General features: G+C 69.6%; 52 protein-coding genes and 3 pseudogenes (1 of these 55 running past the window's edge). 32 read left to right on the top strand and 23 right to left on the bottom strand.

Annotation, left to right across the window (positions count from 1 at the left end):
- Both ACFORO_RS10175 and ACFORO_RS10170 read right to left on the bottom strand, forming a co-directional pair.
- Window positions 1–1184, bottom strand: partial view of a hypothetical protein gene (locus ACFORO_RS10175; RefSeq protein ID WP_377896531.1) — the 5' portion only. 25 nt of this gene lie to the left of the window's left edge; 1184 of the gene's 1209 nt are visible here — the first part of the coding sequence; the start codon lies at window positions 1182–1184; its stop codon lies off the left edge, out of view.
- On the bottom strand, window positions 1151–3004 hold the full coding sequence (locus ACFORO_RS10170) for a glycosyltransferase family 4 protein (protein ID WP_377896530.1): 1854 nt from the start codon (window positions 3002–3004) through the stop codon (window positions 1151–1153). Before ACFORO_RS10170 ends, ACFORO_RS10175 begins: the two co-directional genes overlap by 34 nt.
- 636 nt (window positions 3005–3640) lie before the next feature.
- On the opposite strand from ACFORO_RS10170, the gene ACFORO_RS10165 reads away from it, so the two are divergent.
- Window positions 3641–4015 carry a hypothetical protein gene (locus tag ACFORO_RS10165; RefSeq protein ID WP_377868440.1) on the top strand — a complete coding sequence of 125 codons (375 nt, stop codon included), beginning with the start codon at window positions 3641–3643 and terminating at the stop codon, window positions 4013–4015.
- Window positions 4016–4151: 136 nt separating this feature from the next.
- Here ACFORO_RS10165 and ACFORO_RS10160 read toward each other — a convergent pair whose 3' ends face one another.
- From ACFORO_RS10160 to ACFORO_RS10150, 3 genes are all read right to left on the bottom strand, one after another.
- Complete coding sequence (locus ACFORO_RS10160; protein WP_377868439.1) at window positions 4152–4784, bottom strand: ArsR/SmtB family transcription factor; 633 nt, start codon at window positions 4782–4784, stop codon at window positions 4152–4154.
- 640 nt (window positions 4785–5424) lie between these two features.
- Entirely contained in the window at window positions 5425–5895 is a 471-nt protein-coding gene (locus tag ACFORO_RS10155; RefSeq protein ID WP_377868438.1) for a sigma factor-like helix-turn-helix DNA-binding protein, read from the bottom strand.
- 80 nt (window positions 5896–5975) lie between these two features.
- Window positions 5976–6674, bottom strand: a complete 699-nt coding sequence (locus ACFORO_RS10150; RefSeq protein ID WP_377868437.1) for an anti-sigma factor — start codon at window positions 6672–6674, stop codon at window positions 5976–5978.
- Between the two features lie 145 nt (window positions 6675–6819).
- Between ACFORO_RS10150 and ACFORO_RS10145 the strand changes: the two genes are divergently transcribed.
- The 8 genes from ACFORO_RS10145 to ACFORO_RS10110 all read left to right on the top strand — a co-directional run bounded on the left by ACFORO_RS10145 (window position 6820) and on the right by ACFORO_RS10110 (window position 12586).
- Window positions 6820–8382 (top strand): molybdopterin-dependent oxidoreductase, encoded by a 1563-nt coding sequence (locus ACFORO_RS10145; RefSeq protein ID WP_377868436.1) that lies wholly within the window; start codon window positions 6820–6822, stop codon window positions 8380–8382.
- A gap of 111 nt (window positions 8383–8493) precedes the next feature.
- Window positions 8494–9168, top strand: a complete 675-nt coding sequence (locus ACFORO_RS10140) for a fasciclin domain-containing protein (RefSeq protein ID WP_377868435.1) — start codon at window positions 8494–8496, stop codon at window positions 9166–9168.
- A 795-nt stretch (window positions 9169–9963) separates the two neighbouring features.
- The gene (locus ACFORO_RS10135; protein ID WP_377868434.1) at window positions 9964–10425 is read left to right on the top strand and encodes an Asp23/Gls24 family envelope stress response protein; all 462 of its coding nucleotides are present in this window, start codon (window positions 9964–9966) and stop codon (window positions 10423–10425) included.
- A gap of 214 nt (window positions 10426–10639) precedes the next feature.
- Complete coding sequence (locus tag ACFORO_RS10130; protein ID WP_377868433.1) at window positions 10640–10957, top strand: hypothetical protein; 318 nt, start codon at window positions 10640–10642, stop codon at window positions 10955–10957.
- A complete protein-coding gene (locus ACFORO_RS10125; protein WP_344275056.1) occupies window positions 10954–11130 on the top strand; it encodes a hypothetical protein in 177 nt (58 codons plus the stop codon). The genes ACFORO_RS10130 and ACFORO_RS10125 overlap by 4 nt, the downstream gene beginning before the upstream one ends.
- Before the next feature lie 3 nt (window positions 11131–11133).
- On the top strand, window positions 11134–11502 hold the full coding sequence (locus ACFORO_RS10120) for an Asp23/Gls24 family envelope stress response protein (RefSeq protein ID WP_377868432.1): 369 nt from the start codon (window positions 11134–11136) through the stop codon (window positions 11500–11502).
- Complete coding sequence (locus ACFORO_RS10115) at window positions 11499–12026, top strand: DUF6286 domain-containing protein (RefSeq protein ID WP_377868431.1); 528 nt, start codon at window positions 11499–11501, stop codon at window positions 12024–12026. The genes ACFORO_RS10120 and ACFORO_RS10115 overlap by 4 nt, the downstream gene beginning before the upstream one ends.
- On the top strand, window positions 12023–12586 hold the full coding sequence (locus ACFORO_RS10110) for an alkaline shock response membrane anchor protein AmaP (RefSeq protein ID WP_377868430.1): 564 nt from the start codon (window positions 12023–12025) through the stop codon (window positions 12584–12586). The genes ACFORO_RS10115 and ACFORO_RS10110 overlap by 4 nt, the downstream gene beginning before the upstream one ends.
- Window positions 12587–12718: 132 nt before the next feature.
- On the opposite strand, the gene ACFORO_RS10105 is transcribed toward ACFORO_RS10110, so the two are convergent.
- Window positions 12719–13699, bottom strand: a complete 981-nt coding sequence (locus tag ACFORO_RS10105; protein ID WP_377868429.1) for a ferritin-like domain-containing protein — start codon at window positions 13697–13699, stop codon at window positions 12719–12721.
- Between the two features lie 289 nt (window positions 13700–13988).
- Between ACFORO_RS10105 and ACFORO_RS10100 the strand changes: the two genes are divergently transcribed.
- The 3 genes from ACFORO_RS10100 to ACFORO_RS10090 all read left to right on the top strand — a co-directional run bounded on the left by ACFORO_RS10100 (window position 13989) and on the right by ACFORO_RS10090 (window position 17899).
- Window positions 13989–14579, top strand: coding sequence for a sigma-70 family RNA polymerase sigma factor (locus ACFORO_RS10100; RefSeq protein WP_377868428.1), 591 nt, complete (start codon window positions 13989–13991; stop codon window positions 14577–14579).
- Window positions 14580–15443: 864 nt separating this feature from the next.
- Window positions 15444–17078 carry a radical SAM protein gene (locus tag ACFORO_RS10095; RefSeq protein WP_377868427.1) on the top strand — a complete coding sequence of 545 codons (1635 nt, stop codon included), beginning with the start codon at window positions 15444–15446 and terminating at the stop codon, window positions 17076–17078.
- Window positions 17075–17899, top strand: a complete 825-nt coding sequence (locus ACFORO_RS10090) for a class I SAM-dependent methyltransferase (RefSeq protein WP_377868426.1) — start codon at window positions 17075–17077, stop codon at window positions 17897–17899. The genes ACFORO_RS10095 and ACFORO_RS10090 overlap by 4 nt, the downstream gene beginning before the upstream one ends.
- A 386-nt stretch (window positions 17900–18285) precedes the next feature.
- On the opposite strand, the gene ACFORO_RS10085 is transcribed toward ACFORO_RS10090, so the two are convergent.
- On the bottom strand, window positions 18286–18633 hold the full coding sequence (locus tag ACFORO_RS10085; RefSeq protein ID WP_377868425.1) for a DUF427 domain-containing protein: 348 nt from the start codon (window positions 18631–18633) through the stop codon (window positions 18286–18288).
- Between the two features lie 139 nt (window positions 18634–18772).
- On the opposite strand from ACFORO_RS10085, the gene ACFORO_RS10080 reads away from it, so the two are divergent.
- The 3 genes from ACFORO_RS10080 to ACFORO_RS10070 all read left to right on the top strand — a co-directional run bounded on the left by ACFORO_RS10080 (window position 18773) and on the right by ACFORO_RS10070 (window position 21092).
- Window positions 18773–19519, top strand: a complete 747-nt coding sequence (locus ACFORO_RS10080) for a Crp/Fnr family transcriptional regulator (protein WP_377868424.1) — start codon at window positions 18773–18775, stop codon at window positions 19517–19519.
- Entirely contained in the window at window positions 19519–20370 is an 852-nt protein-coding gene (locus tag ACFORO_RS10075) for a class I SAM-dependent methyltransferase (protein WP_377896528.1), read from the top strand. Before ACFORO_RS10080 ends, ACFORO_RS10075 begins: the two co-directional genes overlap by 1 nt.
- Window positions 20371–20492: 122 nt before the next feature.
- A complete protein-coding gene (locus tag ACFORO_RS10070) occupies window positions 20493–21092 on the top strand; it encodes a CDP-alcohol phosphatidyltransferase family protein (RefSeq protein WP_377868422.1) in 600 nt (199 codons plus the stop codon).
- 358 nt (window positions 21093–21450) lie between these two features.
- Here ACFORO_RS10070 and ACFORO_RS10065 read toward each other — a convergent pair whose 3' ends face one another.
- The 3 genes from ACFORO_RS10065 to ACFORO_RS10055 form a co-directional block, all read right to left on the bottom strand.
- Window positions 21451–22884 carry a dihydrolipoyl dehydrogenase family protein gene (locus ACFORO_RS10065; protein ID WP_377868421.1) on the bottom strand — a complete coding sequence of 478 codons (1434 nt, stop codon included), beginning with the start codon at window positions 22882–22884 and terminating at the stop codon, window positions 21451–21453.
- Between the two features lie 438 nt (window positions 22885–23322).
- Window positions 23323–23700, bottom strand: coding sequence for a hypothetical protein (locus ACFORO_RS10060; RefSeq protein WP_377868420.1), 378 nt, complete (start codon window positions 23698–23700; stop codon window positions 23323–23325).
- 364 nt (window positions 23701–24064) lie between these two features.
- A complete protein-coding gene (locus ACFORO_RS10055; protein WP_377868419.1) occupies window positions 24065–24247 on the bottom strand; it encodes a hypothetical protein in 183 nt (60 codons plus the stop codon).
- 649 nt (window positions 24248–24896) lie between these two features.
- On the opposite strand from ACFORO_RS10055, the gene ACFORO_RS10050 reads away from it, so the two are divergent.
- The 3 genes from ACFORO_RS10050 (at window position 24897) to ACFORO_RS10040 (ending at window position 29490) form a co-directional block, all read left to right on the top strand.
- Complete coding sequence (locus tag ACFORO_RS10050; protein WP_377868418.1) at window positions 24897–25853, top strand: ferritin-like domain-containing protein; 957 nt, start codon at window positions 24897–24899, stop codon at window positions 25851–25853.
- Between the two features lie 950 nt (window positions 25854–26803).
- Window positions 26804–27703: a hypothetical protein gene (locus ACFORO_RS10045; protein ID WP_377868417.1), complete on the top strand. Its 900-nt coding sequence runs from the start codon at window positions 26804–26806 to the stop codon at window positions 27701–27703.
- A gap of 56 nt (window positions 27704–27759) precedes the next feature.
- Window positions 27760–29490, top strand: a complete 1731-nt coding sequence (locus ACFORO_RS10040) for a hypothetical protein (protein ID WP_377868416.1) — start codon at window positions 27760–27762, stop codon at window positions 29488–29490.
- Window positions 29491–29560: 70 nt separating this feature from the next.
- Here ACFORO_RS10040 and ACFORO_RS10035 read toward each other — a convergent pair whose 3' ends face one another.
- Window positions 29561–29839, bottom strand: a complete 279-nt coding sequence (locus ACFORO_RS10035) for a hypothetical protein (protein ID WP_377868415.1) — start codon at window positions 29837–29839, stop codon at window positions 29561–29563.
- Window positions 29840–30117: 278 nt separating this feature from the next.
- On the opposite strand from ACFORO_RS10035, the gene ACFORO_RS10030 reads away from it, so the two are divergent.
- Window positions 30118–30576, top strand: a complete 459-nt coding sequence (locus ACFORO_RS10030) for an HAD family acid phosphatase (RefSeq protein ID WP_377868414.1) — start codon at window positions 30118–30120, stop codon at window positions 30574–30576.
- Window positions 30577–30708: 132 nt separating this feature from the next.
- Here the strand turns inward: ACFORO_RS10030 and ACFORO_RS10025 are convergent, their stop codons facing one another.
- Together ACFORO_RS10025 and ACFORO_RS10020 are read right to left on the bottom strand one after the other, a co-directional pair.
- A complete protein-coding gene (locus tag ACFORO_RS10025) occupies window positions 30709–32268 on the bottom strand; it encodes a long-chain-fatty-acid--CoA ligase (protein ID WP_377868413.1) in 1560 nt (519 codons plus the stop codon).
- Window positions 32269–32275: 7 nt separating this feature from the next.
- Entirely contained in the window at window positions 32276–33094 is an 819-nt protein-coding gene (locus ACFORO_RS10020) for a class II aldolase/adducin family protein (protein ID WP_377868412.1), read from the bottom strand.
- Between the two features lie 243 nt (window positions 33095–33337).
- On the opposite strand from ACFORO_RS10020, the gene ACFORO_RS10015 reads away from it, so the two are divergent.
- The gene (locus ACFORO_RS10015) at window positions 33338–34585 is read left to right on the top strand and encodes an MFS transporter (RefSeq protein ID WP_377868411.1); all 1248 of its coding nucleotides are present in this window, start codon (window positions 33338–33340) and stop codon (window positions 34583–34585) included.
- Window positions 34586–34588: 3 nt separating this feature from the next.
- Here the strand turns inward: ACFORO_RS10015 and ACFORO_RS10010 are convergent, their stop codons facing one another.
- Together ACFORO_RS10010 and ACFORO_RS10005 are read right to left on the bottom strand one after the other, a co-directional pair.
- Window positions 34589–35239, bottom strand: coding sequence for a TetR/AcrR family transcriptional regulator (locus ACFORO_RS10010; RefSeq protein ID WP_377868410.1), 651 nt, complete (start codon window positions 35237–35239; stop codon window positions 34589–34591).
- Window positions 35240–35330: 91 nt separating this feature from the next.
- Window positions 35331–36734: an amidase gene (locus ACFORO_RS10005; protein WP_377868409.1), complete on the bottom strand. Its 1404-nt coding sequence runs from the start codon at window positions 36732–36734 to the stop codon at window positions 35331–35333.
- 128 nt (window positions 36735–36862) lie between these two features.
- Between ACFORO_RS10005 and ACFORO_RS10000 the strand changes: the two are divergent.
- The 5 genes and pseudogenes from ACFORO_RS10000 to ACFORO_RS09980 all read left to right on the top strand — a co-directional run.
- Window positions 36863–37648 (top strand): annotated as a pseudogene (locus tag ACFORO_RS10000) (sulfatase-like hydrolase/transferase); the annotation flags it as partial.
- 13 nt (window positions 37649–37661) lie between these two features.
- Window positions 37662–38213, top strand: a complete 552-nt coding sequence (locus tag ACFORO_RS09995) for a sulfatase/phosphatase domain-containing protein (protein ID WP_377868408.1) — start codon at window positions 37662–37664, stop codon at window positions 38211–38213.
- 47 nt (window positions 38214–38260) lie between these two features.
- Window positions 38261–38974, top strand: coding sequence for a class II aldolase/adducin family protein (locus ACFORO_RS09990; RefSeq protein WP_377868407.1), 714 nt, complete (start codon window positions 38261–38263; stop codon window positions 38972–38974).
- A complete protein-coding gene (locus ACFORO_RS09985) occupies window positions 38971–39906 on the top strand; it encodes a carbohydrate kinase family protein (protein WP_377868406.1) in 936 nt (311 codons plus the stop codon). Before ACFORO_RS09990 ends, ACFORO_RS09985 begins: the two co-directional genes overlap by 4 nt.
- Complete coding sequence (locus ACFORO_RS09980) at window positions 39896–41122, top strand: aminotransferase class III-fold pyridoxal phosphate-dependent enzyme (protein ID WP_377896526.1); 1227 nt, start codon at window positions 39896–39898, stop codon at window positions 41120–41122. The genes ACFORO_RS09985 and ACFORO_RS09980 overlap by 11 nt, the downstream gene beginning before the upstream one ends.
- 170 nt (window positions 41123–41292) lie before the next feature.
- On the opposite strand, the gene ACFORO_RS09975 is transcribed toward ACFORO_RS09980, so the two are convergent.
- Together ACFORO_RS09975 and ACFORO_RS09970 are read right to left on the bottom strand one after the other, a co-directional pair.
- Entirely contained in the window at window positions 41293–42327 is a 1035-nt protein-coding gene (locus ACFORO_RS09975) for a phosphatidylinositol-specific phospholipase C domain-containing protein (protein ID WP_377868404.1), read from the bottom strand.
- A gap of 496 nt (window positions 42328–42823) precedes the next feature.
- Window positions 42824–43453 (bottom strand): TetR/AcrR family transcriptional regulator, encoded by a 630-nt coding sequence (locus tag ACFORO_RS09970; protein ID WP_377868403.1) that lies wholly within the window; start codon window positions 43451–43453, stop codon window positions 42824–42826.
- 367 nt (window positions 43454–43820) lie between these two features.
- Here ACFORO_RS09970 and ACFORO_RS09965 point away from each other — a divergent pair, with 367 nt between their 5' ends.
- The 3 genes from ACFORO_RS09965 (at window position 43821) to ACFORO_RS09955 (ending at window position 47192) form a co-directional block, all read left to right on the top strand.
- A complete protein-coding gene (locus ACFORO_RS09965) occupies window positions 43821–44771 on the top strand; it encodes an SGNH/GDSL hydrolase family protein (protein ID WP_377868401.1) in 951 nt (316 codons plus the stop codon).
- A 110-nt stretch (window positions 44772–44881) separates the two neighbouring features.
- A complete protein-coding gene (locus tag ACFORO_RS09960; protein ID WP_377868400.1) occupies window positions 44882–45745 on the top strand; it encodes an alpha/beta fold hydrolase in 864 nt (287 codons plus the stop codon).
- Between the two features lie 424 nt (window positions 45746–46169).
- A complete protein-coding gene (locus ACFORO_RS09955) occupies window positions 46170–47192 on the top strand; it encodes an SGNH/GDSL hydrolase family protein (protein ID WP_377868399.1) in 1023 nt (340 codons plus the stop codon).
- 274 nt (window positions 47193–47466) lie between these two features.
- Here ACFORO_RS09955 and ACFORO_RS09950 read toward each other — a convergent pair whose 3' ends face one another.
- Complete coding sequence (locus ACFORO_RS09950; protein ID WP_377868398.1) at window positions 47467–48432, bottom strand: Lrp/AsnC family transcriptional regulator; 966 nt, start codon at window positions 48430–48432, stop codon at window positions 47467–47469.
- 145 nt (window positions 48433–48577) lie between these two features.
- On the opposite strand from ACFORO_RS09950, the gene ACFORO_RS09945 reads away from it, so the two are divergent.
- Together ACFORO_RS09945 and ACFORO_RS09940 are read left to right on the top strand one after the other, a co-directional pair.
- Window positions 48578–49879, top strand: coding sequence for an amidohydrolase family protein (locus ACFORO_RS09945; protein ID WP_377868397.1), 1302 nt, complete (start codon window positions 48578–48580; stop codon window positions 49877–49879).
- 118 nt (window positions 49880–49997) lie between these two features.
- Window positions 49998–50912 (top strand): haloalkane dehalogenase, encoded by a 915-nt coding sequence (locus tag ACFORO_RS09940; protein WP_377868396.1) that lies wholly within the window; start codon window positions 49998–50000, stop codon window positions 50910–50912.
- 13 nt (window positions 50913–50925) lie between these two features.
- Here ACFORO_RS09940 and ACFORO_RS09935 read toward each other — a convergent pair.
- Both ACFORO_RS09935 and ACFORO_RS09930 read right to left on the bottom strand, forming a co-directional pair.
- Window positions 50926–51701, bottom strand: a pseudogene (locus tag ACFORO_RS09935) (IS30 family transposase); the annotation flags it as partial.
- Between the two features lie 53 nt (window positions 51702–51754).
- A complete protein-coding gene (locus ACFORO_RS09930) occupies window positions 51755–52582 on the bottom strand; it encodes a class I SAM-dependent methyltransferase (RefSeq protein WP_377868395.1) in 828 nt (275 codons plus the stop codon).
- 83 nt (window positions 52583–52665) lie between these two features.
- Between ACFORO_RS09930 and ACFORO_RS09925 the strand changes: the two are divergent.
- Together ACFORO_RS09925 and ACFORO_RS09920 are read left to right on the top strand one after the other, a co-directional pair.
- Window positions 52666–52896, top strand: a pseudogene (locus tag ACFORO_RS09925) (helix-turn-helix domain-containing protein); the annotation flags it as partial.
- Window positions 52897–52956: 60 nt separating this feature from the next.
- The gene (locus tag ACFORO_RS09920) at window positions 52957–53400 is read left to right on the top strand and encodes a GbsR/MarR family transcriptional regulator (RefSeq protein WP_377868466.1); all 444 of its coding nucleotides are present in this window, start codon (window positions 52957–52959) and stop codon (window positions 53398–53400) included.
- 706 nt (window positions 53401–54106) lie between these two features.
- Here the strand turns inward: ACFORO_RS09920 and ACFORO_RS09915 are convergent.
- The 3 genes from ACFORO_RS09915 to ACFORO_RS09905 form a co-directional block, all read right to left on the bottom strand.
- A complete protein-coding gene (locus ACFORO_RS09915; RefSeq protein ID WP_377868394.1) occupies window positions 54107–54664 on the bottom strand; it encodes a DUF5994 family protein in 558 nt (185 codons plus the stop codon).
- Between the two features lie 245 nt (window positions 54665–54909).
- Window positions 54910–55086, bottom strand: coding sequence for a hypothetical protein (locus ACFORO_RS09910; RefSeq protein WP_377868393.1), 177 nt, complete (start codon window positions 55084–55086; stop codon window positions 54910–54912).
- Window positions 55087–55639: 553 nt separating this feature from the next.
- Window positions 55640–55930: a hypothetical protein gene (locus ACFORO_RS09905; RefSeq protein ID WP_377868392.1), complete on the bottom strand. Its 291-nt coding sequence runs from the start codon at window positions 55928–55930 to the stop codon at window positions 55640–55642.
- Window positions 55931–56246 lie beyond the last annotated feature (316 nt).

Here is a 56246-nt window from a genome sequence, read left to right as displayed (position 1 = left end):
ATGTAGCGGCCGTCCAACAACTTTCCGCCGCAGGAGACGGTCGCTTCGTGCGGAATAGCTTCTCGAAGCAGGTGGTCGAACAGGACCGCCGCGGCAATTTCCGGGTCTGCGAAGGTCGATTCGAGGAATTGGCCCGACTTGGTGAGAAGCAGGCTGCCGTTGGCGGCGGCAGCGGCAGCAACGGTCGCTTGCGGGTGGCGACGGAGGACGTCGGTCAGCGCGTGCTGGTCGCCGAGCGAGCTGAGCACGATCGCGGCGCGCCGTCTCAGGGCGTCGTCCGGATGGTGTTCGTGCGCGGTGAGGACGGCGTCGGCGAAGGCGGCTGAGTCGGAGCGGTCGAGACTGACGTCGGCGGGGTACCGGCGGAGTCCGAAACGGCTGGGTTCCCGCGGTTGGCACACGACGAAGCTCGCGTGCTCGGCGGGCGGCGGCGGACTGGCGACAGCCTCGACGGGGAGAGTCGGAACGACTGGTCCGTCGGCTGGTTCGGGCAGGTGGAGCAGGTCGTAGAAAAGACTGCGCAGCCGGGCGGCTGATTCTCCGGGGCAGGAGGTGACCAGGGCCGCGACCTCGTCGAGGCTTCCGGGCCGGTAGTTCTGGTGCGCGCGTTCGATCTGCACGTCAAGGGGTTCGTGCCGGTTCAGCCGCACGGCGGACCGGCCGAGGAGCTCGCCGACGGATCCCGGCGCCACGTCGTCGTCCGGGTAGGTCGCGAGGAGGACGGGAAGATCAAGGCATGACCCGTAGACGGTCGTGGCGCCGTGGTCGCCGACGATCACGTCCGAGGCCAGGAGGACCGCCTGCCAGCCTTCCGCAGGCGGCGGCAGCAGCAGTCCGGCGCGGAGGCAGTCGGCGAGCCAGGTGTGCAGCTGCCAGGGGCCGTGGCCGTGCCAGATGTTCGGATGCAGCAGCCCGGCGACGCGGTACCGGTCCCGGTCCAGGCTTCCGAGGATCTCCCGGAACACCGACGGCCAGCTGCCCAGCAGCGAGTTGCGCCACCACGTCGAGGTGACGGTGACCAGTTTCTGGTCCGGTGCGATGCCGAGCGCTTCGCGGTAGCGGTCGCGGAGATGCCTGCTGGCGAGCATCCGGTCGTAGGCAGGGTCCCCGGCCACGACGGCGGTGTCCGCGGCGGCCGGAGTGAGCCGGCTCAGCCGCTCCAGCTCCGCTTCGTGCGCGAGCACCTGGGCCGTCGCGATCGGCCGCCCGTCGTAGAGGAGCCATTCCGGCGACAGCCCGAAAACAGTCCGGTTTCCGGTTTCCGGTTTCCGGTTTCCGGTTTCCGGTTTCCGGTTTCCGGTTTCCGGTTTCCGGTTTCCGGTTTCCGGTTTCCGGTTTCCGGTTTCCGGTTTCCGGGAGAATTTTTAGTGTACCCCGCGCCGTGCGGCAGGACAATCAGCGGATCGGTTATTTCGGTGAGTCCGCCGTGATTGGCGGCCAGCACGAGGTCGAATTCCGTCTCGATCGCCTGTGTCCAGGGGATGACCGCGGCGCCGAGGCGGTCGAGGTGGGGGTGCAGTCCGTGCCGGAAGGGGTCCGAGCCGTTCCAGGTGAACACGGCTTGGATCCGGGTGTCGGAGCCGAAGACCGGCAGGACGTCGAGCAGTCGCAGCAGGGACGTGACGTGGTGGACCACGACGAGGACGCGCCGTTCGGCCTGGACAGTCGTCCAATGCGGTGCCTGGCGTCCGATCGGCACTTTGACCGGCGGCACGGTGGACACGGGGCTCCTCGGGGCGGGGGTGGCGGCGTTCAGCCACCGTAACCGATCGTCCGGGCTCGGGAGCGCGAGCCACGGCGCGTGCCGGGCGAGGAAGGCGCGCACGGCGGCCGGATGGTCGTAGTCACGCAACGCGACCTGGAAAGCGCGGTTGCGCATGGCAGCACGCTGGTCGGGGCAAAGAGACAGCGCGCGGCGCAGGGCGGCGGCCAAGCTTGGCGGTGACCCTGCGTCACTGACGAAGCCGGTGCTGCCGTTGATGATCTGCCCGGCGAGGCCGTGCTGTGTCGTGGTGATCACAGGCGCCGCGCCTGCCGCGAAGGCCTCCATGGGAATCCGCCCGAAGGGTTCCGCGCGGGAGGGGACCACGACGGACAGCAGGTTTCGGTGTCCCAGGAGCCGGGCCGTGTCCGGGGTGAACCGGGTCGGCAGGCTGATCCGAGCGCCGAGTCGCTCGGCCTTGCGCCGCAGCTTCTTCTGGTAGGGCGTGGGCTGGGGCTGTTCACTGGTGGCGGCCAGGACGAGGCGGGGAAGGGCGACGTTGTCGTGCCGCAGGATTTCCCAAGCGTCAAGGAGGTCTTCGAATCCTTTGTACGGTTCGGCCCGGCCCATCGCGAGCACGAACGGAGGGAGATCGGCGGCCGTCGCCACTTGGAGCCTGGCCCAATCGTCGGGCACGAGTCCGTCCTGCAGAGTTGCCAGCGACTCGGGCGGGACGCGGTACTCGTTTCGAAGATGCTCGGCCAAAAACGGGGAGATCGTGGCTATGTGTGCGCCACCGGCCGCCGCGGCGAGCAATCCGTCGCGCTCCCACTCGATACGTTCGATGTCGTGCGGCGCGTGGATTCTCGCGCTCGAACGGGGCACGAGCACCAGGTGCGGCAGGAGGTCGGGCGGCAGGGTTGTGCCGAGGCCGAGGAACGGTGCGTCGAACGCGAGGACGAGCAGGGGGCCTGTCGACCGGCGTAGCTCGCGCAGGCTGTCGGCTGTGCTGCAGACGAGAGCGCGGAAGTTCTCGAGAGTGCCCCAGCGATCCTGACCGCCGGTGCCGTTGTCGACGGGCAGGACCATGGCTCGGCGCAGCAGTTTCCGCGCGCGGCGATGCCAGTGCGGATGATGCTCCGGACTGCCAGGAACCAGCCGGAGGGGGAGCACGACGAGCCGCACCTCTGGCGGAAGCACGCGGGTGAGGGTGGCGAGGAAACCGTAGTTCGCATAGCCGGCACCAGTTCCGCAGCCGTAGTAGCCGTCGTGCACCGCGACGGCAACTGTCGGAATAGTCATTTCCTCAGGCAATCGGGCCAAGAATCGCTTCCTTGGCCTAAGGTAGCGCACGATCTCGTCGCGCAGATCGGCCTGCTGCGCCGCCGCGGGGCGGTAAGCCTCGCGGGTGCCTGGCGAGGCGCGGGTGAAGCCGCCCCGGCCGGTGCCCGCCGGTCCGGCCGGTGGGCACCGGCCGTGTCCGGCTGGGTGAGCACCGTACGCGAGGGGAACCCTGGGGGAATCAGAGTCAATGAGGGTTCCCCTCACGTACGTCGGCGGAGGCGGAGCCGAGCGTTGCGCGTTGCCGCGGCGAGGCCGCACACTGCGGCTACTGAGAAACCTCAATGTGGCGCGCGGGGGATGGCTGCCTCGCCGTTCTGGAAGCCGTGGGCGCTGGAGAGGAGTCGGATCGCTTGGCGGTGCTGCTCGGGAGGGGCTCCGAAGCGGTCGGGTGATGCTTGCGATTCGGCCCGCTCGGCGGACGCTGGTGATCGAGACGGCTCTGCGAAGCCTGCCGCCCCGGCGCAGTTCAGCTTAGGCAAAGCAGTTCGCTGCTGTTGTCAAACGTTTTCCGCTGAAGGCAATGGTCGAGCCGCAAGCGGTCCTGCGCGGAACACTGTGGCTCGCAAGAGTCGTCAACTGCGAAGAGGGGTGAACATGCGGAAGCTCGTTTCCGGCCGAGCCGTGCTGGGCGGTGCGGTCGGCGCGGTCTTGGCCGCGGGGTTGGTTTTCGTTGCTCCAGGCACCGCCGCCCCTGATCCTCCGAGCGCGTGCCACGGCACGTCGCTCGGTTTGCACGGAGGGGTATACGAGGTCTCGGTGACCGTCGACAAAACGACGCATAATTCGTGCAAGCCGGTGCGGGCCGCGATTCATTGCCGCGGCCCGTTGTTCACTTCTTACTGGGAACGAGGAAAGAAGGTCGGGAAAGGCAAGACCAGCTATGCCCAATGCGGGTACAGTGATGCATATATCAGCTACGGCTACGAGTCCTATTACAGCAGTAAATGGCACTATGCGAAGGTCGGTTGATCCGGTGCTCCCGCGCTGCGCGCCCGGCGTCGCAACGTTGCCTGGGGCCAAGGCGACGCCGGGCCACCGCTTCCGGCGAGGTCGTTGCGCCGTGCGGCTGGTCCGCTGGCCGTGGCCTGGCCTCCCGATTCTGTCGTCAGCATGGAGTTCCGCTGGTTTCGGCGGCCAGCAGCCTCCTCCCCAAGCCTGTCGTCAGGTGCAGCATCGTCGCGCCGCGACGGCTGCTGGTGATCAGGCCGGCTTGACGAAGGACCTTGGTGTGCTTGCTGACCGATCCCGGCGACGCGCCAACCTTGTCGGCGAGGGCGGTAGTGGATCGGGGTACCTGGACCATGCGCAGGATGTGCGCCCTGGTGCCGCCGAGCAAATCGGACAGTGCGTCGCGTCTGGGCCGCACGGTCGTGACCTCGAGCGGATACGTCAGCACGGGCGGAAGTTCGGGATCGACCAACGTGACCGGCCGGCCTACGCAGAAGTACGAGGGGACCAGCGTGATCCCCCTGCCGCGAAGGTGCAAGTCTTTGTCTGTGGGATAGTCCAGATGCAACACGGGCGAGGTCCAGCGCTGTGTTCCGGGGAGGAGGGCCAGCAGCTCCTCCACTCCGCCGGCGGCCAGTTGCTGGGCGCGGGCATTGCGGTCGTCTCCGATCATCTGGCTCATAGTCGCCCAGTGCGGAGCCAGCGCTGCTCGCTGGTACCAGGCGGCGGCCTCCTCCAGCATTTTCAGTCCGGCGATTTCTCCCGCCGCGATCGACCGGACTTCCGGCAAACGACCGGAAGCTCGGCAGCCCCGTGAGTTCGGCGTGCAGTCTCGGTTTCGGCGTGCCGAGCACGCTCTGCAGCGCCTCCGGGAAAGTGCCGCCGGTGTCGGGGGGAGTCAGGAAATCCGGGAAGTCGCCGCGGGCCGGGTTGATCGCGACCAGCAGCTTGAGGCGCTGTCGAAGGCCTCGCTGGCGGAGGCTGCGGAGGGTCTGGCCGAGCCAGTCTCGTTGGCAGTGGCGACAGCGCCCGGATTGCAGTTGGTGCAGGCTCAGCACCAACTCCCACATCGGGTGCGGCTCAGCCGCGACGCGAGTGCGTGCGAGGTCGTCTGAGGTGAAGTGCAGCCGCAGTGCCATCCTCCGCCCCCGCTCCCCGTGTCTCGCCGCCCATGGCCCGCCGTGCATGCCCGGTCCACGAACGACTCGCATCCTAACGGCCGCGGCTCTTTTCCGTGCGAATTCCGCGATGGTCGCGCTGTCGGCTCCGAACGGTGATCGTATTTTTGGCCGTCGGCGGAGCGTACGTCTGGCTTGGTCGGAGACGCAGCACCTGTTCTCGGCTTTCAGCCGTGCCGAATCAGAGAGGACTGTCCAATGCCGACCGACGAGGCAAAGCACCACGGCTTCCGGTGAGCAGGCCCGAAGGACTCACTCCGGGGTGTGGGACCCGACTGTACGCAACCCGGTCCGGAGCAGGCGGGCGACCTGCGTCGGCGTCCAGCCAGTTGTGTCCGCGATGTCGGCTAGGCTTCGGTGCTCCATCGCGGTCGCCCAGAGCGCGAAACGCTGGCGGGGCGGCAGAAGCGCGAGTTCGTCGAGCAGGACCGCCTCGCGGGCCGCGGAATCCAGTTTCGCCGTCTGGCGGGCGGAGGGAAACTCGGTGTGCAGCGACGCCAGGATGCGGTCTCGTGCCAGTCGCCCGTAATCCGGCCCCGCGACGTCCGAGGCCGCGAGTTCGGCGGTGACTCTCCGCCACACCCGTTTCCGCACGCGCGACGACGAGCCCAGGTTACGGGCGACCCGGTAACCCAGCGAGACCATTCGTTCCCCGAACGAGGGATCGCCGCTCAGCCAAGAGGGCAGCGCACGCAGGTGCGCGTCGTGCGGTGCGGCCGTCATCGAGGTTCCTCCACCCGTCTGCTCCGGCTCTGGCGTGAGGCTACCCGGGCATCGGCGATGCGAACCGCCGCTCGTGGGTCTCAGCTGAGATCGAGCCGGGCGACGCCCGCGGTGGTGGGCCGGGGGGACCCGCCGGCCGGTTCGACGGTGACGCCGATCCGGTCGGTGTCCGGCGGCAGCGCGCCGACGAGCGGGGCCGGTCCGGAACCGGGGCGGAGCAGCCCCGCCGAATGCGCGCCGCCGGGCCCGATCAGCCAAACCTGGTAGGCGTGCCGGGCATCGAGCGACGGCATGCCGTCGAGCGCGACGGACACTTTCCCCAGCGACCGGGAAACGGTGGCGGTGAGCGTGCCACCAGCACCGCGGCTGGTGAAGGTGTTCGCGTCCGGGGCCTGGCGTACGTCGGCCGATCCGGCGGCGACCGGTGCGGTGGGAGCCGGGTGCTCGCTCAGCGCGACACCGGCGACGATCCCGCCGACGGCAGCTGCCGCGGCGAAGAGAGCGACCGCGATCCGGGTGCGCCTCGAGCGCGGCCCCGGATCGAGCGGCCGTGTTTGCCGGGTGGCCGCGACCTCGGCCAGCACAGCAGTGCGCAGCCCCTGGTCCGGCTGAACGGTTGCCGCGACGCCCATCCGCGTCGCGACCTCCCGCAGCTCGCGCACTTCCTGGGCGCACGTCCCGCACACCAACAGGTGCTGCTCGAAATGAGCCCGTTCGGCGCCGGTCACCGCGTCGAGTGCGTATGCGCCGGTCAGCATGTGCGTGTCGGCGGTAGCCATGCCGTCCCTTCCTGCGCTGCTCGTCGAAAGTCCACTATGGACAGCATTGATCAGCTGCGCGTCAGGAGGCATTCGTCGCGGAGGCGTCCCCGGTTTGGTCCGGGTTCGCACCAAACCGGTGAGCCTTCGGTACCGAAGGACCGTTATGACCACTGCGGAAGTTCCCGAAGCCGGCGCGGCGAGACTGCGGCTGCCGTCCGCGGCGTTGTGCGGCGTGCTCGCCCTGCTCGCCGCGCTGGCCGCGGGACATCTGGTCGCTTCGTTCATCAGCATCAACGCGTCTCCGTACCTCGCGGTCGGCAACGGGGCGATCGACCTCACCCCGGTGCAGCTCAAGGACTTCGCGGTGCGGACGTTCGGCACGCACGACAAGCTGGTGCTGCTCAGCGGGATGGCGGTGGTGATGGTGGCGGTCGCCGCGGTCGCCGGAATGCTCTCGGCCCGCTCGCCCGTGATCGGGGCGGCGATCATCGCGTTGTTCGGCCTGGTGGGCGGGTTCGCCGTCTACGAACGGCCGGACCTTTCCGCGGTCGCTCTGCTGGCGCCGCTCGCCAGCCTGGTGCTCGGGGTGGCGATTTTCCTTCTGCTGCACCGAATCGCTCCGAGAAAAGACATCGTGGCGGGCAGCGGTTCTTCGGGCGCGTCCCGCCGTTCCTTCCTGCTCGGCGGTGCCGGGGTCGTCGTCGGAGCCGGCGCGTTCGGCGGGGCCGGGCAGTTGATCAGCGGAACCCGCGACGCGACCGCATCCCGCGAGGCGGTGGGGAAACTCGTGCCCGCCACTATCGCGCCCGCGATCCCGGCCGACGCGGACTTCGCGAAACTGGGCACGCCGCGATTTCTCACGCCGAATCCGGATTTCTACCGGGTGGACACCGCGTTGTCCGTGCCGCAGGTTCGCACGGAAGACTGGAGCCTGCGCATCCACGGCATGGTCGAGAAGGAACGGACCTACAGTTACAGCGACATCCGGAACCGGCCGCTCGTCGAGCGCACGATCACCATGACCTGCGTGTCCAATGAGGTCGGCGGCGACTACGTGTCCACGTCGAACTTCGTCGGCATCGACCTGGCCGACTTGCTCGGCGAAGCCGGGGTGCGTCCGGGCGCGGAGCAGCTGTTCTGCACCAGCGTGGACGGGTGGACCTCCGGTACGCCGGTCGAGGCCGCGCTCGACCGCAGCCGAGGGGCGATGCTGGCGATCGGGATGAACCGCGAACCGTTGCCGCTGGAACACGGTTTTCCCGCGCGGCTCGTGACACCCGGGCTCTACGGCTACGTGTCGGCCACGAAATGGGTCGTGGACATCGAAGTGACCACGTGGCGGGCGCGGCAGGCGTATTGGCTCAAACGCGGGTGGAGCGAGCAGGCTCCGATCAAAACCGAGTCGCGGATCGATACGCCCAAGGGCTTCGCCACGGTTCCGGCCGGTGCGGTGCGGCTGGCCGGGATCGCGTGGTCGCAGCACAACGGCATCGAAAAGGTGGAGATCCGGGTCGACAACGGGGACTGGCAGCCGGTCACGCTTTCGGCTGAGGTCAATCTGAACACCTGGCGGATGTGGTGGACCCAGATCGCCGTGAAACCCGGCACCCACCAGGTATTCGTCCGCGCCACTGACAAGACCGGCTATACCCAGACCGACCAGCGCGCCGGGACCGTGCCGAACGGAGCGACCGGCTGGCACTCCAGCACGTTCATCGCGAGCTGAGAATTTTCTTCCCGCCAGACCCATCCGGGCCGAGCGCGGCGCCGAATCCCCCGTACAACCGGCCGTTCGACCGGCCGGCGCGGATCAGTCCATTGTGAACGGAGAACACTCGTGAAAACCCTTCGCACCGCCGGAATCGGCCTCACCGCCGTCGCCGCGCTCGCGCTGACCGCGTGCAGCAGCAACGACCAGGCCTCCTCCGGCAGCGGCAGTTCCAGCAGTGCGCCGATGTCGAGTTCGATGTCCGCGCCGATGTCCAGCAGCGCTTCCTCGGGCGACGGGATGACCACCAACGCCGATGTGTTTGGTCCGGCGTGTTCCAAGCTGCCCCAGGGCAATGCTCCAGGCTCGCTGGACTCGATGGGTCCGCAGCCGGTGGCCAGCGCGGCCTCGACCAACCCGCTGCTGACGAAACTGGTCGCCGCCGTCAAGGCGACCAACCTGGTCGACACCTTGAACAGCCAGCAGGCGATCACCGTGTTCGCGCCTGCGGACTCGGCGTTTGCTGCTTTGGGCGACGCGAAGTTCAATGAGCTGGCCAAGAACCCGACCCAGCTCGCGCCGATTCTGCAGTACCACGTGCTGGGCAAGCGCTACGACGCGAAGGGACTCGCTTCCGCGGGCGATGTGACCTCGCTGAACACGGCGGGCGGGCCGCTCAAGATCGAGGGCTCCGGCGACAACATGACGGTCAACGGCGCGAAGATCCTGTGCGGCAACATCCCGACCAAGAACGCGACCGTGTTCGTGATCGACAAGGTCCTCACCCCCGGCACCAACAAATAGCACCCGGCTCCGGGCTTTCACCCCTGCGTTGCGGGAAGTCCGGAACAACGGCCGCCGCGGCTCCGCCGATCACCCGGAACCGCGGCGGCCGTGCCTCGCTGTACGAACGCGAAACCCGTTCTGCCACCAAAGACTGACGGCGAGGCGCGTGACATTCGCCGTCGGGGGACGCGACAGCGGCAGCGTCCCGCCGGCCGGTGCCACAGCTTGCTCACTCCAGGCTCGTGGTGCCGGCCGGCCCGTGCCGGTGCGCGAAATCAGAGCAGTGAAGCCGCCGTTGTTGTCAGGTCCCCTGGATCTGGCGCGCGGAACCAGCGCCGGAATGTCTTGGCGTGCTGGAGGTGCGAGTGACGGTGTGCATCGGCGCCGATGCAACTGCGGGCGCTCTCTGCCGCGCTCGGTCAGCCGGCAGTGGGCACGGTCGACGCGATCGCCCGCTATGCTGGGTTCGGTCGGACGCCGTCGTCAGTCCGCAAAGGACTGAAGTGTGTTCGTTCTTGAGCGGAGGGAATCCGGGGCCTTGTTCCGCGATGATTGCGGCAGGGTCCGGCGCTCGCGAGCACGATGCACACGGGCAAGATATTCAGCGGAGAGCCAAGTCTGAGCAGCGGTGCGGAAAACGTTCACGTTTCGCGGACGGTACGAAAAATGCGCCAGGCAGGCCGACAACGCGGATCCGAAATCGTCACTCACCCGATGATGTGATCGTCGCCACTCGTTCGGGGAGTGAGTTTCGCGTGACCGGCGGGTCGAACCGATGAACTGAAAGAACGGGAAACGACCGGAGGAGATTCGATGGCTTCGACGACTGACACGGCGGCCAAGTCCCAGGACGTGGAGCGGGTCAACACGGGTCCGCTGACCAGTTCGCAGGGGACGACCACGGTCGCGGACGTGGTGGTGCAGAAGATCGCCGGGCTGGCGACGCGCGAGATCCCCGGGGTCTACGACCTGGGCGGTGGTGCGGCGCGGGCGTTTTCGGCGCTGCGGGAGCGGATTCCGGGTGCGACGGCGTCGGCCGGGCAGGGTGTTTCGGTCGAGGTGGGGGAGAAACAGGCCGCGGTGGACCTGCAGATCGTGGTGGAGTACGGCGTTTCGATCGCGGACGTCGCGCGCTCGATCCGGCGGAACGTGATCGGCGCGGTGGAGGGGATGACCGGGCTGGAGGTGGTGGAGGTCAACATCAACGTGGGAGACCTGCACCTGCCGTCCGACGACGAGGAGGACGCGTCCGGCGACAGCGGCCGGGTGCAGTGAGCGCGGTCGCGTGGCCGGGTCGGACCGTCGCCGGGGTGCCCGACGTGGGCGGACGGCCAGCCGGGGGCGGTTGTGTCCGGCGGCGGTCGGATGCACCGAGCGGGCTTGTGGAGGCTGAACGGGTGCTCTCGGCGGTCCGGCTGCCGGTGACGGCAGGCATGTGCGGCGGGCGGTCCGGCCGGGCCGCGGCGCTCGGCGCGGACGGTTGGCCGCGATGAACCCGCTTGAGGAGGCCGCCTGGATCGTCGCTGCCGTGCGCGAGCTGCCGGAGGTGGCGGAGCTGCACAGCGGCCCGTTCGGCCGGGTCGCGACGCTTGGTGCGGGCGGCCGGGTGAGCGGAGTGCGGGTGACTGAGGCGGACGTGACCGTCGGCGTGACGGTCTGGGCTCCGTTCTCGGCGGGTGACGTGGCGGCCGCGGTGCGTGCTGCTGTCGCGTCGCCCGGGTGGCCGGTGCATGTGCTGATCGCCGACGTCGAAGTGCCGGCTGCGGCGGGAACCGAGTCGGAGAACAGGAAGGAGACGGTGTCGTGAACGCAACGGGATTGGGCCTGATCACCGGCCTCGCGCTGGGCATTGCCGCCGCGATCGGCGGCTTCGGTGCGTTCCTGCTCGTCCTCGTGCTGGGCGCGGTGGGTTTGCTCGTCGGTCGTCTGCTCGACGGCAAGCTCGACCTCTCGCAGCTCACTGGCCGCGATCGGGGGTGAGCTGTGGCTGTCGCAGCGGAGGAGCGGGGCAGCCTCGCGATCAGCGAGCACGCCGTCGAACGGCTGGCCGCCCATGCGGCGGGCGAGATCGACCGGGTCGGCGGGGCCGCCGGGCGGACGCTCGGGATCAGCCTCGGCGGGGAAGCGCTGGACCGGTCGGCGAAAACGTCCGTCCGGATCGCGGGCGGCGAGGTGGAACTGGACGTGCGGATCTCGCTGGAGTACCCGGCTCCGGTCGGCGGGACGACCGAACGGGTCCGCGGCCATCTGCGGGGGCGGGTCGAGGAGCTGACCGGGATGCCGGTCCGGCGCGTCGGCATCACGGTGACGGCTTTGCACGCCGAGGCCGCTGAGCAGAGGAGGGTCGAGTGAAACGCCGAACCCGCCGGTCTCTTCCGGCGAGCTTGACCGCCGGTGCGCTGCTGGCCGTGTGCGTACTGGTTGCTGTCGCGGTGATTCAGCGGCTGACCGGGAACCGGCCGTGGCTGGACTATCGCGCGGTCGCCGCTGCCGTCCACAACGCGCACTGGACTGATCTCGTCCCAGCGCTGATTTCGGGTGCGGTAGCGCTCGTCGGGCTGGTGCTGCTGTGGGCCGCGCTCCTGCCGGGCAAACGCCGGATCCTCCCGTTGACGGGCGACCCGGATTCCGGTGCCGACACCGTGGGCTACCGGTCCGCGTTGCGTGCGGCCGCGGCGGAGGTGGACGGGGTCGAGCGAGCCCGGCTCTCGACCGGCTCGCGCAAGGTCAAGGTGCGGGTGAAAACGGCACGCACTCGGACGGACGGGCTGACGGACGCGGTCCGTACTGCCGTCGAGTCGCGGCTCGACCACATCGCACCGGCTCGACGGCCCGCGGTGTCGGTGCGGGTTCGTGCTACGAGGGAGGGGTCATGAATCGGCCGGCCGCGCTCAACCGCTTTCTGCTCGCGGTGATCGGTCTCGTGCTGCTCGCTGCGGGCGGCTTCGGTCTGGCCACCCATTTCCGTGTGCTCAGGCTCATTGATCCCGAAGCGCCGCTCGTGCCGGGCACAGGAGAGCCGCCCACCTGGGTGCTTTACGCGATCGCCGCGGCGGCGGTCGTGGTGGGGCTCCTCGCTTTGCGCTGGCTGCTCGCCCAGCTCGCGCACCGGCCGCGCACGGGAGTGTGGCGGTTCGAGACTGATCCCGCCTACGGACGCACCGAGCTGCGCGCGGACGACGCGGTCGTCCCCTTCGCCGAGGAACTGCGCGGGTATCCCGGAGTGCGCAAGGCGAGCGCGTCCCTTGCCGGGACCCGGGAGACGCCAGCTCTGGCAGTGATCGTCACGTGCGAGCAGGACGTCGACCTCGGCGAAATCCGCAGGCGTGTCGCCGAGGAGAGCCTGCCGCGGCTCGAGGAAGCGTTGGAGCTGAAGGACATTCCGGTCGCGATCGAGTTCCGGTTCACCAGCCGTGCGACGTCGCGTGTCGGGTAGAGCTCTTCCCGGAATACGCCGGAGCCTCACGGCTTGCCCAACGCTTTCCGACCTTCGCGAGCCGACGATGCGGGCAGTTGCGCCCATCCGGTGCCGGACCGCTGGCGGCGGCCCGGCACCGCGGCGGCCGGGTCAGTGTGCGGCGCTGGTGTTCACGGCACCGTTGACGCCCTTGGGGAAGAAGCCGCCCGAGGTAGCGGCTTTGCTGGTCAGGTAGACGATGTTGAGGACTTGCCCGGGGCTGCGGCTGTAGGCGATGCCGTTGGCGTCGGCGGGCACGATGTTGGCGTTGCCGCGGTCGTCGATGACTCCTTGGTCGTCGTCGGTCGGACCGTCGAGGCTGTCGCGGGCGTCGGAGAGTTTGACGGTGGCTTCGCGCGAGTTGGTGCCGAACAGGCCGCCGCCGCGTTCGTAGAGCGCGGTGCGGATGTTCCCGGCGTGGTAGGCCTCGACGGCGAGGATGCCGGCGGCGGCTTCCAGATAGGTCTTGTTGCTGATCAGCGGTGCGGCGCCTTTGTAGGCCGTCACCCCGACGTCTTCGAAAAGGAACGCGGCCAGCAGGAAATTCTCTTCGCAGGCGAATGCGTCGAAGGTGTGCCCCTTTTTCACGAGGCCCGCAGCTTGCGCGGCGGCGGTGAAACTGGATTGCAGATCGATCTGCGGCCGGCTCACGGCCGCGGAGCCCAGTGCGCCGCGCAGGAAAGCGACGTGCGCTTTTTCGTCCCCGGCGATTTCATGGGCGTACTGGCGGGCGGCTTTCGTCTCGAACCGCACTGCCCGGCCGCCGGTGACTCCGCCCTGGGCGCCGGTGCCGGTGGTCATCGAGTCCGGCAGCCCGCGTCCGGTGACCGCGTGCAGGTAGAACTCGGCTTCCAGGTACTCGAGGTTGAGCGCGAAGTTGAGCACCGCGCCATCGCTGATTTGAGCGCTTTCGGCCGCCTCGTGCGCCGGGCGGGTCGAGGCCGCCGCGGTGCCCGCGGTCAGGCCGCCCAGCGCACCGGCTCCCACCACTCCGAGCCCGGTCATCCCGGCGGCCCGCAGGAAACGGCGGCGGTCCTGGTCGTTCTCCGCGCTCCGGTTGATCATTGAAGCTGCATAAAGCTTGCCAAACACGGACGAACTCCTCCCCGCCCGCGCGGGAGCGCGGGCGTCACTCGCGGCCGGACGCCCGGCCGCGAGAACGGATCCTTCGTGGACGATTCGGGTTCGGAGCCGGTGGCGGCCCGGTTTGGCCGGGTGCACCGATCAGGTGACCGGAATCCGGAGCCGCGTGCGTGTCGTCGGGGCCTTCGCCGGAGCCGCGATCCGGCGGCTCTCGACCGGGTGACCGCAGGGCTCGCACCAATACGCGCGGCCCTCGTCGGCGAATCACCGGTGACCAGCCGCCGGGGAAGGACTTCGCATGCCCGCCACCCGCTCAGCGGCGTCAGCGCGGGAAACCTTCGCGCTGACGCCGGAAGTCCTGATCGTCCTTGCCGCACAGGGGGACCAGCGTGCGTACGCGCGGTTGTACGAGTACCTCTCCGGGCCGGTGCACGGCAAGGTCAATGCGGTCCTGTGCTCGCCGGCCCAGTCGGAAGAGGTCACGCAGGAGGTGCTGCTGGAGATCTGGCGTCAGGCTGCCCGGTTCGACCCGTCCCGTACCGCGAGGGTGCTGACCTGGGCGCTGACCATCGCGCACCGGCGCGCGGTCGACCGCGTCCGCTCCGAACAGGCGTTCCGGAACCGGCAGGAAAAAGCGGCGCGGCTGGAGTTCCGCCGGCCGTATGACGACACCGGAGAGGCCGCACTGTCCATAGTGGAGCGTGATCGGGTGCGCGGCGCGCTCCGCGGGCTCACCGCGCTTCAGCGCGAGTCGATCCAGCTGACTTATTTCTGCGGCCTCACCTGCCGCGAGGCCGCTGACCTGCTCGGTGTCGCGGTCGGCACCGTCAAAACCCGTGTCCGCAGCGGAATGCTCCGGCTGCGGGACGCGTTGGGAGCACCCGGATGATGCCGCCGACCTCCACCCCCTTGCTGGCGCCTGCGCGGTCGCCGGCCTCGAGCGCGGCGAGTCCGACCGGCACCTCGACGAGTGCCCCGTCTGCGCGGCCGAGCTCGGGAATTCCGGGAGACGTGGCCTCGTCCGCCGTCCGCCGTGTCGAACAGCTCGTCACGCGGATCGCGCGGCCGCGTCCTCGACGCCGTCGCCACGGAGCTGAGGCCGGCGAGGTACCGGCCGCGCGACCGGCTTGGCCCAAGCACGTCGGGATCGCTAGCGTCGTGGTGTTTGCCCAGTGCGTCGGAGCTGGCGGCGAGATCACGGCGCGGGCGGTCCCGCGCCGCGGTGGAGAGCGGCGTGAGCATCTGCCTTTGGCCGGCTTGACGGCGGTGCTCGCCCGAAGCTGTTCCCGGCCTGCCGGGTGAGCTGGCCGGGCGAGGCTATGCCGTGCGGCGTGCTCGCTGGCCAGGCGACCAGTCCGCGGCTCGGTAGTCCGCGCAACGCCAGGTTCATCGAATGGCGCGCGACAAATGCGGCGAGTGCCAGCTCAGCGTCGGGCAGTCCCGGCTGTTGTGCGAGTACTTCGAGACACGCATGCTGCGGCACGGTCAGACTCATTCAGGACATTGCGCACGGACTTGTCCAGCGGACCGGCGTCCGATCTCCGCAGAGACGCTCCGGAAACAGCTTCAGGCCGGCGGGCGTTGCAGTTACGTCGATACGGTACTCGGACATGGTCCGAGGCTGGCCGTTCCAGCAAGCGGCCACATCCGGACGGCAAGTGTCTGCTCGCTGACATTCGCGCTGCGAACGCCGCGGCCGGCTGGTGGGATCAAGTCGGAAACCTGACCGCGGATCTTCGGGCGGGAGTGGCCGGTGACAACGCAGAAGCGGGATCGGGACGAGGTGTTCGTCGAGTACACCAAGAGCATCTGCCCGGTGTGCAAGACGGTGCTGGACGCGCAGGTCAACATTCGCGAGGACAAGGTCTATCTGCGCAAACGATGCAAGGAGCACGGCGAATTCGAGGCGCTGGTCTACGGCGACGCGCAGGCGTACCTTGCCTCGGCCCGGTTCAACAAACCGGGCACCGTCCCGCTGACGTTCCAGACCGAAGTCAAGGACGGGTGCCCCTCGGACTGCGGGCTGTGCCCGGAGCACAAACAGCACGCCTGCCTGGGCATCATCGAGGTCAACACCAATTGCAACCTGGACTGCCCGATCTGCTTCGCCGACTCCGGTCACCAGCCTGACGGCTACTCGATCACACTGGAGCAGTGCGAGCGGATGCTCGACGTATTCGTCGAGTCCGAGGGCGAGGCGGAGGTGGTGATGTTCTCCGGCGGCGAACCCACAATCCACAAGCACATCCTCGACTTCATCGACCTGGCCCGGGCGAAGCCGATCCGCAATGTCAACCTCAACACCAACGGCATCCGGCTCGCGACCGACAAACGCTTCGCCGCCGCACTGGGGGAACGCAACGGCCGGGGCGGCAAGTCGATCAATATCTACCTGCAGTTCGACGGCTTCGACGAACGCACCCACCTGGAGATCCGCGGCAAAGACTTGCGGGAGCGCAAGCGGCAGGCGCTGGACAACTGCGCCGAAGCCGGACTCACCGTCACCCTGGTCGCCGCGGTCGAGCGCGGGCTCAATGAGCACGAACTCGGCGACATCATCGAGTTCGGGCTGGCGCATCCGGCGGTGCGGTCGGTGTCGTTCCAGCCGGTCACGCACTCCGGACGGCACGTGGAGTTCGATCCGCTGACCCGGCTGACCAATTCCGATGTCATCGAGCTGATCGCCGCGCAGCGCCCCGGGTGGTTCGGCAAGGACGACTTCTTCCCGGTGCCCTGCTGCTTTCCCACCTGCCGGTCGATCACTTACCTGCTCACCGAAGGCACCCCGGGACAGCCGGGCTTCGGGGTGGTGCCGATCCCGCGGCTGCTGCGGGTGGAGGACTACCTGGACTACGTGTCCAACCGGGTCGTCCCCGACTACGCGATCCGCGAAGCTCTCGAAAAGCTGTGGAGCGCGTCGGCGTTCATGGGCACCGACACCACCGAAGAGCGGCTCCGGCAGACCGCCGAAGCACTGGACTGCGCGGACGCGTGTGGCGTGAACCTGCCCGGGGCACTCGCGAACCTCACCGACCGGGCGTTCATGATCGTGGTGCAGGACTTCCAGGACCCCTACACCCTGAATGTCAAGCAGCTGATGAAGTGCTGCGTCGAGGAGATCACGCCGGACGGGCGGCTGATTCCGTTCTGTGCCTACAACTCCGTCGGCTATCGCGAGCAGGTGCGCGAGCAGATGTCCGGGGTGAAGGTCGCCGACGTCGTGCCGAACTCGGTCGAACTGCAACCGCTGCTCGCCGACTCGCCGTATGGCTCCAAGGTCGCGGGCGCCCTGGATGCGGCGGGCAGGCACCACGGCGCGGACAACGGGGGTCGGACGGCGATCGCGCGGGACACCACCAACGTCGGCAGGCGGGCGGTGCGGGAGTGAACACCCCGGCCGAGATCAAGTCCTGCTGCGCCGCCTCCTACGGCAACGACGCGGTGGCCCTGGTGCTGGGCGAGTCCTATCACCCCGGCGGGCTGGCGCTGACCCGGCGGCTGGCCGAACGGCTGCGGTTGCGCAGCGGTCAGCGGGTCGCCGACATCGCCTCCGGGCCGGGTGCGACCGCGCGCCTGCTCGCCGCCGACTACGACGTCACCGTCGACGGTGTCGACCTTGGACAGTCCACAGTGGAGCGCGCTGGTGCGGCGACGGCCGACGCCGGGCTGGCTGCGAAGGTGCGGTTCCACCTCGGTGATGCCGAACGAATACCGCTGCTGGACAATGCTTTCGACGCCGTCGTCTGTGAGTGCGCGTTCTGCACGTTCCCGGGCAAAGCGGCCGCCGCGGCCGAGTTCGCGCGGCTCCTCCGATCCGGAGGCCGGGTGGGCATCACTGACGTGACGGTCGCCGAGGGCGGGCTGCCTGGTGAACTGAGGACGGTGGCCGCGTGGGTCGCCTGCATCGCCGACGCCCGTCCGCTGGGCGAGTACGCGGCGATTCTGGAACAGGCCGGGCTGTCCGTGGTGCACACCGAGGTCCACGACGAGGCGATCGCGCGGATGATCGACGAGATCGACGCCCGGCTGCGGGTGCTGCGGATGACCGCGTCCGCCCGGCTGGCCGAGGCCGGGGTGGAGGTCGACGCGGTGCTGCGCTACGCGGCGCTGGCCAAGCGAGCCGTCGCTGACGGGCTCATCGGGTACGCCCTGCTCGTCGCCGAGAAACCCGCGGACATATCGGAACCCGAAGGAGTGTCCGGCCGCTGACAGTCCCGCTCGGCACATTGTCCTCGCATGAAGGGGAGCGAACACCGTTGGCTCGGCCAGGCGGAATCATGCGGCGCGGCGAACTGCACGCGCGGGCCGGCATCTGGTGTCACCTCGAACTCCGTATCGCGGTGCTGGTGATGGACTGCGCGGCAGCGGTCGCGGCGCGCCGAGGATGTGGACACTGTGTCAGATAGGTGGGCGCCGGGTTGGCCACGGCAAGCGCGAACCAGCCCATGCCGGCCAGCAGCGTGACGCCCAGCCCGGCACGCCAGCGGCGCGTGCCGCGAGGTCCTCGAGGCCGATGCGGGGGAGGTCGCCGAGCAGGCGCGAGCAGTACGGCCAGCCGGGCCGCAAGTACCCCGTGGCACCGGTGTCGTTCCCGCTCACGACGCGGGCGGGCGGCCGAAAAGGCGGGTCCAGAAGCCGCCGCCTGGGCGTGGTACGGGTTCGCCCTCGACGGTCACCTCGGGGCAGAACGCCACGTGGTTCTTGATCCGCCGGGCCAGCGGGCTCGGCCGCGGGTAGTACCAGGCGATGTCCGGCGCCCCACCCCGCTCCGAGGTCAGGTTGTAGTAGCTGGCCAGCCCCTTCCACGGGCAGAGCGTCTTCGTCCGGCTCGCGGCGAAGCAGCCGGTGTTCACCGAGTCCGGCGGGAAGTAGTGGTTTCCTTCGACGCGGACCGTGCGGGGCGCCTCGGCCAGCACGATCCCGTTCCATACAGCACGCATCATGGGTTGCATAGGATCACTTCGGCCTCGATACGTGCTGCTGGAGTGTCAGCTCGCTGACAGCGCGGAAAGTGTGTCACCTCGCTGACACTTGACGGAGGCGGCGCGAGCACGCCGGGCGGCACGGTGCCAGGCTGGGCACATGGCGTTGTCGAAGCTGCCGGCCGCGGCGATGGAGCAGACGATGCGGCTGCTGGGCACCGGCCCGGCGGCCGACATGGCGATCCGGCAGGCCGCCTGGGTCGCCCGCTGCGTTGGACGCGGCGAGGCGGCGCCGCTGGGTTCCGCCGACGTGGACGCGCTGGCCGCGTCTCTTCGTACCCGGACCTACCAGCGTGGCGCGGTGCTCTTTCGCGGCGGTGCCGCGGCGGACGGCGTATGGATCGTGCGACGCGGCCGGGTCGAGTTGTCGGTGGGCGCCGGGCGGCGCCGCGCCGTGGTCTACCTTCTGCAGCCTGGTGACGTCGACGGCGACATTCAGCACTTGCTCGACATGCCGCTGACCTACACCGCCCGCGCGCTGGACGAGGTGACCGCGCTGGCATTGGACGCGGCCGCGTTCGAGAAGCTGCTGGCCGAGCACCCGCTGATCGCCCGCCGCTGGCTGTCCAGCGTCGCCCAGCGTCTGGCGACCAGCCAGAGCCGCATCATCGGGCTGCTCGGCCGGTCGCTGACCGCGCAGGCCGCCCGGCTGCTGGTCGACGAAGCGGTCGGCGAAGACGTCCCGTTGCCGCAGCGCACGCTCGCCGCGCTGCTCGGCGTGCAGCGCCCGTCCCTGAACAAGATCCTCAAGGAATTCGAGCGCCAGGGCCTGATCGAGGTGCGCTACGCCGCGATTCACCTTCGCGATCCGGCCAAGCTGCTCACCATCACCGGGCAGGAGGCGTGATGTGGATTCGGGCGGCGGTGAACTGCGCGGTGCCGTTTACCGTCGCCGGCGCGGGCTGCTTCGCCGGATGCCGAACCTCGGCCGAGACCGCGCTGTGGCCTCGTTACCTGTCCCGCTATCACGACGATCGGCCGGGTATTACCGAGCTCCTCCTGGACCCGGCGACAGATCGGCGGTGTAACCGGCCGTACTCGTGGCTGGTGGCACCGCTGCGCGGCAAGGCGAAGACGTTTCTCGACCTCGCGTGCGGCTCGGCGCCCACCCGTGACGTGCTGCGGGACGAGAGGTGGCTCGGCGTCGACCTGTCCGCGGGGGAACTGGCCCTTGCCGCGGCCGCCGGCCGCGGGCCGGTGGTCCGCGGCCGCGCCGATCAGCTGCCGATCGGCGACAACACGGTCGACGCGGTGTGCGCGGCCATGTGCTTCCCGGTACTGACTCCGCTCGACGCGGTGCTGGCCGAGGTGACGCGGGTGCTGCGGCCGGGAGGGACGCTGGTCTCGTTGGTCCCGTCCCGGATGCGGTTCGGTCGAGGGCTGCGGGGGTGGTGGCGAGTGACGCGGGCCTTGGGCATCCGGTCGCAGCCGTGGCCCAACCCCGACGCCCGCGACGGGCTGCCGAAGATCCTTCGCGCGCACGGGTTCGTCGTCGAGGCCAGCGAGCGCCGCGTGTTCCGGCGCGAGATCGCCGATCCGCGTGCGGCAGCCCTGCTCGTCGGCGGGCTCTACCTGCCCGGCATCGCACCCGAGAGCGTCGAGGCGGCGCGTCTCGCGCTGGCGACCTGGGCGCGGCCAGGACGTCGGCTGCCGTTTCCCCTGCGTCGCGTCGTCGCCCGTCTTCCGGTCGCGGGATAAGAGGAGAACCGCATGTCGTACCTGCCGTCGCTGCCGTCCGAAGCCCCGTGACGGCCGGCCATGACAGCAGGGCGGCAACGAACGCGCTCCTGGACGGGCTGCGGCAGCGGCGATGGCGGCCCATGGCCTGGGCCTGCTTCCTCACGCAAGCCATGCGGCGCTCGATCGGGCAAGCCCAGCGCAGACCACGTGCCCTGGGGGAAATCACCGCGCTGCATCTCGTCTTCGCTGTCGTCAGCCACCGAAAGCGTCCTTTGTGGACTATCGCGAGCTGGGCGCTGGCCGCGACTCATCTGGGCATGCTCGAACGCCGCCGGTCCATCGGCGTCGCGGGCGTCATCACCCTGACCCGCGCCAACCTGCCCGCGCTCACCACCGGATGGGCCGCCCCCGTCGCCGCACTCGCCAGCGATCTTGCCGACGGACGCATCGCCCGCCGGCTCGGTGCCCAGACCTTGTTCGGCGCGGCCGCCGACTCACTCGCCGACGCGGCCTTCTGGACCTGGTTCGCACTCCGGCACGAACCCAGTCGCGCCATGCGCACCACCGCGCTGGCGGCCTGGATGGCTCCGGTCATCACTGTCACCGCGATCAGCGTCCGCCGCGGCCGGATGATCGACGCACCCCGTCCGGTCGTCGCCCGGCCCGCGGCGACGATGCAAGCGGTGCTCACCGTCCGCGCAGTACTGCGCCGGCGTGCCGGCTACCGCGCCGGCAGGTAAACCCCGGCGGCGACCACCGCGGAAATCATCGCGGTCATGGTCCAGGCGGCCGCGAAATCACGCCGGGTCCGGGTGTTGGCCGGCTCATCTGAGCGCCCGACGCGCCGGCGCACACGTGCGTGGTGGACATCGGCAGTCCCGCGGAGCCGCCGAGCGCGACCAATACGGCCGCGGCGACATTCGCGCGAAGCCCCTCGCCATGGCGCTACGTCACGACGCCTTCGCCGAGGTGCCGGGCCACGGGATCCCGACCAGCAGCGCGCGTCGGCGGCCAGCGAAACCACCCGTACGCCCAGCAGCCGGCCGAACCGTGGCGTTCGCCACGGGATCCGCCGGTCTCGGGTCCCGGCGAGGCGTGTCACCGGGCCCGGCGCAGACGCAGCAGGGCACCGGTCAGGCGGCGCATGGCCGGTGCGTGCAGCGCCTCGCCCGCCTCGGCCACGGCCGCGTTCCAGACAGCATCAGACCAGGCCGGATAGGGGTGAATCACCGGCGCGAGGTCCCGCAACCGGCCACGGCGGGCGACGAGGCCGGCGAGTTCGGCGAGCATCTCTCCGGCGCGCGGCGCCACGATCGTCGCGCCGAGCACGCGGCCCTTGGCGTCGAGCACAACGTGGGTGAAGCCGTCAGTGTCGTCCTCGACGACCGCGCGGTCGACGTGCTCGTGCCGCAGCAACCGGACCCGAACCGCGCCACCGTGGCGGTGACGGGCCTGGGCTTCGGTGAGACCGACGTGGGCGATCTCCGGGTCGGTGAACGTCACCCACGGGATCCGGTCGTGGTCGATCCGGCGCGCCGGCACGAGCAGCGCGTTGGTGGCGGCGATGCTGCCGTGCATGCCTGCGACGTGGGTGAACGCCGGCGCGCCGGTGACATCGCCGGCCGCGTAGATACGACGGTTGCTCGTGCGCAGCTTGGCGTCCACCGCCACGTAGCCACGCTCGTCCAGCCGCACCCCGGCCCGCTCCAAACCGAGGCCGGCGGTACGGGGACGGCGACCGGTGGCCACGAGCACCCGGTCCGCGTCCAAAACGTCCAAGTCGTGGCCGCTGAGCTCCAGCCGTATCCCGTCGGCATGTCTGACGGCCTTGGTCACGGTGGTCGAGGTCAGCACGCGGACCCCGTCCGCGGACAGCGTCGCCGACAGCGCGATCGAGGCCTGGGGTTCTTCACGTGGCACGAGGCGGCCGTCGGCCTCGATGAGGGTCACGTCGGCGCCGAGCCGGGCGAAGGCCTGTCCGAGCTCACACCCGATCGGGCCGCCGCCCAGGACGACCAGCCGCTCCGGCAGTTCGGCCAGGTCCCAGACGGAGTCACTGGTCAGCGGCTCGACCTCGGCCAAGCCAGGCACCGGCGGGAGCGCCGGGGCGGAACCAGCGGCGATCAGCGCGTACCGGAACCGCAGCGACCGGCCGTCGACGCGGAGCTCCTCCGGCCCGGAGAACTGCGCGGTGCCGGCGATGACCTCGGCACCGGCCACGGCCAGCGCCCTGGGCGAGTCGACCGGCTCGATCCGCTCGATCGCCCGGCGGACATGAGTCATGACGGCGGCGAAGTCGACCCGCGGCTCAACCGGCGTGATACCGAACCGGCCCGCCGCGCGCATGGCCTGCGCGGCGCGGGCCGCGGCGATCAAAGACTTGCTCGGCACGCACCCGGTCCACAGGCAGTCACCGCCGGTGCGGTCACGCTCCACCAGGACGACCCGCGCGCCGAGCCCGCCCGCGGTCTTGGCGGCGATGATGCCCGCGGTTCCGCCGCCGACAATGGCCAGGTCATAGCCTCGCGTCACGCTGGTCCTCCCGGTTCGTGCTACGTGCTCATCGTCCAGCACACCGAAACGGCTGGCAGGGTGAGCGGGAGCTGTCAGCGACCCGACGCTCTCGTCCGCATCACCGGCACCTCGGCAATAAACTTGGAACACGCGGTTCATGGTGGAGGCGCAATGCCGACGTCAAGCGTTTCGATCCCTCGGCGGTCATCGGTGCCGTGACCCGGCTGTGGTGGCAGCCCGGCTGGGCCGACCTCGTGGACCACCGGTATCAGCCGATTCAGCCTGTATGCCACGTTCGGCCGGCTTGTCCGGACCGGTGCCTGGCCGCGCTGCGTCGCTGCCCGGCCGAGCACTCGGAATCCCGGCTCACGGCGCGGGAGACCGGCGGGCGGCTCTGCGCCGAGCAGCCCGAGCCGTCCTTTCGCCGGCACCTCCGTGTGTCTTGCCGGGCGATGATCAGGCGAAGGCGCCCAGCCAGGTGGTCACTGCGTACAACGCGGCGTAGACGCCCACCGCGATCCCGAGAACGGCGAGCAGCCGCCAGCGCCAGCGCCGTAATCCGGCGACACTGCACTGGTCGCGGCGCCGCAGGGACAGCCAGATCAGTCCGGTGAGGACGAGCAGCCCGCCGAGCCGGAACCACCACGCGTAGCCGCCGTAGAGGTTCGTCGCCCACGCCAACGCGGTTCCGGCGCCAACGACGCCGAGCAGCGCCAGCACGGTCGGGCCGACGCAGCAGAGGATGCCCGCCAGCCCGCCGGCCAGGCCGATCCGCCACACCGGCAACCGGTCGGTCCTGGCCTTGCCGGTCGGCTCCCGGTTGGACGTGCTCACGGCACCATCTCAGTCCACCGTTCCGCGGTCGGCCACGGAAATGTCAGCGAAAAGACACACGCCGGCGTTGACCAGGCGTCGACGACGACCAGCTGTCGCGGACAGAATCGCGCCCGGCAGCAACACACCGCCGGTCAACGATGCCATTGGCGGTTGAACGGGGCAAGGTCCTCCGGGAACGGAGGGATCATCAGTTGACGGCCGGTTCGGCGGTGCGAGGTGACGGGAGCTCATCTGGCCGCACCGGCCGTTCGGGCGGCGGTGCCGGGGCACGAGCACGTCCTGCTGGCGGGCGCGGCCGTGCCGCGCACCAGCGACGAAGAGTCCCGCGAGGGCGCCCGCCGGCATGACGTCCGGTCGGCGGTCACGAAACAGATCCGGCACCGGTATCGGCGCGTGTGGAACGCGGCGCGACCGCCGTGCCGCCGTCGATATCGCATCGGGCGAGGTCGAGCATGACCACGCCGGAGCACAGCTCGCACGCCTCGCTCAGCTCGCCCGGCAGCGCCTCCGGCACGGTCGTGCTCGCCGATCCAGAGGCGATCACGGCAATCGCGCCATCAGCCACCGGCGTGCCTGTCAGCAGCCTCCGTTCGCCCGAGGCGGGCGTGCGGTCGTCATGGGCCGCCCCTCCGCTCGTGTCTACGACTGTTGGGCGTACGTGTGCTCCCTGGATGGCGTGGCCTGCACCATTTGTCCGCTCGCCGAAGCCGGGAAGGTCATGGCGAGGGAACGACGACGGATTGTCGGCTGAGACCTTCGGGCTTCCCTTCGTGGCCGTCTGTCCATGGTGGGGTTCCGGCGGCGGGAAGGGCTGCTCGGCCCGGATGGCTGCCGGCGCGGAACACCGAAGCGCGGCCGTGCAGGGTCCGGCGGAGAACACGCACCCGTGCCGATGCCGGGCGAGCCGGAGCCGGACACCGCGATGGCGTAGCCGCGACCCGGCAATCGGCTGACATCACGGGGCCGCCCGCGCCAGATTTGCCGTCTTTGCTCTTATTATGCTGGTTTAACATGTCCGATTGCGGGTATGAACTACGCCGTTTGGGCGTCGGACCAAGCTGTTGTGGTCGCAGGCTCGAATACGCACTGTCCACGAAGGTCGCTCCTGCCGCCCGCAGGTCACCGCGGGGCGGTCGGGATACGCCCGACGTCGCGCAATGCCGCGTGCGCGGGCGGGATGGGAGATTCGTTCCGTGTTCGGTAAACGCTATGCCTCGGCAATGATCAACCGCAGCGCCGAGAACGACCAGGACCGCCGCCGATTCCTCAGGACCGCGGGTATGACCGGCCTTGGCGTCGTCGGTGCCGGCGCCCTCGGCGGTCTCGCCGGGACCGCGTCCGCAGCCACTGCCCGGCCCGCCGCCGCGGCCGCTTCCGGCGGCGTCAGCGACGGGGCGGTCCTCAACTTCGCGCTCAACCTCGAATACCTGGAAGCCGAGTTCTACCTGCACGCTGTCACCGGCAAGGGCCTCGCCGACTCGATGACCACCGGGACCGGCACCCGCGGCGGCGTCACCGGCGGCCGCGCCGTCCGCTTCGAGACCCGTGCCGCCCGCCAGTACGCTCAGGAGATCGCTGCCGACGAGAAGGACCACGTCCAGTTCCTGCGCTCCGCGCTCGGCGCGGCGGCGGTCAGCCGTCCGGCGATCGACCTGCAGTCCAGCTTCACCGCCGCCGCACAGGCCGCCGGCCTGGTCAAACCGGGCCGCAGCTTCGACGCGTTCGCGTGCGAGGAGAACTTCCTGCTCGCCGCGTTTCTCTTCGAAGACGTCGGCGTCACCGCCTACAAGGGCGCCGCGCCGTTGATCAGCAACAAGACGTACCTGGAGGCCGCTGCGGGCATCCTCGCCGTCGAGGCCTACCACGCCGCCAACATCCGCACCGTGCTCTACGAACGCGGCGAAGGCAAGGCCACGGTCAAGCTGTCCGACGCTCGCGACAGCCTCGACGGCCCGGCCGACGACGACCAGGGCGTGATCGACAGCCACGGCCGCGCCAACATCGTCCCGGCCGACAGCAACGGCATCGCGTTCTCCCGCAGCCCCGGCCAGGTCCTCAACATCGTCTACCTGACCCCGAAGGCCGCGACATCCGGCGGGTTCTTCCCCAAGGGCGTCAACGGCGAGGTCAACACCAGCGCCGGCCACTGACTCCTGCCACCGGCAGCGGGGCCGGACTCCACCGGACGACGTCCAGCCCCGCTGCGTTTCCCGGGCTCGGCTCGCCGCGACCGGCGACGGCCGCGGCCCGCGTGCAGTCCTCCGTCAGTTTCCCAGAATCGAAATTGCGACGAATACCCGGCATGATGACGTTTAAGCGCTGTCTGGCCGGCGTTTTTTCGTGCGCGGATATCAGTAGTACTCGGCATCCTCGGCAATTCCTGAAGCAGCGGTGCTGAATTCCTGGTGTGCGCCGTCCGATCGAGGTGCTCTTGCCGTGTCTGAAGGAAGCGGGCGCACTGCCGGGGAGTTGCCGGGCGCTGGTCGTGGATGACGAGCACCCGGCTGCACAACCGCGAGCTGCGGCGTCGGGATGCACCGGCCCGGCGCGCGACGCGGCACCTCCGGCACAGTCGGCGTCCGCAGCCACGACGTCGCCGCGGCGACGTCGCGACCAGCGGTTCCGTTCTCCCGCTGGCTGTTCGCCTCGATATGTTCGCAGGTTCCTCCCGGAAGGCTCGTCGGCGCACGCTGGCTCAGCGATTGCCCATGCGCGGCGGTTTCGCACTGTGCGGGTGGTCTGCCCGGCACGGCGACAACGCACTCTCGAACAGTCGTGCGGGTCAAGGCCGGTACTGACGACGCAGACACGAGAGCCGACGGCCGTCGCCGGGCTCCCGGCGCGGGGATAGTCCTTTATGGACAGTTCCGATCGGGAGCCGTTCGCGCCGCGGCGAGGCGTCCATTCTGGTCACTCGGGTGATAAACCCGGACACTTTCTCCGTATTGTCGCCGGCGAGACGCGCATAGTACCCGCTACTCAGCGGTAGAAAACTCGTTCGAGGAAAAGAAAAAACTTCGCTCTGCCCCCAATCCGGTGATGATTGCCGCCTCGAATATCGACTGACGGTGAAGTCCAAACTCGAAGGGGGGTGAGATAGATGGATACTTCCCTGACGGATGACACGTCGGTGCGGCACCCGCTGGCACTTCGGGTGCTCGTGGTGGCCGGCGCGTTGTTCGGATTCACTCTGCTGGCCTTGGCCGTGTCGGGGGCCGCGAACGCTTCCGAGGGTTCGCCTCCGCCGGCTCGGCCTGGCGTGCTCGACCAGGTTGGCGACACCGCGCACGACATGCTCAAGCCGGTTGGTCCGGTGCTCAAGCCGGTCACGGACACGGTGCACGCGATGACGTCGCGGGTGGCTCCGGCGGTGAAGCCGGCGACGGACGGGCTCGAGCCCGTGGTCGCCCGGCTGACCCGTCCGGTACTGCATGCGGCCGAGCCGCTGCTGGCAACCGTACGGCCGGTCACCGCGCCCGTTCTGCACGCGGTGTCTCCGGTGACCTCGCCGGTCCTGCGCGCCACGGAGCCGTTGACCGCGCCGGTGGTGCGGGCGGTCGGGGCCGAGCACGTGGTCCCGGCGGTGACCGGGCATCCGGAGGCCGTTCGGCCGGCGAAACCCGCGCCGCACGGAGACTTCGGTTCCGCGCCGGTCGCCGCGCCTGCCGGACCCGGCGGTCCGGTCGTGGTCAAGCAGACCGGCTCGCAGCGTCGTCCTGACGTACGGGCCGGGGCCGTGTCGGTTGCCCGGCATTCCGGTTCGGCACAGATCGGCGTTGCCGGTCCGCTGTCGGGATCCGGTGGCGGCGGGCTGCCCGCGGACGTCGCGGGCGTGAGCGGCGCGCTGTCCGCCGGTTCCGGTTCTCAGCGCGGCGGCGAGTTCGCCGTGACCGATGCCGGAAGCGGCATGCCCGGCACGGATCGCACGTGGCGAGCGCCGCCCGCCGGAGCGTGGTCGTTGCACTGGCTGGAGTACTACGGCAACGATCATCCGAGCTGACGTTCCCTTTCCACCCTCAAAATCCACAATGGACAGAGAGCACGGAAAGGGAAGTCATGCACAAGTACGTACGACGCGGCCTGACCGCCGCGTTCGTCTCCGGCGGGTTCCTCCTGCTGGGCAATGCGGTGGCCAATGCGGACACCGGGAACTCCGGCCCGCTGGGCGGGCTCGGCGACACGCTGCACTCCGTCGTTTCCGGTGCTGCCTCCGGCGGCAACGGCGGCGACTCGGGTTCCGGCGGGAACGCGAGCAGCGGCAACAACGCTGTCAGCGGGAACTCCGGGAGCTCGGGCAACTCCGGGTCCACCGGGCACAACAGCGCCTATGGCGTCTGCGTCCTGGCCAAGTGCAGCACCTCGGTGTCCTCGGGCAACTCCGGGAACCCCGGCTCGACCGGCTCGACCGGGAACGCCTCGAACACCAGCACCACCACCGGCGGGAATTCCGGGAACGCCGGCAACGGCGGCTCCGGGACCACGGCCGCGTCCGGCAAGAACACGGCCGGTTCGCACAACGGTCGCCACTCGTCGCGAAGCGGAATTCTGGGCTCCGTGACCGGCACGGCCAAGGGCGGCAACGGTGGCGACTCCGGCGACTCCGGCAACGCCACCAGCGGCAACAAGGCCGTCAGCGGGAACTCCGGGAACTCGGGTAACTCCGGGTCCACCGGGCACAACAGCGCCTACGGCCTGTGCGTGCTGGCCCGCTGCGACACCACGGTGACCTCGGGCGACTCCGGGAACACCGGTGCCACCGGCTCGACCGGTGACGCGACCAACACCAGCAGCACCACCGGCGGCAACTCCGGCGACGCGGGCCACGGCGGCGACGCCGCCACGACCGCGTCCGGCGAGAACTCCGCCGCGAACGACGGTGGCCACAGCTGGGGCTGGAACCGCCACAACCAGGGCAGCGGCACCACGGGCGTCCTGGGTTCGGTCACCGGCACCGCCACCGGCGGCAACGGAGGCAACTCCGGCGACGCCGGCAACGCGAACAGCACCAACGGCGCGGTGACCGGGAACTCCGGCAGCTCGGGCGACTCCGGTTCCACCGGCGGCAATTCCGCCATCGTGTGGACCGTGGGCGGCCAGGACAACCGCTGGAACCACAGCGGCGGCTGGAACAACGGCGGCTGGAACAACGGTGGCTGGGAGCACGAGAACGGCACGACCTCGCACACTGCTGTGACGTCGGGCAACTCGGGTGACACCGGCGCCACCGGGGCGACCGGTGCCGCTGGCAACCGGAGCGCCGCCACCGGCGGGAACTCCGGCGGGGCGGGCAACGGCGGCGACGCCACCGCGGTCAGCACCGGCCAGAACTCCGCCACGAACACCGGCGGGCACAGCTGGAAGCGGCACGAGCAGGGCGGCCGCACCGGAGTCCTGGGTGTCGTGACCGGCACCGCCAAGGGCGGCAACGGCGGCAACTCCGGCGACGCCGGGAACGCCACCAGCCACAACAACGCCGTGACTGGCACGTCCGGCAACTCGGGCGGCTCGGGCTCGACCGGCGGCAACACCGCCGTCACCTCGACCCGCGGGCACGAGCAGCAGGGCCGCCGCCACCACGGTGGCTGGAACCACGAGAACGGCACGAAGTCGGCCACCACGGTGACCTCGGGCAACTCAGGTGACACCGGCGCCACCGGTTCGACCGGCGACGCCTGGAACGACAGCAGCACCACCGGCGGGAACTCCGGCCGGGGCGGCAACGGCGGCAACGCCGATGTCCACGCCTCGGGCTGGAACACCGCCGCGCACGCCCCGCACACCGTCTGACGGTTCGCGGGCCGCACCAGAGCGGGGCACCGGAGGAATCCGGTGCCCCGCTCTGGTGCGCACCGGAACGTCAGCCGCCGAGCACCAGGCCGTCGCCGAGGAGACCGCCGTCGCAGTCGTCGCCGTCGTGCCAGCCGCCGTGGCCGCTGATCTGCAGGCCCAGCACAAGGCTGAGATTCAGGCCCAAGCCGTAGCGATGGTGGTGTCCGTGGCCGTTGTCGGAGGACTGTGCGACCGCGGGGGCGGGTGTGGTGGAGGCGGACGCCGCGCCGGGTGCGGCGAGCAGGAAGCCGAGTGCCGCGGCGGGCAGCGCGGCGGTCACGAGCAGGCGACGGCGGAATGTGCTCACGGTGTTCTCCTTCTCCTTGAACGGTCATCGGACACGATCCGGATGGCGAGTGGATCACCAGGAGTTCGGAGGAGCTGGGGTGGCGGACAGGCCACCGGCGCGGGACCACGCCTGTGAGTGACAACCACGAAGGCCCGTCACCACGGTGACCGAGCCTCGGCGACTGCCAAGGCGGCTGTTCAGGTGAAGGCCCGGTTTCCGGCACCCGGGAAAAAGATCGGGTACCTATTTCTATGAGTGCGCGGGAATGAGCTTGCCCATGCCGGAATGGCGACCGCGTGCCGGGGAACCTGATCGCCGCCGTATCCGTGGCGCCGAGCGGGCCGCAGCGCGGACCCGTTCCTCTCGGCGCCTGCACCGAACACCGGGGCGCGCAGCATGGCCGAGTCGGCCGGCCGGAGCCAGTTCGGCTTGGCGAAGCGGCTCCGTCCCTGGAACTGGCGCGATCCGCCAAACGACAGGGAGCGGCGATCTTCTTCGTCACCGGCAGGCCGGATGTGCTCCGTGCCCTTACCCAGGCGAATCTGGAGCGGGTCGGCTACCCCGTCGACGGTCTTTACCTGCACCCCGTCCTCGACCTCGAGCCGGTCGGCACGGTCAAGATCCGCGCCCGCACCGCGATCGAGAAAAAGGGCTACACGATCGTGGCGAACATCGGGAACCGGAACAGCGACCTGACCGGCGGCCACGCCGAACGCACCTTCAAGCTCCCCGACTACCAGGGCCTGCTCGGCTGAACCGCCACACCCCCCCCCCAGTTGCGGGTGGCTCTTGAAGTCCGTGAGGGACTCCTTGAGGGAATCAGATTCCCTCAAGGAGTCCCTCACGGACCACTACCCGGCTTCCGCTCCCGGGTCCACGGCACAGCCTTACAGTAAGTTCCGTCGAGGACGCTGCGGGAGCGAAACCGCGGACCGCAGGTCGGCCTTGCGGATCTTGCCGGTCGGTCCTTTCGGCAGCTGATCGACAATCCGGACTTCGCGGGGGCATTTGTAGCCCGCGAGCCGTTTCCTGGCGAAGCCGATGAGGTCGCCGGCGTCCAGGTGCTTTCCCGGTTTGCTCGCGACGACCGCGACGATCTCCTCTCCGAGCCGGGGATCGGGCCTGCCGATCACCGCGGCCTCCGCGACGGCCGGATGCGTGTACAGCACCTCCTCGACCTCGCGGGGATACACGTTGTAGCCGCCTCGGATGATGAGGTCCTTCTTGCGGTCCACGACGAAGAGGTACCCGTCCGCGTCGCGGTAACCGAGATCGCCGGTGCGCAGCCAGCCGTCCCGGATCGCCTCGGCGGTGTCGCCCGGACACCGGTAGTAGCCCTTCATGACGTTGTGCCCGCGGATGACGATCTCCCCGACGTGCTCGGAACCGGGCGGCAGCTCCCGGTCGTCCTGGTCGAGCACCGCGACCTCGACGCCCCAGATGGGTTTACCGACCGAACCGATCTTTCGTTGTGCGGCACTGATGTTGAAAGTGGCGGCGGAGGCGGTTTCGGAAAGGCCGTAGCCTTCGAGAATCGCGACCCCGGGAACCCGCGCCTCGAAAGCGCGGAGGATCTCTTCGGGGATCGCCGCTCCGCCCGAGTTCGCCGCCCGCAGCGACGAGAGGTCCCGGTCGGTCAGTTCTTCCCGCACCAGCGCGAAGAACATCGTCGGAACACCGGCGAACACGGTGCACCGGTGCTTCTCGATCGCGTCCAGCACGGCCGCGGCGTCGAACTTCGGGACCAGCACGAGGGTGGCGCCGAACCGGACCACGGTGTTGAGCACGCTCGACAGCCCGAACACGTGGAACAGCGGCAGGACGCCCACCGTGACGTCACGCTGGGTGTAACCGAGCAGTTCGCCCGCCACTGTGCAGTTCATGTACAGCTGGAAGTGGGTGAGTTCGGCGCCCTTCGGCGTGCCGGTGGTGCCGCTGGTGTACAGCAGCACCGCCGTGTCGTCGGCGCCGGTGGGAGTCGTGTCGACGCGGCCGGGTCCACGCAGCAGCGCTTCGAACGGCTGCGTGCCCGGCGGCGGGGCTTCGGCTCCGGTGGCTCCGACGACATAGCACCGAACGCCGGAAACCTCTGTCGCGGCGGCCGTTACCTCGGCCGCCGTAGCCGCGGAGGTGACCATCAGCTCGGCCTCGCTGTCGGCGAGATGATAGGCGATCTCGGCTGCGCGCAGGGCCGGATTGAGCGGCACCAGCACCAGGCCGGCTTTGAGCACTCCGAAATACGTCAGCACGAATTCCGCCACGTTGGGCAGGTGCACGGCCACCTTGGCGCCGGGGGCAAGGCCCAGCGCGCGAAGGCTGGCCGCTATCCGTCCGCTGGCCTCGTCGACCTGGCGGTAGGTGAACGGCTCGCCGCCCGTTTCCAGCAGCGGCTTGTCCGGGCAGGCCGCGGCGGATTCGCGCAGCATCGTGGCGAGGTTGATTCCCATGCGCGGTTCAGTCGAACAGGTCCGGCTGTTCGGCGACGATCTGGTCCCAGAGCGGCCGGAGCTGGAACCAGCCCGCCAGCGGGCTGCCGGTCTGCTCGCGGACGAGCATGGCTGTTTCGTGATCGATCGGCTGCGGCGTCCCCGCCGCCATGGCGAGCAGTTGCGCCTGGCAGGACCGTTCCATCGTGATGAACCACCACGCCGCCTCGGCGACGGTGTGCCCGACGGTGAGAATGCCGTGATTGGCGAGGATGACGGCCTTGTGCGGGCCGAGTGCCTTGCCGATCCGCTCGCCTTCCTCGGTTTCGTTGACCACGCCGCGGAAATCCTCGTACAGGCCGTGATCCTCGTAGAACGCGCAGGAGTCCTGCGTGATCGGGTCCAGCCGGTGGCGAAGGCTCGCGAATGCCTTGCCGTGCAAGGAATGCGCATGCGCCGCCGCGATCACGTCCGGGCGTGCCTTGTGCACTTCGGAATGGATGCAGAAGGCGGCTCGGTTCACCGGAAGCCTGCCCTCGACGACCCGGCCGGCATGGTCGACCAGGATCAGGTCGGACACCGAGATCTGGGCGAAGTTCACGCCGAACGGGTTGACCCAGAACCATTCCGGGTTCTCCGGGTCGCGCGCGGTGATGTGCCCGGCCACGCCTTCGGAGAAGCCGAACTTGCCGAACAGCCGGAACGCGGCGGCCAGTTCTTGCTTGCGGTGCAGCCGTTCCTCTTCGATCGTGGCGAAGACGGGCGGACCGGGGAGCTCGACGCCGTCCGGTGCCGGACCGGCGGCCGTTCGGGTGGAGTCAGGAATTGTCGCGGCCACGGAAATCACTCCCGGAGGTCGAGGAAGATGCATATGCGTATCGGATACAACTATGTATCGTCGCCGCTTCCGGCGCGCGTGTCAACCGCGGCCGGGCACGTCTGCCGGGGCGTTGCGCGGCTTGACAATCGCTGTGACGGCGTTCACGATACGTTTTCGCATTGGATACAAGGTTGTATCTGGAGTGTCGCGCCGAGGCGCGCGCACCGGGCTGGATCGAGTCACCGGGAAGGTGCCATGGATACCCAGGCTGTGAGATCCCCATCGACCGGCCGGCCGAAGCGCTCCGGCGGGCTGGCGTTGCTGTTTCCCCTGCTGTTTCTGGGAAACGTCGCGGTTTACGAGTTTCTCACCGGCACCGGAACGCTGGCGGCCTTCGAGGTCGGCCAACTCGGTGGACCTGGCGCGTGGGGAGTGGTCGCGACGTTCGCCGGGCTGAGCGCCGCGCTCGGCCCGCCGGTGAGCGGTGCGCTGTCCGACCGGACCCGCTCACGGTTCGGCCGGCGGAATCCGTGGCTGCTCGGCACTTCGCTCGCCACGCTGATTTCAGTGCTGCTCCTGACCGGCGCCCCGACGAGTGTGGTGCTGATCGGCATCGGGTATTGCGTGGCGCAGACGTTCGCCTACGGCTTCCACGCGATCTTGACCGTCATCGTGCCGGACCGGGTGCCGCGCGAAAAGCGTGGCACCGCTTCGGCGGTGTCGGCGGCCGGTCTCGCGGTGGGGACGGTCGCGGGAACCCAAGTGGCCGCGGCGCTTTCCAGCAGCTCCGCCTATCTGACGCTGGGCGCCGCCGTGGTCGTCGGGGCCGTTCTGCTGGTCGCCTTCACCCGGGATCCGCGTCCCGAGCCCCGGCTTGCCGAGGCACCGGCGGTCACCGCGGCGGCGCGGGGTCCGGTCCGGCGGGCGGCTGGGTTCTTCTCCGCGCTGGCCGAGCACGACTTCCGGTGGGTGTTCGTCGGGCGGACGCTGATGTCGCTGTGCTATTTCATGGTGACCGCGTTCATCGTTTTCGTTCTCAGCGACTACATCGTGCTGCCGGCCGGGATGCCGGTGCTGTCGGCGGTAGCCGCGGTGACGCTGATCGACACCGGCGCCGCTGCGCTCGCGGCCTTGGCCGGGGGCTGGCTGTCGGATCGACTGCAACGGTGCAAGGTGTTCGTTTTCGCCTCCAGCGCACTGTTCGGGCTGAGCCTGCTGATCCCGGTGCTGACCCGCAGTTGGCACCTGTACCTGGTCACCGCGCTGCTGCATGGCATCGCCTACGGGACCTACCTCGCGGTGGACACCTCGCTGGCCACCCTCGTCCTGGCCAAGGCGCGCGATTTCGGCCGGGATCTCGGCATCATCAACCTCGCCCAGGCCATCCCGCAGATCGCGGCACCCGCCGTGGCGGCGGGAATTGTGGCACTCGGCGGCTACCGGTTGTTGTTCGGAGCCGCGATCGCGGTCGGCTTGCTCGCCGCCGCGTCAGTGCTTCCGATTCGATCGGTCCGCTGAGGGCTACGGCCGGGCGGTTCGCGCCGCGGACCGCCGGGGCCGTTTGGGCGTCTCGTGCGACACCGCGGTGAACAGCGGCTCGAGGAAGGTGCGCTCCAGCGTGCCGAGCGGCAGTTTCGCGGGTTCGACCAGGCTCTGCATCATCCCGCCCTCGTGCACGGCGGTCAGCAGCCTGGCGAGCAGGTCGGGGTCGACGTCCGGTTTCCGGCCCGCGCGCTTGAAGAAGTCCCGCAGGAACGGGGTGATCTTCTCCCGCAGTTCTCGGTCGTGCGCGGCCAGTTTCTCGGCGGTCTCCGGATTGCGGATCGCGTACAGCGAGAACTCGGCGGAGATCAGGAACCAGTGCTGCTCGTCCTTTTCCTGCTGGAAAAGCCCCTCGAACAAGGCCGCCAGCGGGTCGTCCGAGTCTTCGACCCCGGCCAGCGCGTCGGCCCAGAAGGCGACGACCCGGTCGGCGTGACTGTCGAAAAGCCGGAAGAACAGCTCTTCCTTGTTCGCGAAGTTCGAGTAGAACGCGCCCCTGGTGAGCCCGGCGCGATCACAGATGTCCTCGATCGACGCGCCGTAGAAGCCGCGTTCGGCGAATACCTCGAACGCGGCGTCGATCAGCGCGGCAGTGGTCCGCGGCCGCCGTTTGGTGGTGCCCCTTGGCATGGCTCGCTCCCCGATCGGATCACGGCCGACGCTGTCGGCGTGCGAGCCGATGGTATCGGATACGTTCCCGTATCCGCATTCCGGGCCGGATTCACCAGCACGCGGGCTTGCGGTCCGCCCATGGCCGGACGGTCTCCAGCTGCGCCGCGAGCGAGAGGATGCTCGCCTCGTCCCACAGCTTGCCCACCAGGGACATGCCGATCGGCAGCCCTGTCTCCGACCAGGAAACCGGCACGTTGAGCACTGGTTGACCGGTGACGTTGTAGAGCGCGGTCCAAGGGGCGAAGTCGGCTTGACCGGCGAAGTCGGCTTCGGGGTCGTCGTCGCGGGCAGCCCCGACCGGCCGTGGCGGCAACGCCACCGTGGGCACCAGCACGGCGTCGAACGCTTCGCCGGCGAGCATCAGCCGGCGGCCGAGCGCGCGCACGGAGTCGGCTGCGCGCAGATATGCGGTGGCGGGGATTTCCGCGCCCCGCGCACGCAACCACTGAGTGAACGGACGCAGCACCGCCTCCGCCTCGGGCGGCAACTGGACCGCGGCGGGAGCAGCTGACCACATTGTCATGAAGTCGTCCAACGAGGCCGCGATCGGCGGCGGGACCAGCTCCTCGACCTGGTGTCCAAGCGAAACGAGCAATTCTGTGGTCGCTTCGTAAGCGGCGCGCACAGACGGGTCGAGCGTGCCGTCGGCCGTGTCGGTCGCGCAGTAGCGGCCGATCCGCAGCGTTCCCGGCTCCCGCTCGGCGAACTCGAGAAACGTCCGGCCCGGCGGCAACGCAACGGCGCCGCCGGTGCCGTCCGCCATCGCGTCCAGCAGAGCCGCCGCGTCGCGCACGGTTCGCGCCAGGGGACCTTGGTGAACCAGATTGCCCGGGTCCAGCGACGCGGGCCCGTTGCTGATCCGGCCGCGGCTGGGCTTGATGCCGACCAAACCGCACACCGCGGCCGGAATGCGCACCGACCCGCCGCCGTCATTGCCGTGTGCGAACGGAATGAGCCCGCCTGCTACCGCCGCCGCCGCGCCCCCGCTGGAGCCGCCCGCGGACCGGCTGAGGTCCCAGGGCGTGCGCGCCGGCGGCCCGATCGCGGACTCGGTGTAGTTCGGCAATCCGAACTCGGGGACATTGGTTTTTCCGAGGCTGATCGTGCCGGCCGCGCGCAGGGACACCACCACGTCGTCGTCGAAGTCGGGCACCAGCTCCAGGCCGGCGACGCTGCCGAAGGTGGTGCGCACACCCTTGGTGTTGTTCAGGTCCTTGATCGCGATCGGGACGCCGTGCAGCGGCGGAATCGCCTCGCCTGCCATCACGCGCGCCTCGGCCTGCCTTGCCTCGCGGCGGGCTGATTCGGCAGTCACGGTAAGGAACGCGCCGAGGTCGTCGTTGAGCCGGTCGACGCGTTCGAGGCAGTGCTCGACGAGTTCGACCGGACTGATCGTCCGGGAGCGCACGGCGGCGGCTTGCTCCAGCGCGGTGAGGTCGTGTAGTTGGCCCATAACGGATCTCCGTTCCCGCGCGACCGCCTTGTCAACCGCCGCAACAGAATTCTGCGTCTCGGCCCGTTGACATCAGCGGGACCGTCCATGACGATACAGCACTGTACTCGATACACAGTTGTATACGAATGGACTCGGTGCCGGCGGGGGTCCGGGCAACCGGTTCCCCGGGCTCGCGACCGAACGGACGAAACCGCGTGAAGATCATCTATGTCGACGTCGATTCGCTCCGGCCAGACCACACCAGCTGTTACGGCTACCATCGGCGGACGACACCGAACCTCGACGCGATGGCGCGCCACAGCGTGCTGTTCGACCGCTACTACTGTTCGGATTCGCCGTGCGTCCCGTCGCGGACGGCGTTGACCAGCGGGCAGTTCGGCATCACGAACGGCGTCGTCGGGCACTTCGGGCAGGACTCCCGGTTCCGGCTCGACACCGGGCACGGCGACGAGTTCCAGCGGCCGCTGCTGGGCCAGCTGCTCGGCAAGCACGGCTACCTCACCGCCGCGGTTTCGTCGTTCGCGGAGCGGCACCGGGCGCACTATTTCCTCGGAAACTTCCGGGAGAGCTTCCGGGCCGGCCCCGAACTCGGCGACGAGCCCGCGGGCGAGATCACCGCGACGGCGCTCGACTGGATCGAGCGGCACCAGGACGTGGACGACTGGTATCTGCACCTGACCTACTGGGATCCGCACACGGACTACCAGCAGGAGAAGTCCTGGACCGAGGCGGCCGCCGCGCTCGGCCCGGTCGCGTCCTGGCCGGACCAGGCGACCATCGACGAGCACGCCGAAATCTACGGCCCCCGTTCGGCGCTCGACCTGCACTACTCGCAGATAGCCAGGGACTCGCCGGTCCCGCACAACATGCCCGATCAGATCCGGGACCGGTCGGACTTCGAGCTGCTGGTCAACGGCTACGACGGTGCGATCTCCTGCTGGGACTCGGAATTCGGCCGGCTGCGCGCCGGAATCGCGGCTCGGCTTGACCGGCGACATCGCCGTCATCGTCAGCGCGGACCACGGCGAATCGCTCGGCGAGCTCGGCCTGTATGCCGGGCACGGCCTGGCGAGCGAGCCAGTGCAGCGGCTTCCGCTGATCGTGTTCTGGCCCGGCATCACCGACGGGGACATCCACCGGCGGCGGAACGAGGCGCTGCTCTGCCACATCGACTACGCGCCGACGATCTGCGATCTGCTCGGTTTCGAGCTGCCTGCGAAGTGGCAGGGCGTCTCGTTCGCCGACGCGGTGCGCGGCAAGGAGATCGAGTCGAGGGACTACCTCGTGTGGGGACAAGGCGCGCACACCTACCAGCGGGCTGTGCGGACCCTGCTGCGCCTGGCCCAGTCGGTTCGCTGGACCGGGCCCCAGCGGTTCCGGGAAGTCCGATCACGGCGCGCGTTGTCGGCGAACTTGTCCGGGCGGCGTGGGCAGCCGCCGGTTGACATCGGCGCCGACCTCATCAACGATGCATAGTTGTATGCGATACGGACCTGTATCTGTTTCCGGCGGTCATTCGAAGCGTGACAACGAGTTTGCAGAAAGGCGGCCCGACATTGCCGGGTGAATGGAAACAAGAGCGGGAGGCGCTCGTCGGCGCGTGCCGCAGGATCGCCGACCGCGGGCTCGTCGTCGGCACCGCCGGAAACGTGTCGGTGCGCAGCGGCGATTTCGTCGCGGTGACCCCGACCGGCGCGCGGCTGGAAAACCTGACCGCCGCCGAGGTGTCCATTGTGGACATGGCGGGCGAGCTCGTCGACGGCGACCTCGCGCCGACCTCCGAACTCGGTCTGCATCTGGGCATTTACGCGGCCACCGGTGCGGGAGCGGTGGCGCACGCGCACGCGATGGCGTCCACCGCCGTCGCGTCCGCGAGGTCCGAGCTTCCGTGCGTGCACTACTCGGCGCTCGGCTTGGGCGGTTCCGTCCGGGTGGCGCCCTACGCCACGTACGGCTCGCCGGAACTGGCCGCGAACGTCTTGGCGGCGCTGGAAGGCCGGTCGGCGGCATTGATGCAGAACCACGGCTCGGTGGTCTACGGCGGCAGCCTCGCCGAAGCGGTCGAGCGGCTGGAACTGCTCGAATGGCTCGCCGAGCTGTACAGCCGCTGCCTGGCGATCGGGACCCCGCGCATCCTCGGCGAGGCCGAACTGCTCGATGTAGTGCGCACGGCCACCGAGTCCGGCTACGGGACCGTGCGCAAGGCGACACCCGCGGACCAGGCGGTGACCGGATGAGCATCGTCTCACTCGGCGCGCACATCGTCGATGTGCTCGCCCAGCACGTGGATGCTTGGCCGGACGGCCAGGACACCGCGGTGGTCGACCGCATCCGGATGACGCCCGCCGGTTCCGCGGCGGGCACGGCTGTCGGGCTCGCCGTGCTGGGCCGGGAGGTGCGGTCCCTCGGCGCGATCGGCACGGACGAACTCGGCGACTTCCTCCTCGCCTCGATGGCCGCGAAGGGCGTGGACGTCCGCGAGGTGGTCCGGCGAACCGATGTCCAGACCAGCGCGTCGATGCTGCCGATCAGATCGAACGGCGAGCGCGCCGCGGTGCATGTCGCCGGGGCGAACCTCACCTTCGGCGCCGGTGATGTCCCCGAGGGCGCGCTCGAGTCGGCTCGCGCCGTTCATGTCGGCGGTCCGGATGTGTGCCTCGGGCTGCCGCAGGAGGACTTCGCCCAGCGGCTGCGCCGGGTCCGCGCCACCGGGACGCTGGTCACCATGGACCTGCTCTCCGGCGTGCCGGACTTGCTCCGGGCCGCGACGGTGCTGCTGCCCTGCGTGGACTACCTGTTGCCGAACGAGGAGCAGATCCTCCGGATGACGGGAAGAACCGACGTGCTCGAAGCGGCGCGGGATCTGCTCGCCTTGGGCGCCAACGGAGTGGTGGTCACGCTCGGGGCCGCCGGAAGTCTCGTCGTGACAGCCGAGGAAGCCGTCCGGATCCTGGCCATCGACGTGCCGGTCGTCGACACGACCGGATGCGGCGACGCCTACTGCGCCGCCTTCCTCATCGGGCTCCTCGACGGATCCGATCCCGTCGGCGCCGCTCGCCTCGGCACCGCCGCCGCGGCGACGGTGGCCGGCGGACTCGGTTCGAACGCCGCGCTCACCGATCTCGATTCCCTGCGTGCCCTGACTGAACGGATTCCTCATGACCAGTAACGACGCGCGGTTGCGCGAGCGTGCCGCCGCGGTGGTTCCCGGCGGCATGTACGGCCACCTCAACACGGCGATCTTCACCCCGGGGTTCCCGCAGTTCTTCGAACGCGGCGACGGCTGCCGTCAGTTCGATGTGGACGGACGGGAGTACCTCGACTTCATGTGCAGCTGGGGCCCTGTCGTGCTCGGTCACCGGCACCCGCGCGTCGAAGAAGCGGTGGCGGCCCAGCAATCCAGGGGAGACTGCCTCAACGGGCCCGGCCCGATCATGGTGGAACTGGCCGAATTGCTGGTCGACACGGTGCCCTCAGCCGACTGGGCGCTGTTCGCCAAGAACGGGACCGACGCGACCACGCAGGCGCTGATGGTCGCGCGCGCGGCGACCGGCCGCGCGACCGTGCTGAAGGCGAAGGGGGCCTACCACGGCGCGGACCCTTGGTGCACCCCGATTCCGACCGGCACGACCGAGGCCAACCGGGCGGACCTGATCGACTTCGCCTACAACGACCTGGCGAGCGCCGAGGCGGCCGCCGACGCCGCTGCCGGAGACGTCGCCGCCATTATCGTGACCCCCTTCAAGCACGACTCGTTCGCTGACCAGGAGCTGGCGGAGGGCGTTTTCTCCCGCGGCCTCCGCGCCCTCGCCGACCGCGTCGGCGCGGTGCTGATCCTCGACGACGTCCGCGCGGGCTTCCGGCTGGACCTGCGCGGCAGCTGGGAAACGTTCGGCGTGCGCCCGGACCTGACCGCATGGAGCAAGGCGATCGCCAACGGCTACCCGCTGGCCGCGCTGACCGGCACGGACGCCCTCCGCGAGGCCGCCGCGTCGCTGTACACCACCGGCTCGTTCTGGTTCTCCGCGACGCCGATGGCCGCCGCCAAAGCGACCATCGAAACCTTGCGGGACGAGGACGGCCCGGCCCGGATGGCGCGCGCCGGAACCCTGCTGCGGGACGGCTTGCGCGAACAAGCGGACCGGCACGGCCTCGCGATCAGGCAAACCGGGCCGGTGCAGATCCCGTGGCTGGCTTTCGCCGAAGACACCTCGCTCGAACGGGCCGCGTGTTGGACGGCTGCCTGTCTCGAACTGGGGGTGTATGTGCATCCCTGGCACAACTGGTTCCTCTCGACCGCGCACGGCGACGAGGACATTGCTGCCGCGCTGGAGCGGACCGACATCGCGTTCGCCAGGACTGCGGCGCGATTCGGCGCGGCGTAGGGAGCGCGGCGGCTCAGCCGGAACGGCACGCCGGGGCGAGGCGGCTTCGCTCCGGATGCCGCCGGTCTTCGGCGCCGTCTGAGGAATTGGCCCGGTGGGCCGGAACGGTTTCGGCTCACCGGGCCCGCTCCCGGTCTGGGACGGCATTCGGCGAGCGGCTGCCCGGTCGGTCAGCCGCGTGGGTAAACGGGGCTCAATGCGGCATGGAGATAACTCCAGTCGGAGGTGGCGACCGTGGCGTGCGCCCGCGCGAGGCGGGCCACCCGTTCGCGGGCCTCGGTCGTGTCCGGGTGGTGGCTGTCGATCGACGGTTTGGGTTCATGCGCTTTGGTCATGATGAGCAGGTAATGGTTGGTGTCGTACCACGAGGTGTCGATGGAACCGTTGACGTAATCGACAGCGAATCCGTCGAAAACGACGAACCACGGACGCAATCCGGGATCGGTGTAGCGGCGCCGGGGGTCGCCGGGTTGGGCATCGAGCACGACGGGAAAGATTTGCGCCTGGTCGATCCGGCCGGTCTCGCGCAGCGTCCGCAGATAGCTGGCGTATTCGACGTCGCTCTTGACCGGGTCCAGCGGATTGAGGCGTTCGTTCACGCCGGGAATGAGTTCGACGACGATTTTGCCGCGCAGCGCCGAACGCACCGGCCACGCGTTGGCACGGGCCGCCTCGTCGAGTGTCCGGTGCCCGGCCAGCAGTTCGGCAGGCCGGTAGATCCGGTCGCCGAGGTGCAGGCGCAGCATGGCGTCGAGTCCGGCGGGGCCTTGGCCGCGGCCGGCGGCGAAGCCCGACTTGTTCTCGATTTTGAGGTGCAGCGGCCCGTAGTTCGGGTGTGCGTCCAGCCAGAGCTTGATGTCGTCGAGGCAGTGCGCGAAATCCTGGTTCCGGGTGCCGTGGTAGAGCCCGTCGGGCGTGTCCGCCGCGACGCAGTTGTTCGCGTTGCCGATCGGGCTGAGATGGTTGACCCACCAGCCGTTGCCGAACGGCTTGGCCCAGATGTCCAGCTCGATCAGCGTGGTCCCGGAGTCCAGCGATTCGGCGAGGTATCTGTACGTTCCGGTTGCGTAGGTGTTGTGCACTCCGGCGGTCGTGGCCTCGGAGAGCTTCAGGTCCCGTTCTCCGGCACCCGCGAACGGGGCCGGGGCGAGCAGCGAAGCGAGCATTCCGGCGGCGATTGCCGCCGCGGTCCGGCGAAGTCGCACGTTTCTCCTCATGTCGGCGATATTCCGGCAGGTCGCCACCGCACCCGCTGCCGAGAAACCTCCGCGGATGTCGCCCGCATACGACCGGGCCAGCGAAACGTGAAAAACATACTTGGTTCGCGTCCGGAACGGAATGAACGAACGAGGACCCGTGAATGAATTCGCCGATCGGACCAGTGCTGGCTCCCGATGACGTCCGTGAAGGGCCCCTTGAGGGAATCTGATTCCCTCAAGGGGCCCTTCACGGACGGCCAGTCCTGCTCCCGCCCGCCCGCGCGCTGGCCGTGGCAAGAGCCGCGCCGACCCCGTCGGGCCGAGCAGGCAGGGTGTCAGCCGTACCTCGGCTCGCCGTAAGTTCCTGGCATTGGAATCTGATTCCCGCAAAGGGGCCCTCGCGGACGGCAACCCCGCGCCCGCCAACCGTGCCGGCAAGCCTTGAGTTTCTGACATTGGGAATCAGAGTCCCGCAGGGTTCCCCTCGCGGACCTCCGGGCGGCTACCGGCGCTTGGCGCCCCGTCCGGTCTTCCGGGACACGGCGGTGAACAGCACCGGGAGATAGGCGCGTTCGAGCGCCCCCTGCGGCAATTCGTCCGGCTCGATGAGGCTCTGCATCAGTCCGCCTTCGCGCAGCGCGATCAGCAGCCGGGTGAATTCGTCCAAGTCGACGACCGGGCGGCGGCCCATGCGGTCGAATGCCTGGCCGAGCACCTCGACGATCTCGGCGCGCACCCGCGCGTCGTGTTCGGCCATCACAGCCGCGGCCTCGGGGTTGCGGATGGCGTAGAGGGTGAACTCGGTGCTGACGAGGTGCCAGGTTCGCTGGTCGGGATCGGCCGAGACGACGAATTCCGCGAGCTGTTCCGGCGTGAGGTCGGCTTCGTCGAGTTCGGCGAGCTGGGTGCGCAACCGGTCGAGAAGCCGGGCGGAGTGGTCGGCGAACAACGCGTGCAGGAGTTCGTTCTTGCTGGCGAAGTTGGAGTAGTACGCACCGGGGGTGTAGCCGGCGCGATGACAGATCTCCTCGATGGTGGCGCCGCCGAATCCCAAGTCGGCGAAGGCTGACGTGGCCGCCGCGATCAGCCGCGCGCGCGTTTCCGCGCGTCGCCTGGTCGGCTCTTTGGCCATGTCTCCTCCCTCCGCCGGTCGAGGCTGATCGGGAATCCTATCCGACGGGCGGCGCGGCCCGATCGACCGAGCCGTGCCCCGATGGTTCACTCGTCCTTGACTTCCGAGTAACAACCGCTCAGGATGGGTCCACCAACTCGATAGGAATACCTATCGAAACGAGGCAGTGCCGCCTCGGGACTCCCGAGACGGACGCCTCCCCAGGACCGGTCGCTCCACTGGTCCCGGTGTGGCCGGAGGCCGCTGGACCGCGGGAATTCGCTTCCCCCGCAAGCAATGCTGCCTCTCGCCGACGCGTGCACCGGTCCAGCCGGACCGGCCCGATCCGTTCCTCCGACACGGCGTACACCTGAAGGAGTCCATCGCGATGAGTGCCTACCCGTCCGAGCCCCGTCGACGACGACGGCCCGCCCGCCCAGCCGGAAGGCTTCCGGGCGCGGTGGCCGCACGCAGGCTCCCGCGTCGCCTGCTCGCCGCCGTCGCGGTGCTGCTCGGCTTGAGCGGCCTCGCGGTCCCGGCCGCCGCGGCGACGCGCGGATCGATCGCGGACGAGTATGTGGCGCTGGGCGATTCGTTCGCCGCGGGTCCGCTGATCTTCCCGCAGGAGAACTTCGTCCCCTGCTTCCGGTCCGCGGTGAACTATCCGCACCTGGTGGCGAAAGCGCTGGGAGCCAAGATCTTCCGCGATGTCACCTGCAGCGGTGCGACCACCGCGCACATCCTGACCACCCGGCAGGCCGGGCTCCCGATTCAGCTCGACGCCGTGTCCGCGCGGACCTCGCTGGTCACCCTCACGATCGGCGCGAACGACATCGGGCTCGCCGGGCTGGGGCTGAGCTGCTTCAACGCTCTTCCCGAGCCGGCTGGTGTGTCCTGTAAGGACACTCAGACCGCGGGCGGAGCCGACCGCGGCGCGCAGAAGGTCGATTCGGCCGCTCCGCTGATCGCCGCCGCTCTCGACGCGATCCACGCCAAAGCCCCGCGGGCGAGGATTCTCGTCACCAGCTACACCGACTACATCCAGCCTGACGGCTGCTACCCGATCCAGCCGGTCTGGGCGCGGGACGCCAGCTACATCCAGGGCCTGGTCGACCGGCTGGCACGAGTGACCGAACGCGTCGCCGGCAGCCACCACGCGGAGTTCGTCGACCTGATCACGCCCGCCGAGGGCCACGACGGCTGCCAGCTCACGCAGAACTGGGCCAACGTCGTCGTCCCCGGCACCACGCTCGGCCTGGTTCCGCTGCACCCCACCGCACTCGGCGAACGGAACTTCGCCCGCCTCGTGGTCGCCGGTCTGGCCGGAGCACGCTCCTGACCCCCGCACACGACGCGGGGCGGAATTCCGTTGTCCGGAAACGGCGAACCGCCCCGCGGGCGAGCGATGCGAGCCGGATCCGAGCGCGCCGGGAAGAAGGTAGGACCAGGATGCACGCAGATCTGCGGGCGTGGCGCGAACGCGGCCGCACCCTCACCGTCGGGCCGCACCGGGTCTTCGTGGCCGAACTGGGCTCCGGCACCGCCGCTCCGCTGGTGGTGATCCACGGATTTCCCGGCTCCTCGCACGATTTCGCCGACGTGGCGGTGCGCGTCGCGGGCGAACGACCGGTGCTTCTGCTCGACCTGCTCGGCTTCGGGTTCTCCGACAAGCCCCGCACCGCGCGGTATTCCCTTTTCGAGCAAGCCGATCTGGTGGAGGCCGTGCTGGGCTCGCTCGGGATCACCCGCTGTGCCCTGCTCGCGCACGACATGGGGGACACGGTCGTCGCGGAACTGCTGCACCGCCACAACAACGCAGTTCTCGGGTTCACTCCCGAACGCGTGGACCTGACCAACGGATCGATCTTCATCGACCTCGCGCAGCTGACGGCGGGCCAGCGCGGCTTGCTCCGGCTGCCCGCCGCCGCGCTGCCGTTCCCGCTGCCGGGCTGGGTGCTCCGGCGTGCGCTCGCGCGCAGTTTCGCGAAGGAAGCGCCCGCGCCGCCGGGAGCCATCCCGGCGCTGGTCGCGCTGATCCAGCACAACGGAGGTGCGCATCTGGTGCCGCGGCAGAACCGGTACCTCCTCGAACGGAGACAGCACCAGGCCCGCTGGACCGCCGGGCTCGTCGACTTCCCCGGGCCGCTGACGTTGCTCTGGGGCGTGCACGACCCCATCGCCACCCCCGCGATGCCGGAACGCTTGCAGCGGTTGCGCCCGGAAACCGAGGTCGTCCTGCTGGACGACCTCGGACACTGGCCGTCACTGGAAGCGCCCGAGCGGCTCGCCGCTCTCGTCGCAGACTTCACCTGACGACGGAATCCGTTTCCGTACAACACCGTTCACGGGCTCGGCCCATTCTCGACCGGGAGAACGCAATGACGCGTATCCACGACCTCCGCCGCAGCAGCGCTGTGTGCACAGCTGTATCGACGAGACGATCGGCGTCTCCGGCGCGCCCAACGCCGCCCGGAGTCGTCCCCGGACGGGCGTCGGCTGCCACCTCCGCCGTCCGTTCCGGCGAAGGAGCCCGGCGTACCTGAGCCCGTCTCCCGGCAGCTCCGAACGGCACCGAAGCGCCCGCGGGCTCGACCCGCCGGCGTCAGCCGCGACACCCCCGCCCGCACCGCACCGGGCCCCGCGGAGGTCTGCCTGCCGTCCAGTACTTCCACCGCCGCGCCACTGGGGCGATCGCGCGGAAACCGGAAGATTCGAGCGACAACGGATTGGATTTCTCGTGAAGAAACGAACACTCGGACGTTCCGCGGCGACCCTGCTGGCTGCCCTGACCGTGGTCGCGTCTCCCGCGGCAGCGTCCGCCAGCACGCCGGGCGGGCAGCCCGGCCGATTCGACGAGTACGTCGCATTGGGCGATTCCTACACGTCGGGCCCGCTGATTCCGTGGCTGCGGCTGGATTCGCTCGCCTGCTTCCGCTCGACCGGGAACTACCCGTCGCGGCTCGCGGCGAAAATCCGGCCGCACCGGTTCGTCGACGCGAGCTGCGGCGGCGCGGACACCCAGGACATGACCGGTGCGCAAGCGCCGGGCACCCCGCCGCAGCTCAACGCGCTGAGCGAACGGACCGATCTGGTCACCATGGGCATCGGCGGCAACGACTTCAACAGTTTCGGCGAGCTGACCAGCACCTGCGCGGCACTGCGGAACCAGAACCCGACCGGATCGCCGTGCCGGGACCGTTTCGAGGCCGACGGCGGCACGGAACTCGCGCGCCGGATGACCGCCGTCGCGGACCGGATCACCGCTGTCGTCGGCGAAATCCGGGCACGGTCGCCGCACGCGAAGGTGGTCCTCGTCGGTTACCCGCGCATCATCCCGCCCCAAGGGTACTGCCCGGACATCATTCCGTTCGCCGACGGCGACTACGCCTTCTACGACGAATGGGAACAAAAACTGAACGGCGCCGTTTCCCAAGCCGCGCACCGAACTCACGCGGACTTCGTCGATACCTATACGCCGTCGCTGGGCCATGACGCCTGCGCCACTGGCGGCGCCGCGTGGATCAACGGCATGCGGTTCAGCCTCGTCGCCGCGCCGATGCACCCCTTCGGCTCAGCGATGGCCGGCGAAGCGGCGCTCATCGCCGATCGGCTCGCCGGGAAGCGCACGTCTCCCGGCACGCTCGACCGGATCACCAGCGAGACGACGACGCGAGAGCAGGCCGCCATGTCGAACGCGACGCCTGATGAACTCGCACATCAGCGTGCCGGCGCGGACCGGTACGCGCACCCGGCGCGCTGACCGTCCACAAAGGACGCCACCGCCACCGAAACACCCGAGTTACACCCATATGACCGGTCACCGAAGTCCGTGAGGGCCACCCTGAGGGAATCAGATTCCCTCAGGGTGGCCCTCACGGACGACAACCCGCGCTCCCGCTGCCCGCTGCGGCTGTCTGGGCCTTCGGCCTGGGCAGCCGCGCCTCAGCCGGACGCGTGGCGCCGCCTTATGTCCTGGCATTCCCGCAGGGTGGCCCTCACGGACCTGAGGAAGCGCGGCAACCGGTCGGCGCGGTTCAGCCGGTGACCGGCACTCCCGCCCGTTTGACCGGGCGCACGAGCGGGGCGGTTTCCAGCCGCCCGATCGCGGGCAGCGCGGCCACCGGCCCGGTCAGGTAGTCGTGCAGGGCTCGGGGGCTGGTGGTCAGCACGACGGCGTACAGATTGGTCGGACCGGTGGTGGACCCGACGAAGGTGACCTCGTCGTGGGCGGCCAGCGCCGTGCCGACCTCGACGAGCGCGGACGGCGACACCGACAGCCAGAGAATCGCGACCGTGCCGCGGCCGATCAGGGCATCGTCGAAATCGACCCGGAAGTACAGGGCGCCGGAGCGGCGCAGCTCGGCGAGCCTGCGCTGCACCGCGGACTGGGGGAGCCCGACAGTGCGGGCGAGATCCCGGTAGGTGGTCCGGCCGTCGCGGGTCAGCTCCGCGACGAGCGCACGGTCGCCGCTGCTCAGCGCCACGGTCCCGGCGAGTTCCGGGGGCGGCGGCCGCAGCGCCCGCACCTGCTCTCCGGTGAGCGGGCCGACCTTGTTCAGGATGGTGACCCCGCCGCCGTAAAAGGTGTGCAGCAGCCAGTGTGCGCTGACCCCGGTCACCCGCCGGGCGCGCGGCAGGTCGCGCAGCAGCGCGGAGTCGCCGCCCGCGGCGGAACGGGTGGTGCACACGATTTCAGTGGCGCCGGAGGTGAGTTGCACCCAGCGAGTCTCGGGGTGCCGGGACACTGCCGCCGCGACGCCGGCCGCGGCCTCCGGCGCGCACTGGATCCGCAGCAGCCATTCCTCCTCGCCGACCGTCTCGGAGTCGGTGAGGCCCACGACGCGGACCGCCCCGGTCGCGCGGAGCCGGGCATAGCGGCGGGCGACGGTCTGATCGGAGACGCCGAGAATGTCGCCGATCCGGCTGAACGACGCGCGGCCGTCGATCTGGAGCGCGTGGAGAATTTTCAGACTGAGAAGGTCAAGTGAGTCGGAAAGCACGCAATTATCGTGCTTGCTGTCGGATAGTTACGCAAGATGCGGTGTGAGTGTCGGGTTGCGGTCGCGTCGGCGGATCGTGTGGTCATGACCTGGAATTCGCGGCTGCCGTTCCTGACCAGCCTTGCTCACCGAGGAGAACGTCATCGTGCCCACTGAACGCGCGCTGCTGATCCGCAACGCCACCATCCTGTCCATGGATCCGGAGATCGGCGACTTAGAACGGGCCGACCTGCTCGTCGACGGCGAGCGGATCGCCGCTGTCGGCGCCGGACTGCGCCCCGCGGGGCCGGTGACCGAGATCGACGCGACCGGGCGGATCGCCATCCCCGGACTGGTCGACAGTCACCGGCACATGTGGCAGGCGGTGCTGCGCGGCAGCGCCCCGCACCACACGCTGGCGGACTACTTCAGGCACGTCCTGGGCGGGCTCGGCCAGCAGGTCACTCCCGACGACGTGTATCTCGGCAACCTGCTGAGCGCGTACGGGGCGATGGCCGCCGGAGTCACCACTGTCCAGGACATTTCCAACGTGCAGAACACCCCGGACCACACGGAGGCCGCGGTCGCCGCCTTGCGGGAATCCGGGCTGCGCGCCGTCTTCGCCTACGGCAACGGCATGCCCGACGGCTTCGCCAGCGACAGCCGGCTGCCCGCCCGCGTCCGCGAAGTGCGCGCGCGGCTGCTGCCCGACGACAGCGCCCGGGTCACCATGGCGCTGGCCTTCGAGAGCGGCACGGACGAGGACGAGCGCTGGAACTGGGGCCTGGCCCGGGAACTGGATGTCTCCGCGGCCCGGCACGTGGTCGCGCGCGGACCGGACGACCGGCCGGTGAGCCGGCTCGCGGACCTCGGTGTCCTGGCCCCGGGAACCACCTTCATCCACGGCACCGGGCTGCCGGCCGGCGAGCTGCGGACGATCGCCGACCACGGCGGTTTCCTCTCGATCGCGCCTTCGGTCGAACTGGCGATGGGGCACGGATATCCGCCGTTCGCCCCGGCGGTCGAGGCAGGTCTGCGCCCCAGTCTCAGCGTGGATGTGGAGGTCGCCGCGGCGGCGGACTTGTTCGGCCCGATGCGCGCGGCCTACCAGTCGGCCAGGTACGCCGGAGCCTCCTGCACCGTCCGCGACATCCTGGAATTCGCCACCGTCGCCGGCGCCCGGACGCTCGGGATGGCCGACCGGATCGGCTCGCTCACACCGGGCAAACAAGCCGACCTCGTCCTGCTGCGTGCCGACGACCCCGGCACGGCGCCGGTCTACGACCCCTACGCCGCCGTTGTGCTCGGCATGGACACCGGGCACGTCGACACCGTGCTGATCGCGGGCACACCGGTGAAACAGGACGGCAGGCTTCACGCGGAGGCCGGCCCGGTCGTCCGCCGGGCGCAAGCCGTGCGCGACCGCATCGTCAAGGCCGGGCAGCACGTCCCGGTCCGCGCGCAGTGACATCGCGACGCCGATCGCGTCACCCGAAATCACCCGGCGAGCGTCGCGCGTCGGTGCGACGGTCAGGAAAACGAAAAGCTCATCGCCAACCGCCCGAAAATCGAACCGAAGGACGACCATGACCTCCAACCCTGCCTCGGCATCCGTCAGCCCAGCCGATCCGCACCCGCGGAAAACCGTCGACGCCGGCGGCGTGCGCATGAGCTACGTCGACACCGGATCGGGGGATCGGCCCGTCGTGTTCCTGCACGGTAATCCGACCTCGTCCTACCTGTGGCGCAACGTCATCGCGGCTCTCGCGCCCGGTCGCCGGTACCTGGCTCCGGACCTGGCCGGAATGGGCGCCTCCGGTCCTTCCCCGGACGGCTCCTACCGGTTCGGTGACCACGCCCGCTACCTGGGCGCGTGGTTCGACGCCGTGCTGCCGCACCAGGACGTCACCCTCGTCTTGCACGACTGGGGCGCCGCGCTCGGCCTCGACTGGGCTCGCCGCCACCCCGCCCGGGTGAACGGCCTCGCCTACCTGGAAGGAGTCATCCAAGGACGCCGGTGGGCGGACTTTCCCCCGGGCGGCGACACCATGTTCCGCGCGGTTCGCAGCGCGCAGGGCGAGGAAATCGTCCTGGACAACAATCTTTTCGTGGAGAAGATGCTGCCGATGGGGACCGTGCGGGAACTCGGCGAGCAGGAGATGGCCGCCTACCGGGCGCCGTTCGCCACCCGCGAGTCGCGAGTGCCGACCCTGGCCTGGGCCCGGGAAATGCCGTTCGACGGCGAGCCGCCCGAGGTGGCCGCGATCGTCGCGGCGAACGGGGAGTGGGCCTCCCACAGCCAGGTCCCGAAACTGCTGATCTCGGGCGACCCCGGCGCCGTCCTGACCGGCCCCGCCCTCGACTACGCGCGGACCTGGCCCAACCAGCGGGAGGTCACTGTCAAGGGGGCGCACTTCCTGCCGGAAGACTCTCCGGCGGAGATCGGCCAGGAGCTGGAACAATTCTTGGCCGGGCTTGAGGCAGACGTCCAAAGTCCGTGAGGGGAAGGCGGATTCAGGTGGTGGTTGCAACGCCTGGTGTTTGTTGGTGTGAGAGTCGCGTGTCGAGGGTTTCGGCTGGGGTGTGCCAGTCGAGGGTTTGGCAGGGTCGTCCGTTGAGTTCGGCGGCGACGCGGGCGAGGTCGTCGGGGGTGTGGACCGACAGGTCGGTGCCTTCGGGGAAGTACTGGCGGAGCAGGCCGTTGGTGTTCTCGTTGCTGCCGCGCTGCCAGGGGCTGCGGGGGTCGCAGAAGTAGATCTGCAGCCCGGTGGCGAGGGCGATGTGCTTGTGGCAGGCCATTTCGGTGCGTCGGCCCCAGGTCAGCGACCGGACGAGCAGCGGCGGGAGGGTCTGGATCGTCTCGGTCATCGCCGCGGCGACCGCGGCGGCGTCCCGGCCGCGGGGCAGGTGCAGCAGCACGAACCGGGTCTGGCGTTCGACCAGGGTGCCAATCGCGGACTTGTTGTCTTTGCCCAGGATCAGGTCGCCTGCCCGGGGACCGCGCGGTCGTCGGCCTCGGCGGGGCGTTCGCTGATGTTGGCCATGTCCGGGATCCGGGCCCCGGCCCCGGGCCGTTTCTGCCGTGCTTGGGCGCGGGCGCGCGGGACCCGCAGCGCCCGCCCGGTCCGCAGCGCCGCGGACAGTTCCCGGCGCAGCGCGCCCCGGCCCTGCACGTACAGCGCTTGGTAGATCGTCTCGTGCGACACCCGCATCTCCGGCCGGTCGGGGAAGTCCAGGACCAGTCTCGCCGAGATCTGCCGCGGCGACCACCTCCGCCCCAGCCCTGCCGCCCAACGGCACTCAGGAATGCATTCCCGCGCGGGCTCGGACGCTGTCTGCGGCATCACGCGCCGAACCGGTAGCGCAACACTGTCGTGCCGCGGCGTGACCACGCTGTGCTCAGTGCTGCGAGCCGCGTCGCGAGCCGGACGGGCAATGGGTAGCCGGCGACTTCGGGCGCGCGGGAGAGCAGGATCTCCTCGACGAGGGTGAGGTCGGGGTTCCATCGTTCCGGTTCGCGGGGGTCGTCGAAACCGGGGTTTGCGACGGCTTCGGCGATGGAGTTCGTGCCCTTGTAGTGCTTGAGCGCCCAGACATGGAATCGCGTGTAGCCGTTGAAGGCGATCTCGCCGGCAGGGAAATGCGCGGTGAGCCCGCGCAGTACGGCCGTCAGGTCCGGCTGGGGGAGGAATGCCACCAGCCCGTCGGCGACGATGACCGCGGGCCGGCCGCTTGGCAGCTCGTCGATCCAGTGGCGGTCGGCCACGTCGGCGGCGATGAGGTGGGCGTTGGCCGGCCGCGGCAGCACAGTGCGGCGGGCGGCGATGACCGCGGGCAGATCGACGTCGTACCAGTCCACAGTGGCCGGTGGGTCGACGCGGATCATCCTGCTGTCCAGGCCGGCTCCGAGGTCGACTACGACCGCGTCCGGGTGGCGGGTGACGAAGTCGCGCACCACGCCGTCCAGTTTCTTGGCACGCAGGGCTATGTCGCGCATGCCGGTCTTCGCGTGCGGGTAGTCTGCGGTCTTCGTTCCGGTCCGCTCGACGATCTCCGCCGCGGTGGTGTCGCTGAGGATCGAGCGTTCCTGCCTGCTGTCGAGTGCCCTGCCGCACAAAGTCAGGTACAGGCTGGCCTCGGCAGGGGTGAACGCCGGTAGCGCGGTCGCCATCGGGGCACCTCCGTTTCAATATCAGTGAACTTGAAAGTACACCCGATGATGCTGATGAACTGGGACGACTCTGGTAAGTTGCAATGACTGTGGAGAATGCAAGGGGGGGTGTTGTGGTGCCAGGAAGCCGGCTGACCCACGAGGACCGGCGGCAGATCGCCGCTTGGCTCGCCGACGGTCTGCCCTGCTCGGAGATGGCCAGGCGGCTCGGCCGTCCGACCTCGACGATCACCCGGGAGATCGACCGGAACGGCGGTCCGGAGAGCTACCGCGCCGACGAGGCCTCCGCCGCGACCCGGCAGCGCGCCGGCCGCCTCGGGAAGCCGCCTCTGAGACCTGCCGCGGTACGCGGCTTCGAGGCGCGGTTCACCGCGATGATGGTGCGTACCGGTTTGCCGAGGATGCCCGCGCGGGTGCTCGCATGCCTGCTCACGAGCGACGACGCGCGTCTGCCCGCCGCCGATCTGGTCCGGCTGCTCGGGGTGAGCCCGGCGTCGGTGTCCAAATCGGTCGCCTACCTCGCGGACCTGCGGCTGATCCGCCGCGAGCGCGACTCTTCCGACCGCCGGGAGTACTACGCGGTCGATGATGACGCCTGGCACGAAGCCTGCCGCCGCCAGGCCGAGGTGTGCCGCCTGTGGGCCGAGGCGGCGATGGAGGGGGCTGACGTGCTGAACGGTTCCGCGGCGGCGCCGCGACTGTCCGCCATGAGCCGGTACTTCGATCATGTCGGCAACGACCTCGCGGATGCCGCCGAACGCTGGCGCGGCGTTTTCGGCGATCTCCCGCAGACGGGCTTGCCGTCCGGAGCCGGGTGAACGGGCGCTGGATCGGTCGGGGCGGGACGGGCTCGCTCGACGAATCAGGTTCTCCGAACGGTGTCTGCGGTTTCGCGGGTCTGTGCTCAGGCCGACGCCGCTGAGATCGGTGTCGGCGAGGTGGGCATCGGCGAGGTGGGCTTGGCCGAGCTTCGCTCCGGCGAATCGGGCACGCTGCTCACGTCATTGCCGTGGATCCGCCGGGTGCGGTCAGGACCAGCGTGCTCGAGGCCGCTGCTGACGAGTACTGTTCGGTGCGCGGTATCGTTCTCGATTCTCTCGGAAACCTGTGTGACGACCGGCTTGATTTCCTGGTGCCGGTATCCCTGGAACAGGCCGACGAGGATGTCGCCGTTGATGGTGGACGGAGTCGCGTTGAGCGCACAGCCGACCGCTGGAGTGCACGGCACTCCTGGTTGGGATTTCGTTGTGCGCGAATGTCGGTGCGGCTCCGTCGTCGAGTGTGGTGGCGGCGGGCACTCCGTCGGCGGAGTGCCCGCCTGTCCACGGCAGCGGAGGTGGCCACGCTGGCGTGGACGATCCCGGTGGATCCCCCGGTACGCCGGAAACATGATTCTCGCTGGCCTGGTGCGCTCCCGGCACGTGATGTTTTCAGCGGGAAGAAACGTGAAGAAGACCGTCGCTTTCCCGGAGCCAGGAAGCAGGTTCCGGCGGACGTTCGTTCCGCCGGGACGTCGTGGGGAATCTAGGCCAGCGTGCGGATGCGGCCGCCGTCGACGTCCCAGCGTTGCGTGGCGTCGTTCATCGCGTCGTCCTCTGCCGCCGCGTCGTTGTCGGTCTTGCCGTGGGCGGCTAGCAGTGTCTCGACGGTGTCGAGGTTGCCTCGGTGTGCCGCGGTCGCCAGGATGCGATGCGCGTCGGCCGGTTCTGTCTCCGGCGGTACGACCAGCAGAGCCAGCCGGTGCAGTCCCCGCCCTCCGGTGACGGTCACCGTGTCGGCGTGGTGCGCGCGGAATCCTTCGAGCCGGATCGGTGAACCGTCGACGGTGAGGCGGCGCTGAGCCGGAGTCCAGGCGGCGAGGTGGTAGGCGACTCGTTCGATCCGGTCCAGCCGCGCGGCCAGCATCGCGAGCAGTGCCGGCAGTTCGACGGCGAGTTCCCGGGTGTACGGCCACCATGCGCCGTCGACGTATCCCGTCGCGGGTCCGGCCGGCTTCAGGCGCAGGCGCGGTACGCGCCAGGACGGTGCGGCGGCCTTCATGGCCGAGAGGGTGCTGGCGGTGGTGCGGAGGCTCGGCGTCATGGTGGCGTTCCCGTCCCCGGTCGCTGCCACCGGCCGGCATGGGGGCCGAGGACGACGCAGGCCTGACCGCCCACGCGCGAAATGCTCTCGGACACCCTCAACACTACACCTCTCGCCTGGCCGGTCGCGAAAACCGTTGACGGCTGAGAAAATCTCTTTCGAGATGTCGGGAATCGGGACGAGACAGGGAAACCGTTCGCATTGACGCCCGCGGCGCCGATGCGGGGAAGCGAATTCCGGGGCCCTCAGCGTCGCCTGCGCCACGCTTTGCGATGGGCGGCAACCCCGGAGAGGTGCAGGGCGACGCACAAAAGGCCTGCGGTGGTGAGGGTGGCGGTCGTGACGAAGCGCCCCAGGCTGACGTCGACCAGTTCGAGAAGCAACGCGAGCGCGAAGAGCACCGCGGCGACGATGGCGAGCATGGCGTCCTCGCTTCCGGAAGGCAGCGGCGAGCGGACGTGCCGCGCCGCTCGGGGGCCGAATAGCATTCGCAGCGTAGCGGGGCCGCCGATCCGGCGGTACCGCGGAACGGGGTCACGTGCCGATGCGGAGCGGGCGGCATTCGGTCCTGCGACGTATCGCGCGACTGAATATCCACAGTGGACAGTTCGGTTGGGGCAGCGGGCGGCTTCCGAGGGGAGACGGGTCGGTGGCGGGAATGCCGAACGAGAGGATTCGGTCTCATCACTCTGGACCTCGGCGACATCTTCGGTGCTGGCACGTGGCGGTTCGCCTGTCGGTTCCGTTGTCGTGCTGCCGCCCTGATCCCACTGCTCCTCGAACCGGCCGAGGCTGCTCCGCGTCATCTCCGCTTGGTTCCGCGATCCGGTGCTTGCTGTTGGGCGAGCGTTCTCGGTCTCCCGGCGGACGAGCCTGAAACAAGCGATCGGCGGAATCGTTCTGTTCCTGGGAACCGCGGCGATCGGGGCCGTTCGGCGCAAGGCGCTGCACCAGTGAAGGTGCGCGGACGGCCGGTCAGGGCGTCGTGGTGATCATGAACGTGTAGTGCCCGTTGATGTCCTTTCGGACGTCGAGTGTTTTGTCGGCGAGCCGGACGCGGGTCTCGCGGGCGAGGAACACCTGGGTGTCGCCGGTCGCGATGATGTCCTCCCCGGTCGCGGGGTAGGCGGCGACGTCCACGGCGAATGCGGCGCCGTCCTCGGGAAGGCCGTCGAGCGTGAGGCGCAGGCCGCCTTCGGCGTGGACGTTCTGGGATGCGGTGAGCTGGTTGATCGCTTCGGTGGCTGCTCCGGTCAAGGTGAACATCGGTGGTTCGCTTTCTGTGTGCTGTGGTCAGTGCTGTCCTCGCCGCACCTTTGTGCTGGGTGGATCGGCGGCAGGCGGTGCGCACTGGGCGCGGGGAGCGTCCGAAGGCCGATCGGTCCAGAATTCCAGGGCAGCGCTCGTGTCGCGGCGCGGCCAGCGAAACCGATGCGGCTGACGGTGAAGTCGGTCGTCGTGAGGGCTGGGTCCGGGCTCTCGGGCGCTGCCTGCACGATTCTATCGTGCCGCCAGGGGTGCGTCGGCGTTCCTGGTGCGATTTCTGCCGTGCCTGTTGTCGCGGACCGCTCCGATGCGGAAG

The organism is Amycolatopsis halotolerans (genome assembly GCF_042647905.1).
Classification (GTDB): domain Bacteria; phylum Actinomycetota; class Actinomycetes; order Mycobacteriales; family Pseudonocardiaceae; genus Amycolatopsis; species Amycolatopsis halotolerans.
The sequence above is the reverse complement of the archived record's forward strand: the minus strand, read 5'-3'. Positions and strand labels throughout refer to the sequence as shown.

Excerpts from the sequence above, each read along its gene's own strand:
- ACFORO_RS10170 (WP_377896530.1), bottom strand. The coding sequence starts at position 3,004 with ATGACTATTCCGACAGTTGCCGTCGCGGTGCACGACGGCTACTACGGC.
- ACFORO_RS10165 (WP_377868440.1), top strand. The coding sequence starts at position 3,641 with ATGCGGAAGCTCGTTTCCGGCCGAGCCGTGCTGGGCGGTGCGGTCGGC.
- ACFORO_RS10155 (WP_377868438.1), bottom strand. The coding sequence starts at position 5,895 with ATGACGGCCGCACCGCACGACGCGCACCTGCGTGCGCTGCCCTCTTGG.
- ACFORO_RS10150 (WP_377868437.1), bottom strand. The coding sequence starts at position 6,674 with ATGGCTACCGCCGACACGCACATGCTGACCGGCGCATACGCACTCGAC.
- ACFORO_RS10145 (WP_377868436.1), top strand. The coding sequence starts at position 6,820 with ATGACCACTGCGGAAGTTCCCGAAGCCGGCGCGGCGAGACTGCGGCTG.
- ACFORO_RS10135 (WP_377868434.1), top strand. The coding sequence starts at position 9,964 with ATGGCTTCGACGACTGACACGGCGGCCAAGTCCCAGGACGTGGAGCGG.
- ACFORO_RS10130 (WP_377868433.1), top strand. The coding sequence starts at position 10,640 with ATGAACCCGCTTGAGGAGGCCGCCTGGATCGTCGCTGCCGTGCGCGAG.
- ACFORO_RS10110 (WP_377868430.1), top strand. The coding sequence starts at position 12,023 with ATGAATCGGCCGGCCGCGCTCAACCGCTTTCTGCTCGCGGTGATCGGT.
- ACFORO_RS10100 (WP_377868428.1), top strand. The coding sequence starts at position 13,989 with ATGCCCGCCACCCGCTCAGCGGCGTCAGCGCGGGAAACCTTCGCGCTG.
- ACFORO_RS10085 (WP_377868425.1), bottom strand. The coding sequence starts at position 18,633 with ATGATGCGTGCTGTATGGAACGGGATCGTGCTGGCCGAGGCGCCCCGC.
- ACFORO_RS10080 (WP_377868424.1), top strand. The coding sequence starts at position 18,773 with ATGGCGTTGTCGAAGCTGCCGGCCGCGGCGATGGAGCAGACGATGCGG.
- ACFORO_RS10075 (WP_377896528.1), top strand. The coding sequence starts at position 19,519 with ATGTGGATTCGGGCGGCGGTGAACTGCGCGGTGCCGTTTACCGTCGCC.
- ACFORO_RS10070 (WP_377868422.1), top strand. The coding sequence starts at position 20,493 with ATGGCCTGGGCCTGCTTCCTCACGCAAGCCATGCGGCGCTCGATCGGG.
- ACFORO_RS10045 (WP_377868417.1), top strand. The coding sequence starts at position 26,804 with ATGGATACTTCCCTGACGGATGACACGTCGGTGCGGCACCCGCTGGCA.
- ACFORO_RS10040 (WP_377868416.1), top strand. The coding sequence starts at position 27,760 with ATGCACAAGTACGTACGACGCGGCCTGACCGCCGCGTTCGTCTCCGGC.
- ACFORO_RS10025 (WP_377868413.1), bottom strand. The coding sequence starts at position 32,268 with ATGGGAATCAACCTCGCCACGATGCTGCGCGAATCCGCCGCGGCCTGC.
- ACFORO_RS10010 (WP_377868410.1), bottom strand. The coding sequence starts at position 35,239 with ATGCCAAGGGGCACCACCAAACGGCGGCCGCGGACCACTGCCGCGCTG.
- ACFORO_RS10005 (WP_377868409.1), bottom strand. The coding sequence starts at position 36,734 with ATGGGCCAACTACACGACCTCACCGCGCTGGAGCAAGCCGCCGCCGTG.
- ACFORO_RS09985 (WP_377868406.1), top strand. The coding sequence starts at position 38,971 with ATGAGCATCGTCTCACTCGGCGCGCACATCGTCGATGTGCTCGCCCAG.
- ACFORO_RS09980 (WP_377896526.1), top strand. The coding sequence starts at position 39,896 with ATGACCAGTAACGACGCGCGGTTGCGCGAGCGTGCCGCCGCGGTGGTT.
- ACFORO_RS09970 (WP_377868403.1), bottom strand. The coding sequence starts at position 43,453 with ATGGCCAAAGAGCCGACCAGGCGACGCGCGGAAACGCGCGCGCGGCTG.
- ACFORO_RS09965 (WP_377868401.1), top strand. The coding sequence starts at position 43,821 with ATGAGTGCCTACCCGTCCGAGCCCCGTCGACGACGACGGCCCGCCCGC.
- ACFORO_RS09960 (WP_377868400.1), top strand. The coding sequence starts at position 44,882 with ATGCACGCAGATCTGCGGGCGTGGCGCGAACGCGGCCGCACCCTCACC.
- ACFORO_RS09940 (WP_377868396.1), top strand. The coding sequence starts at position 49,998 with ATGACCTCCAACCCTGCCTCGGCATCCGTCAGCCCAGCCGATCCGCAC.
- ACFORO_RS09930 (WP_377868395.1), bottom strand. The coding sequence starts at position 52,582 with ATGGCGACCGCGCTACCGGCGTTCACCCCTGCCGAGGCCAGCCTGTAC.
- ACFORO_RS09920 (WP_377868466.1), top strand. The coding sequence starts at position 52,957 with ATGATGGTGCGTACCGGTTTGCCGAGGATGCCCGCGCGGGTGCTCGCA.
- ACFORO_RS09915 (WP_377868394.1), bottom strand. The coding sequence starts at position 54,664 with ATGACGCCGAGCCTCCGCACCACCGCCAGCACCCTCTCGGCCATGAAG.
- ACFORO_RS09910 (WP_377868393.1), bottom strand. The coding sequence starts at position 55,086 with ATGCTCGCCATCGTCGCCGCGGTGCTCTTCGCGCTCGCGTTGCTTCTC.
- ACFORO_RS09905 (WP_377868392.1), bottom strand. The coding sequence starts at position 55,930 with ATGTTCACCTTGACCGGAGCAGCCACCGAAGCGATCAACCAGCTCACC.